Origin of the sequence: Nanchangia anserum, assembly GCF_015240065.1 — a bacterium.
In the GTDB taxonomy this organism is placed as follows: Bacteria; Actinomycetota; Actinomycetes; order Actinomycetales; family Actinomycetaceae; genus Nanchangia; species Nanchangia anserum.
Genome location: NZ_CP060506.1, coordinates 1,721,762 through 1,777,533, shown reverse-complemented (window position 1 = coordinate 1,777,533; position 55,772 = coordinate 1,721,762). Strand labels below are relative to the sequence as shown.

Annotated in this window: 56 protein-coding genes, 3 tRNA genes, 2 pseudogenes and 1 riboswitch (2 of these 62 running past the window's edge); of the genes and pseudogenes, 30 read left to right on the top strand and 31 right to left on the bottom strand. The window is 67.3% G+C overall.

The genetic code is table 11. From position 1 onward, the window contains the following. From H8R18_RS08320 to H8R18_RS08300, 5 genes are all read left to right on the top strand, one after another. Positions 1-534: the 3' portion of a hypothetical protein gene (locus H8R18_RS08320; protein WP_191071563.1), read on the top strand. The gene continues 330 nt to the left of window position 1, outside the view; 534 of the gene's 864 nt are visible here — the last part of the coding sequence; the start codon falls outside the window, past its left edge; the stop codon is at positions 532-534. Positions 535-615: 81 nt separating this feature from the next. Continuing rightward, positions 616-1,524, top strand: coding sequence for a phosphoribosylaminoimidazolesuccinocarboxamide synthase (locus tag H8R18_RS08315; RefSeq protein ID WP_191071562.1), 909 nt, complete (start codon positions 616-618; stop codon positions 1,522-1,524). A 137-nt stretch (positions 1,525-1,661) separates the two neighbouring features. Next, positions 1,662-1,919: a phosphoribosylformylglycinamidine synthase subunit PurS gene (locus tag H8R18_RS08310; RefSeq protein ID WP_191071561.1), complete on the top strand. Its 258-nt coding sequence runs from the start codon at positions 1,662-1,664 to the stop codon at positions 1,917-1,919. Then, a complete protein-coding gene (gene purQ, locus H8R18_RS08305) occupies positions 1,916-2,614 on the top strand; it encodes a phosphoribosylformylglycinamidine synthase subunit PurQ (protein WP_191071560.1) in 699 nt (232 codons plus the stop codon). The genes H8R18_RS08310 and purQ overlap by 4 nt, the downstream gene beginning before the upstream one ends. 6 nt (positions 2,615-2,620) lie before the next feature. Further along, positions 2,621-3,628: a polysaccharide biosynthesis protein gene (locus tag H8R18_RS08300; RefSeq protein ID WP_191071559.1), complete on the top strand. Its 1,008-nt coding sequence runs from the start codon at positions 2,621-2,623 to the stop codon at positions 3,626-3,628. 76 nt (positions 3,629-3,704) lie between these two features. On the opposite strand, the pseudogene purL reads toward H8R18_RS08300, so the two are convergent. Beyond that, positions 3,705-6,071 (bottom strand): annotated as a pseudogene (gene purL / locus H8R18_RS08295) (phosphoribosylformylglycinamidine synthase subunit PurL). Between the two features lie 122 nt (positions 6,072-6,193). Here purL and H8R18_RS08290 point away from each other — a divergent pair. The 3 genes from H8R18_RS08290 (at position 6,194) to H8R18_RS08280 (ending at position 8,440) form a co-directional block, all read left to right on the top strand. Then, positions 6,194-6,559: a hypothetical protein gene (locus H8R18_RS08290; RefSeq protein ID WP_191071557.1), complete on the top strand. Its 366-nt coding sequence runs from the start codon at positions 6,194-6,196 to the stop codon at positions 6,557-6,559. Positions 6,560-6,629: 70 nt separating this feature from the next. Continuing rightward, positions 6,630-7,892: a hypothetical protein gene (locus H8R18_RS08285; RefSeq protein WP_194189252.1), complete on the top strand. Its 1,263-nt coding sequence runs from the start codon at positions 6,630-6,632 to the stop codon at positions 7,890-7,892. After that, positions 7,862-8,440, top strand: coding sequence for a hypothetical protein (locus tag H8R18_RS08280; protein WP_194189251.1), 579 nt, complete (start codon positions 7,862-7,864; stop codon positions 8,438-8,440). Before H8R18_RS08285 ends, H8R18_RS08280 begins: the two co-directional genes overlap by 31 nt. A 76-nt stretch (positions 8,441-8,516) precedes the next feature. Here H8R18_RS08280 and H8R18_RS08275 read toward each other — a convergent pair whose 3' ends face one another. Both H8R18_RS08275 and H8R18_RS08270 read right to left on the bottom strand, forming a co-directional pair. Further along, positions 8,517-9,020 (bottom strand): MFS transporter, encoded by a 504-nt coding sequence (locus H8R18_RS08275; RefSeq protein WP_194189250.1) that lies wholly within the window; start codon positions 9,018-9,020, stop codon positions 8,517-8,519. Continuing rightward, positions 8,956-9,978 carry an MFS transporter gene (locus H8R18_RS08270; RefSeq protein WP_194189249.1) on the bottom strand — a complete coding sequence of 341 codons (1,023 nt, stop codon included), beginning with the start codon at positions 9,976-9,978 and terminating at the stop codon, positions 8,956-8,958. The genes H8R18_RS08275 and H8R18_RS08270 overlap by 65 nt, the downstream gene beginning before the upstream one ends. A 206-nt stretch (positions 9,979-10,184) precedes the next feature. Here H8R18_RS08270 and gdhA point away from each other — a divergent pair, with 206 nt between their 5' ends. From gdhA to H8R18_RS08240, 6 genes are all read left to right on the top strand, one after another. Then, positions 10,185-11,522: an NADP-specific glutamate dehydrogenase gene (gdhA, locus tag H8R18_RS08265; RefSeq protein WP_191071554.1), complete on the top strand. Its 1,338-nt coding sequence runs from the start codon at positions 10,185-10,187 to the stop codon at positions 11,520-11,522. Between the two features lie 100 nt (positions 11,523-11,622). Then, on the top strand, positions 11,623-11,814 hold the full coding sequence (locus H8R18_RS08260; protein WP_194189248.1) for a PspC domain-containing protein: 192 nt from the start codon (positions 11,623-11,625) through the stop codon (positions 11,812-11,814). Position 11,815: 1 nt separating this feature from the next. Beyond that, the gene (locus tag H8R18_RS08255) at positions 11,816-12,187 is read left to right on the top strand and encodes a sterol carrier family protein (RefSeq protein ID WP_191071552.1); all 372 of its coding nucleotides are present in this window, start codon (positions 11,816-11,818) and stop codon (positions 12,185-12,187) included. Positions 12,188-12,321: 134 nt separating this feature from the next. After that, positions 12,322-13,710, top strand: coding sequence for an MFS transporter (locus tag H8R18_RS08250; RefSeq protein ID WP_223875118.1), 1,389 nt, complete (start codon positions 12,322-12,324; stop codon positions 13,708-13,710). 177 nt (positions 13,711-13,887) lie between these two features. After that, positions 13,888-15,381, top strand: a complete 1,494-nt coding sequence (locus tag H8R18_RS08245) for an NAD-dependent malic enzyme (RefSeq protein ID WP_191071550.1) — start codon at positions 13,888-13,890, stop codon at positions 15,379-15,381. A 32-nt stretch (positions 15,382-15,413) separates the two neighbouring features. Then, positions 15,414-15,839 carry an OsmC family protein gene (locus tag H8R18_RS08240; protein ID WP_191071549.1) on the top strand — a complete coding sequence of 142 codons (426 nt, stop codon included), beginning with the start codon at positions 15,414-15,416 and terminating at the stop codon, positions 15,837-15,839. Positions 15,840-15,894: 55 nt separating this feature from the next. Here H8R18_RS08240 and H8R18_RS08235 read toward each other — a convergent pair whose 3' ends face one another. Both H8R18_RS08235 and H8R18_RS08230 read right to left on the bottom strand, forming a co-directional pair. Further along, a complete protein-coding gene (locus tag H8R18_RS08235; RefSeq protein ID WP_191071548.1) occupies positions 15,895-17,940 on the bottom strand; it encodes an acyltransferase family protein in 2,046 nt (681 codons plus the stop codon). A 96-nt stretch (positions 17,941-18,036) separates the two neighbouring features. After that, complete coding sequence (locus tag H8R18_RS08230) at positions 18,037-18,894, bottom strand: hypothetical protein (protein ID WP_191071547.1); 858 nt, start codon at positions 18,892-18,894, stop codon at positions 18,037-18,039. Between the two features lie 164 nt (positions 18,895-19,058). Between H8R18_RS08230 and H8R18_RS08225 the strand changes: the two genes are divergently transcribed. Together H8R18_RS08225 and H8R18_RS08220 are read left to right on the top strand one after the other, a co-directional pair. Beyond that, positions 19,059-19,580 (top strand): peptidylprolyl isomerase, encoded by a 522-nt coding sequence (locus H8R18_RS08225; protein ID WP_191071546.1) that lies wholly within the window; start codon positions 19,059-19,061, stop codon positions 19,578-19,580. Positions 19,581-19,643: 63 nt separating this feature from the next. Continuing rightward, a complete protein-coding gene (locus H8R18_RS08220) occupies positions 19,644-20,390 on the top strand; it encodes a rhomboid family intramembrane serine protease (RefSeq protein ID WP_191071545.1) in 747 nt (248 codons plus the stop codon). A 4-nt stretch (positions 20,391-20,394) separates the two neighbouring features. On the opposite strand, the gene H8R18_RS08215 is transcribed toward H8R18_RS08220, so the two are convergent. Then, entirely contained in the window at positions 20,395-20,580 is a 186-nt protein-coding gene (locus H8R18_RS08215; protein ID WP_194189247.1) for a cell division protein CrgA, read from the bottom strand. Between the two features lie 232 nt (positions 20,581-20,812). On the opposite strand from H8R18_RS08215, the gene H8R18_RS08210 reads away from it, so the two are divergent. From H8R18_RS08210 to H8R18_RS08195, 4 genes are read left to right on the top strand one after another with little or no spacing between them, the layout of a single operon-like run. Next, a complete protein-coding gene (locus H8R18_RS08210) occupies positions 20,813-21,019 on the top strand; it encodes a hypothetical protein (protein WP_194189246.1) in 207 nt (68 codons plus the stop codon). Next, positions 20,919-21,620 carry a class E sortase gene (locus H8R18_RS08205; protein ID WP_194189245.1) on the top strand — a complete coding sequence of 234 codons (702 nt, stop codon included), beginning with the start codon at positions 20,919-20,921 and terminating at the stop codon, positions 21,618-21,620. The genes H8R18_RS08210 and H8R18_RS08205 overlap by 101 nt, the downstream gene beginning before the upstream one ends. A gap of 3 nt (positions 21,621-21,623) precedes the next feature. Next, a complete protein-coding gene (locus H8R18_RS08200) occupies positions 21,624-21,782 on the top strand; it encodes a hypothetical protein (protein WP_191071542.1) in 159 nt (52 codons plus the stop codon). Position 21,783: 1 nt separating this feature from the next. Beyond that, the gene (locus H8R18_RS08195) at positions 21,784-22,443 is read left to right on the top strand and encodes an anthranilate synthase component II (protein ID WP_223875117.1); all 660 of its coding nucleotides are present in this window, start codon (positions 21,784-21,786) and stop codon (positions 22,441-22,443) included. A 54-nt stretch (positions 22,444-22,497) separates the two neighbouring features. On the opposite strand, the gene H8R18_RS08190 is transcribed toward H8R18_RS08195, so the two are convergent. From H8R18_RS08190 to metK, 6 genes are all read right to left on the bottom strand, one after another. Beyond that, positions 22,498-22,752, bottom strand: coding sequence for a GlsB/YeaQ/YmgE family stress response membrane protein (locus tag H8R18_RS08190; RefSeq protein WP_191071541.1), 255 nt, complete (start codon positions 22,750-22,752; stop codon positions 22,498-22,500). A 161-nt stretch (positions 22,753-22,913) separates the two neighbouring features. Continuing rightward, a complete protein-coding gene (locus tag H8R18_RS08185) occupies positions 22,914-23,795 on the bottom strand; it encodes an EamA family transporter (protein ID WP_191071540.1) in 882 nt (293 codons plus the stop codon). Then, complete coding sequence (locus H8R18_RS08180) at positions 23,792-24,628, bottom strand: endonuclease/exonuclease/phosphatase family protein (RefSeq protein WP_191071539.1); 837 nt, start codon at positions 24,626-24,628, stop codon at positions 23,792-23,794. Before H8R18_RS08180 ends, H8R18_RS08185 begins: the two co-directional genes overlap by 4 nt. 1 nt (position 24,629) lies before the next feature. Continuing rightward, a complete protein-coding gene (msrB, locus tag H8R18_RS08175) occupies positions 24,630-25,022 on the bottom strand; it encodes a peptide-methionine (R)-S-oxide reductase MsrB (protein ID WP_191071538.1) in 393 nt (130 codons plus the stop codon). After that, complete coding sequence (locus tag H8R18_RS08170) at positions 25,009-26,607, bottom strand: mechanosensitive ion channel family protein (RefSeq protein ID WP_191071537.1); 1,599 nt, start codon at positions 26,605-26,607, stop codon at positions 25,009-25,011. Before H8R18_RS08170 ends, msrB begins: the two co-directional genes overlap by 14 nt. A gap of 57 nt (positions 26,608-26,664) precedes the next feature. Beyond that, positions 26,665-27,873 carry a methionine adenosyltransferase gene (gene metK / locus H8R18_RS08165; protein ID WP_191071536.1) on the bottom strand — a complete coding sequence of 403 codons (1,209 nt, stop codon included), beginning with the start codon at positions 27,871-27,873 and terminating at the stop codon, positions 26,665-26,667. 159 nt (positions 27,874-28,032) lie between these two features. On the opposite strand from metK, the gene H8R18_RS08160 reads away from it, so the two are divergent. The 6 genes from H8R18_RS08160 to H8R18_RS09365 all read left to right on the top strand — a co-directional run bounded on the left by H8R18_RS08160 (position 28,033) and on the right by H8R18_RS09365 (position 34,469). After that, positions 28,033-28,121 (top strand) — tRNA-Leu (locus H8R18_RS08160). 82 nt (positions 28,122-28,203) lie between these two features. Continuing rightward, entirely contained in the window at positions 28,204-29,220 is a 1,017-nt protein-coding gene (locus H8R18_RS08155) for a LacI family DNA-binding transcriptional regulator (protein WP_191071535.1), read from the top strand. Between the two features lie 130 nt (positions 29,221-29,350). After that, entirely contained in the window at positions 29,351-30,865 is a 1,515-nt protein-coding gene (purF, locus tag H8R18_RS08150; protein ID WP_227712912.1) for an amidophosphoribosyltransferase, read from the top strand. A gap of 726 nt (positions 30,866-31,591) precedes the next feature. Further along, the gene (gene purM, locus H8R18_RS09375) at positions 31,592-32,743 is read left to right on the top strand and encodes a phosphoribosylformylglycinamidine cyclo-ligase (protein WP_223875282.1); all 1,152 of its coding nucleotides are present in this window, start codon (positions 31,592-31,594) and stop codon (positions 32,741-32,743) included. 113 nt (positions 32,744-32,856) lie between these two features. Next, positions 32,857-33,840: an FGGY family carbohydrate kinase gene (locus tag H8R18_RS09370; RefSeq protein ID WP_227712802.1), complete on the top strand. Its 984-nt coding sequence runs from the start codon at positions 32,857-32,859 to the stop codon at positions 33,838-33,840. Continuing rightward, entirely contained in the window at positions 33,837-34,469 is a 633-nt protein-coding gene (locus H8R18_RS09365) for an FGGY-family carbohydrate kinase (protein ID WP_227712801.1), read from the top strand. The genes H8R18_RS09370 and H8R18_RS09365 overlap by 4 nt, the downstream gene beginning before the upstream one ends. A 15-nt stretch (positions 34,470-34,484) precedes the next feature. Here H8R18_RS09365 and cysS read toward each other — a convergent pair whose 3' ends face one another. The 9 genes and pseudogenes from cysS to H8R18_RS08095 form a co-directional block, all read right to left on the bottom strand. Continuing rightward, on the bottom strand, positions 34,485-35,969 hold the full coding sequence (gene cysS / locus H8R18_RS08135) for a cysteine--tRNA ligase (RefSeq protein ID WP_191071532.1): 1,485 nt from the start codon (positions 35,967-35,969) through the stop codon (positions 34,485-34,487). A gap of 51 nt (positions 35,970-36,020) precedes the next feature. Continuing rightward, positions 36,021-37,274: a tRNA guanosine(34) transglycosylase Tgt gene (tgt, locus tag H8R18_RS08130; RefSeq protein WP_227712800.1), complete on the bottom strand. Its 1,254-nt coding sequence runs from the start codon at positions 37,272-37,274 to the stop codon at positions 36,021-36,023. Next, entirely contained in the window at positions 37,271-37,969 is a 699-nt protein-coding gene (locus tag H8R18_RS08125; protein WP_191071530.1) for a queuosine precursor transporter, read from the bottom strand. Before H8R18_RS08125 ends, tgt begins: the two co-directional genes overlap by 4 nt. Next, a complete protein-coding gene (locus H8R18_RS08120) occupies positions 37,962-38,555 on the bottom strand; it encodes an LOG family protein (RefSeq protein ID WP_191071529.1) in 594 nt (197 codons plus the stop codon). Before H8R18_RS08120 ends, H8R18_RS08125 begins: the two co-directional genes overlap by 8 nt. A 42-nt stretch (positions 38,556-38,597) precedes the next feature. Continuing rightward, positions 38,598-39,119: a 2-C-methyl-D-erythritol 2,4-cyclodiphosphate synthase gene (ispF, locus tag H8R18_RS08115; RefSeq protein WP_191071528.1), complete on the bottom strand. Its 522-nt coding sequence runs from the start codon at positions 39,117-39,119 to the stop codon at positions 38,598-38,600. Positions 39,120-39,128: 9 nt separating this feature from the next. Beyond that, a complete protein-coding gene (locus tag H8R18_RS08110; RefSeq protein WP_191071527.1) occupies positions 39,129-40,514 on the bottom strand; it encodes an MFS transporter in 1,386 nt (461 codons plus the stop codon). 23 nt (positions 40,515-40,537) lie between these two features. Then, positions 40,538-41,290, bottom strand: a complete 753-nt coding sequence (gene ispD / locus H8R18_RS08105; protein WP_227712799.1) for a 2-C-methyl-D-erythritol 4-phosphate cytidylyltransferase — start codon at positions 41,288-41,290, stop codon at positions 40,538-40,540. 6 nt (positions 41,291-41,296) lie between these two features. Further along, on the bottom strand, positions 41,297-41,809 hold the full coding sequence (locus H8R18_RS08100) for a CarD family transcriptional regulator (protein WP_191071526.1): 513 nt from the start codon (positions 41,807-41,809) through the stop codon (positions 41,297-41,299). Positions 41,810-41,934: 125 nt separating this feature from the next. Continuing rightward, positions 41,935-42,671: pseudogene (locus H8R18_RS08095) on the bottom strand (phosphoglyceromutase). 300 nt (positions 42,672-42,971) lie between these two features. On the opposite strand from H8R18_RS08095, the gene H8R18_RS08090 reads away from it, so the two are divergent. From H8R18_RS08090 to H8R18_RS08080, 3 genes are all read left to right on the top strand, one after another. Then, positions 42,972-43,289, top strand: coding sequence for a histone-like nucleoid-structuring protein Lsr2 (locus H8R18_RS08090; RefSeq protein WP_191071524.1), 318 nt, complete (start codon positions 42,972-42,974; stop codon positions 43,287-43,289). Positions 43,290-43,414: 125 nt separating this feature from the next. Beyond that, positions 43,415-43,490: transfer RNA gene (locus tag H8R18_RS08085), tRNA-Thr, on the top strand. A gap of 537 nt (positions 43,491-44,027) precedes the next feature. Continuing rightward, complete coding sequence (locus H8R18_RS08080; RefSeq protein WP_194189244.1) at positions 44,028-45,410, top strand: ATP-binding cassette domain-containing protein; 1,383 nt, start codon at positions 44,028-44,030, stop codon at positions 45,408-45,410. Between the two features lie 12 nt (positions 45,411-45,422). Here the strand turns inward: H8R18_RS08080 and H8R18_RS08075 are convergent, their stop codons facing one another. The 6 genes from H8R18_RS08075 to upp all read right to left on the bottom strand — a co-directional run bounded on the left by H8R18_RS08075 (position 45,423) and on the right by upp (position 52,366). Further along, positions 45,423-46,781: a restriction endonuclease subunit S gene (locus tag H8R18_RS08075; RefSeq protein ID WP_191071522.1), complete on the bottom strand. Its 1,359-nt coding sequence runs from the start codon at positions 46,779-46,781 to the stop codon at positions 45,423-45,425. Then, positions 46,778-48,187: a class I SAM-dependent DNA methyltransferase gene (locus H8R18_RS08070; RefSeq protein WP_191071521.1), complete on the bottom strand. Its 1,410-nt coding sequence runs from the start codon at positions 48,185-48,187 to the stop codon at positions 46,778-46,780. Before H8R18_RS08070 ends, H8R18_RS08075 begins: the two co-directional genes overlap by 4 nt. Then, a complete protein-coding gene (locus H8R18_RS09360) occupies positions 48,184-48,627 on the bottom strand; it encodes a type I restriction-modification enzyme R subunit C-terminal domain-containing protein (RefSeq protein WP_263406236.1) in 444 nt (147 codons plus the stop codon). The genes H8R18_RS08070 and H8R18_RS09360 overlap by 4 nt, the downstream gene beginning before the upstream one ends. 143 nt (positions 48,628-48,770) lie before the next feature. Next, on the bottom strand, positions 48,771-51,452 hold the full coding sequence (gene hsdR, locus H8R18_RS08065) for a type I restriction-modification system endonuclease (RefSeq protein WP_227712798.1): 2,682 nt from the start codon (positions 51,450-51,452) through the stop codon (positions 48,771-48,773). A gap of 99 nt (positions 51,453-51,551) precedes the next feature. Next, positions 51,552-51,639: transfer RNA gene (locus tag H8R18_RS08060), tRNA-Ser, on the bottom strand. An 85-nt stretch (positions 51,640-51,724) separates the two neighbouring features. Continuing rightward, a complete protein-coding gene (upp, locus tag H8R18_RS08055; protein ID WP_191071520.1) occupies positions 51,725-52,366 on the bottom strand; it encodes a uracil phosphoribosyltransferase in 642 nt (213 codons plus the stop codon). A 52-nt stretch (positions 52,367-52,418) separates the two neighbouring features. Here upp and H8R18_RS08050 point away from each other — a divergent pair, with 52 nt between their 5' ends. Then, positions 52,419-52,913, top strand: coding sequence for a nucleoside deaminase (locus tag H8R18_RS08050; RefSeq protein WP_223875115.1), 495 nt, complete (start codon positions 52,419-52,421; stop codon positions 52,911-52,913). A gap of 63 nt (positions 52,914-52,976) precedes the next feature. On the opposite strand, the gene H8R18_RS08045 is transcribed toward H8R18_RS08050, so the two are convergent. The 4 genes from H8R18_RS08045 to H8R18_RS08030 form a co-directional block, all read right to left on the bottom strand. Then, entirely contained in the window at positions 52,977-53,825 is an 849-nt protein-coding gene (locus H8R18_RS08045) for a MetQ/NlpA family ABC transporter substrate-binding protein (RefSeq protein ID WP_191071519.1), read from the bottom strand. A gap of 36 nt (positions 53,826-53,861) precedes the next feature. Then, complete coding sequence (locus tag H8R18_RS08040) at positions 53,862-54,545, bottom strand: methionine ABC transporter permease (RefSeq protein ID WP_191071518.1); 684 nt, start codon at positions 54,543-54,545, stop codon at positions 53,862-53,864. Further along, positions 54,542-55,567 (bottom strand): methionine ABC transporter ATP-binding protein, encoded by a 1,026-nt coding sequence (locus H8R18_RS08035; protein ID WP_420826896.1) that lies wholly within the window; start codon positions 55,565-55,567, stop codon positions 54,542-54,544. The genes H8R18_RS08040 and H8R18_RS08035 overlap by 4 nt, the downstream gene beginning before the upstream one ends. Before the next feature lie 6 nt (positions 55,568-55,573). Beyond that, positions 55,574-55,658, bottom strand: a riboswitch (SAM riboswitch). An 86-nt stretch (positions 55,659-55,744) separates the two neighbouring features. Continuing rightward, positions 55,745-55,772 carry the 3' end of an MFS transporter gene (locus tag H8R18_RS08030; RefSeq protein WP_191071517.1) on the bottom strand. 1,502 nt of this gene lie beyond the right edge of the window, so only the last 28 of its 1,530 coding nucleotides appear in the window; its start codon lies off the right edge, out of view; the stop codon is at positions 55,745-55,747.

Sequence of the window (55,772 nt, the reverse complement as noted above, 5' to 3'; positions counted from 1 at the left end):
GTCGCTCACCCGGGCACGTTTAGCGTCGTCCTCGGCCGCATCGACACCGTCACCGAGGCCATCCAGACGGCGACCCGCCTGGCGCGGCGCACGCCCGGTCCGGCCCATGTCGTCCTCGGCGGGGCAAAGACGCTGACCCCGGGGCAGGGGTTGCGGGCGCGCTCGGCCGAGCAGCTCGACGAGATCGCCGCGACCTACCCCGACGCCAGCCTCGTTCTCGTTGTCATCGATTCCCCGTCGACGACGCACGCGCGCTCGTCCGAGAATCTTGCGCAGGCGGCGCGCGCCCAGCGGGTGTGGGCCGTCGTCTCCGCGCTCGAGGATCCGGCCCACGTCGACGAGTGGCTGTGGCACCTGCCCGCCGGGCTGCGCGCCACCGACTTGGCGGTGACCGAGATCTGGGAGGCGGATCGACCGGCCGCCCCCCTCGGGTTGGCCACGCCCGTCGGCCTGCTCGACTTGGCCCCGGCCTCGCGCGAGCTGTGGCGACTCATCCTCTCCGAACGCCTGCGCCGCGACGGCTGGCGCGGCTGACCGCCCCTGGGTCGTTCGGGGTCCGCGTCATTCCCGTGAACTCCCCGCGCTCGGCGTGGTGACGTGTGTAACAATGTGGCCATGGCAACTTCGCAAGCACCGGCACTGCGCGGCTGGCGCCACCTCAGTGGCGGCAAGGTCCGTGAACTGTATATCCCCGCGGGTGTGAGCCCGCACGAGGCCGAGACCGTCCTCATCGTCGCCACCGACCGCATCAGCGCGTTCGACCAGATCCTGCCGACGACCATCCCCGGCAAGGGTGTCGTGCTGACGCAGATGAGCCTGTGGTGGTTCGATCAGCTCAAAGACATCGTTCCCAACCACGTCGTCTCGACCGAGGTCCCCGACCAGGTCGCGGGCCGGGCGATGATCTGCCGTCGCCTCGACATGTATCCCCTCGAGTGCGTCGTGCGCGGCTACCTCACCGGTTCCGGCAAGGCCGACTACGACGAGACCGGCGAGGTCTGCGGCATCTCCCTGCCCGAGGGGCTGGTCGAGGCCAGCGAGCTGGAGCAGCCGATCTTCACGCCGGCGGCGAAGATGAACATGGGCAAGCACGACATCAATGTCACCTTGGCCGACGTAGACAAGATGGTTGGCCCCGAGCGCACCGCCGAGCTGCGCGAGACGTCGCTGCGCATCTACGAGCGCGCCGCCCAGATCGCCCGCGACGCCGGCATCATCCTGGCCGATACCAAGCTGGAATTTGGTTCGCTCGTGTCGGTGGGCGGCCCCGCCGTCGTGCTCGGCGACGAGGCCCTCACGCCCGATTCCTCGCGGTTCTGGCCCGTCGACCAGTGGCACCCGGGCTCGCCAACGCCGTCCTTCGACAAGCAGCTCGTGCGCGACTGGCTGAAGTCGGACGAATCGGGGTGGGATCCGGCATCGGGAACGACCCCGCCCCCGCTGCCCGACGAGATCGTCGAGCGCACGTCGAATCGCTACGTCGAGGCCTACGAGATGCTCACGGGCCAAACGATCAATCTCTGAGCGTCACGCGGCCGGCTCCGTCGGGGTCGGCCGCTTCGCGTGAGGCGGCAGTGGGCCGAAGTGGCGGCAATGTAGGATGGTTGACGGTACCGACCGGGTAGCCGATCTTCCTCAGATCCACCGTGAAGGGGACTCCAATGGGACGCATCGTCGTCGACATCATGCCCAAGCCAGAAATCCTCGACCCCCAAGGAAAAGCCATCCTTCCCGCACTGCCCCGCCTGGGCATCGACGCGTTCACCGCGGTGCGTCAGGGAAAGCGTTTTGAACTCAGCGTCGACGGGCCCGTCACCGAGCAGCATCTCGAGGCCGCCCGCGAGGCCGCGTCGACCCTGCTGTCGAATCCCATCATCGAAGACGTCGTGGCCGTTCGCGCCGACGAGGACGCCCAATGAGCGCGCGCATCGGCGTGGTGACCTTCCCGGGCACCCTCGACGACCAGGATGCGCGACGGGCCGTGACCGCCGCCGGCGGTGAGGCCGTCGCCCTGTGGCACAAGGACCCCGACCTCCACGGCGTCGACGCCATCGTGTTGCCGGGTGGCTTCTCTTACGGCGACTATCTGCGCTGCGGCGCGATCGCCCGCTTTTCGCCCGTAATGGACTCGATCATCGACGCGGCCGGCGCCGGCATGCCCGTGCTGGGCATCTGCAACGGCTTCCAGGTGCTGTGCGAGGCCCACCTGCTGCCCGGTGCCCTCGTGCGCAACACCGGACAGACGTTCCGATGCGAAGATAAGCCGCTCATTGTCGAGAACGCCGAGACTCCGTGGACGGCGGGCTTCGAGGCCGGCCAACAGATCATCATCCCGCTCAAGCACGGCGAGGGGTCCTATCAGGCCCGCTCCGAAGACCTCGCCCGTCTCGAGGGCGAGGGCCGCGTCGTCTTCCGCTATGCCGGCGAGAACCCCAACGGCTCGGCCAACAACATCGCCGGGGTGACGAACGAGCGCGGCAACGTCGTCGGCCTCATGCCCCACCCCGAGCACGCGATCGAGCCGGGATTCGGCCCCGATACGCCGGGCGGCATCCGCACGGGCCTCGACGGACTCGACATGTTCACCGCCGTCCTGCGCACCATCGCCGGCTGATAGTCCGTGGACATTGCCCGCCTGAGCGCGCGTGATATCGACGCGCTGCTCGGGCGCGTCCACTGTGTCGAGGTGCCGGTGGCCGCCGATGAGGTTCTTCGCGGCGCCCGCGTCCTCGTCACCGGGGGCGGGGGCAGCATCGGACGCGAGCTCACCCGCCAGATCGCGGCTCGCGTCCCCGCGCGCCTGACGATCCTCGACCGCGACGAATCCGCCCTCCACGCGACCGAACTGACCGTCACCGGCGACGGCCGGCTGGTCTCCGACATGTGCGCGCTCGCGGACATCCGCGACCACGCGGCCCTGGGGGCCATCGTCGACGACGTCGCTCCCGACGTCATCGTCCATGCCGCCGCCCTCAAGCACGTGCCCCTGCTCCAGCGCTACCCGGACGAGGGCTGGAAGACGAACGTGGTGGGCACGCGCAACGTCCTCGAGCACGCGCTGCGCATCGGCGTCGACGCGTTCGTCAACGTCTCCACCGACAAGGCGGCGGATCCCGCGACGGTGTTGGGAGTGACGAAACGCGTCGCCGAGCGGCTCACCGCCCACGCGGCCACGCTCGGGCAGGGGCGCTACGTGTCCGTGCGATTTGGCAACGTGTGGCCCTCGCGCGGCTGCGTCCTCCACACGTTCGCCCACCAAATTGAGCACGGTCTGCCCGTGCGGGTCACGCATCCCGACGCCACCCGCTACGTCATGACGTGCGAGCAGGCGTGCCGACTCGTCCTCGAGGCCCTGGCAATCGGCGAGGGCGGCCAGGCCCTCGTCCTCGACATGGGAGCACCCGTTCGGATCGCCGACGTGGCCCGCCGGCTGATCGAGCGCGCGGGAGCCGACGTCGCGGTGACGTACACCGGGGTGCGCCCGGGCGAGAAGCTCACCGAGACGCTCTTTAGCGAGCGCGAGGATCCCCACCCGACCGCGCACCCGGCCATGCGGGCCGTGACACCGGCCCCGCTGGCGTTCGAGCACATCGGCACGGGCTACCGCGACGTCGCCGGCCTCATCTAGCCGGAAGCGGACTCAATAGCGGCGTGCCGCGCCACCTGCGCACAGGCAACGCGGCACGCGCGTGAGAGTAAAAGGGCTAGTGGGTGAACAGGTCGCGCAGAACCCGATCCGAGGCGGCGGCCGTCTCGGCGACGTCGATGCTCACGAGCGTTCCCTCACGCTCCGAGCTCAGCGTGACGAGCTCTCCACCGGTCGTTCCGATCCGGGCGACGGCGACGCCCTCGGCCTCGGCGGCGGCCGCAACCGCGCGCAGCGCCCCCTCGGGCACGGCGACGAGAGCGCGAGCCTGGGACTCGGAGAACAGGCGGGCAACGGTGTCGAGGTCGCCCTCGCTCGGCAACGCATCCAGGTCGATGCTGGCACCGATTCCGCGCCGCGTCGCCATGTCGACCACGGCCTGAACGAGGCCGCCGTTCGACAGGTCGTGAGCGGCGCGCACGACGTGGAGGACCTGGCCGCTCTCGCCGCTCAGCGTCGCATTGGCGAGGGCGATGAGGACGCGCCCCAGCGCGGCTTCGGCACCGAGGTCGACCTGCGGCGGACGCCCGCCCAGGTGGTCGTGAACGATGCGCGCCCACGCCGACCCGTCGAGCTCGTCGCGCGTGGTCCCCAGCGCGACGATCGCCAACCCTTCCTCGTCCCACCCCGAGGGACGGGCCTTGCGGACGTCCTCCATGACACCGAGGACACCGGCGAGGGGGGTCGGGTTGATCGACGTCACGGGGGTGCCATCGGTGCCGCCCGAGGAGTTGTAGAGCGACACGTTGCCCCCGGTCACGGGAATCCCCAGCTCGCGGCAGCCGTCGGCCATGCCCTCCATCGCGGTGACGAGCTGCCACATGCCGTCCGTCGTCTCGGGGTTGCCGAAGTTCAGGCAGTCGGTGACCGCCATCGGCGTCGCCCCGACCACGCAGACGTTGCGGTAGGCCTCGGCCAGCGCCTGCTGGGCGCCAACGTAGGGATCGAGCTTCGTGAACCAGCCGTTCGCATCGGTCGCGATGGCGATTCCGCGATTCGTCTACTCATCGACGCGTACGACCCCGGCGTCGTCGGGCTGGGCCAGCGCCGTGTTGCCCTGAACGTAGCGATCGTACTGGTCGGTCACCCAGCCCTTCGACGCCTGGTTGGGGTCGAGGAGGACGCGGCGAACCTGGTCGGCGATCGTCGCGGAATCGCTCGGGCGCGCCAGCGACGCAGACGTGTCCGCCTGTAGGTCGTCCTGCCAGGCCGGGCGAGCGTAGGGGCGATCGTAGACGGGACCGTCCGAGGCGACCGTCTTGGGGTCGACGTCGACGATTCGCTTGCCGTGGTGGTCGATCGTCAACCGGCCGTTGCCCGTGACCTCGCCGATGACGGCGGCCTCGACGTCCCACTTGTCGATGATCGCCATGAAGTCGTCGAGTTTTGCGGGATCGACGATTGCCATCATGCGTTCTTGCGACTCGGACATGAGGATCTCGCCCGCGGTCAGGGTGGGATCGCGCAGCAGGACGTTCTCGAGGTGGACGTGCATCCCGACAGAGCCGTTCGCGGCCAGCTCCGAGGTCGCGCACGAGATGCCGGCGGCCCCGAGGTCCTGGATGGCCTCAACGAGGCCCGCGGAGAACAGCTCGAGGCAGCATTCGATGAGGATCTTTTCCATGAACGGGTCGCCGACCTGGACGCTGGGGCGCTTCGTCGGCATGCCCTCGTCGAAGGTCTCGGAGGCGAGGATCGACGCGCCGCCGATCCCGTCCCCGCCCGTGCGCGCGCCGAAGAGGACGACCTTGTTGCCCACACCCTCGGCGTTGGCCAGGTGAACGTCGTCGTGGCGCATGACGCCCACGCACAGGGCGTTGACGAGGGGATTGCCCTGGTAGGTGGGGTCGAACTCCGTTTCGCCACCGATGTTGGGCAGCCCGAGGCAGTTGCCGTAGCCGCCGACGCCGGCAACGACCCCGGTGACGACGCGGGCCGTGTCCGGGTGGTCGGGCGCCCCGAAGCGCAGCTGATCCATGCAGGCGACGGGCCGCGCGCCCATCGAGATGATGTCGCGAACGATTCCACCGACCCCGGTCGCGGCCCCCTGGTAGGGCTCGACGAAGGACGGGTGATTATGCGACTCGACCTTGAACGTCACCGCCCAGCCGTCACCGATGTCGACGACTCCGGCGTTCTGACCCATGCCGACGAGCATGTGCTCGCGCATCTGCTCGGTCGTCTTGGCCCCAAACTGGGCGGCCAGGTGCTTCTTCGAGGACTTGTAGGAACAGTGCTCGGACCACATGACCGAATACATGGCGAGTTCGGCGTTGGTCGGGCGGCGCGAGAGAATCTCGCAGATCCGGGCGTATTCGTCGTCTTTGAGGCCGAGTTCGCGGAAGGGCATCTCCTGATCGGGCGTGGAGTGAGCGTCCTCGACGGTGTCGTAGGTTTCGGGGGCCGGCTGGGCAAGATCAGTCATAGTCGCCTCTGCATGTGCGAAGGGAGCGGACGCCTTCAGCCTAACGTTTCGGGCCGAAATAACACAGAAAGCCCCGTATCGGCGCGACCCGGTGGTAGTCGCTGCGCGGCTACCATGAGGGCATGACCGTACCCATCGCCCTGGTCGTCGTCGGTGTCCTCATGCTTATCCTCGCGGCCCGCTACGTCGCCGCGATGGCGCTGACGGGCAAGGAATGTTTCCGACTCGGTCACCCGCTCGGGCTGCGCGGGGTGCAGCTGCGCACCGACGAGGCGGCATGGGATGCCGGGCACCGCGCGGCCCGCCCACTACTCGGGGTTGCCGCCGCCGTCGCCGCGCTCAACGCGCTCGGCACGATTGGCCTGGTCGGGGGAATGGGAACGCTGCCCCAGGTCATCATCGTCGTCATCCAGTTCGCCCTCATCCTCGCGATCGCCGAGATTGCGCGCCGCGTGGCGATTCGCGAGGCGCGTGTCGTAAGGCGATAGGGCCGCATTTCTTTTCCGCACCCCTCCCTATGATGGGAACCGTACGACATCTCATCTTGGAGGAATCCCCGTGTCTCAGCCCTATCCACCCGCGTCGCCGCAGCCCGGCAACGACGGCGGCCAGCCGGTAGTCCCCGAGGCCGGTGCCATCGGCAACGGCCGCCACGCCGCGCCCCAGCCGGCCCCGGGCCACCAGATGCCCCAGGCGCCCCAGGTCAATCCCTACGCCCCCGCCCAGCCCTACCCCGGGCAGCCGGTCGCGCCGCAGCAGATGCCCGCTCAGGCGTACCCGCCTCAGCAACCGCCCGCGGCACCGGGGAGTGCGCAGCCGAATCCCTACGCCCAGCACATGCACAACGCCGCGGCCGCACTGAAGACGGCCCCCGAGACCCAGCGGGCTAAGGCCTGGATCGTCCAGAACAAGGCCGCCATCGTCCTCGGGGCGATTCTCGGGGTCGTCCCGGTCGTGCTGGCCCTCATCGTCGGTGGAGTCCTCGCGGGCATCATCGCCTCGAACTCCGATGTGAGCAGCCTGCGGATGGGCACGGGCATGATGACGCTGGTCTCCGCGCTGAGCATCCTCGGCGGCTCCATCGTCAGCGAGTTCGGCCTCTTCGGCTTCGGTGCGGGAGGCGGCCTCAACATTCCTCCCGTCGTCCTGACCCCGATCCTGTTGGCGGTCCTGACGATCGTGGCCGGCGTCGCCGCACGGCGCGCCAAGCTCACGGGCTTCGGTCCCGCGACGCTCGCCGCCTGCGTGGCATGGGTGTGCGCGTCGATCGTGTGGGCGCTCGCGGTCGGCATCCTCGGGTCGACGGGCGGAGGCTTCATCGACCAGAGCGTCTCGGTCGGCATCGGCCACACCATGATGACCCTCATCGTCATGGTCGCCCTGCCCGTTCTCATGGGAACGTGGACGTGGACGAGCACCCAGACGGTTCCCTGGCGTGACTCCCTGCTCGCGGCGATCCGCGTCGCGAGCGTGATCGTCGCCATCTCGACGGTGCTCGCCATCATCGGAATGCTCATTACGCTGCCGTCGCTGCTGCACGCCTCGACCGGCGAAACCGCCATTTTCGTCATCGTGGCGATGGGGGTGCCGATGGTTTTCGGTGTCCTGGGACGGTCTTCGGTGGTGCCAGCGCAACGACCCTGGGCGATGTTGACCCCGGGATCATCGGCCACGGTCTCGGCGGTATCCAGCTGCTGCCGTGGTACATCTGCCTCATCCTGCTCGTCATCTCCGTCGTCGGCGGTGGCGCGCTGTTGGCGGCGCGTCGCCCGGTCGCCCCGACCAGCCACATGGCCATCACGGCCGCGGTGTTCGCGGTGATGGGAGTGCTGGGCAAGATGTTCTTCGCGGTGTCGTCGCACATGACGGCCAGCGCGGACATGTTCAACGGGTACACCGAGGACTCGTCGATGACCCAGAACCTCTTCCACGTGTCGCCGTCGGCCGTGTCCGTCTTCTTGCTGGCGATCTTGGGCCTGGCGATCGAGGGCTGCGCCCGCCTGCTCGGTCCGCAGCTGCGCTCGCTGCTGCCGTCGCTCTCGGCGATGGGATTTGGTCCGAGCCCGCTACAGGCCACCCTGCCTCGTCCGCTCCCGGCCCAGCAGGTCCCGGTTCAGCCGTATAGCCCGCAGGTTTTGCCCTACCCGAGCCAGCCCCAGGCCTACCCCGGCGTTCCTCAGCAGCCGATGCCCGGTGTGCCGAATCCGGCCTATCCCCAGCAGCAGGTTCCGCCGGCCCAGTTCGCACCGCCGGCACCCCCTGCTCCGCCGGCCGCCGCGGGACAGCCTCCGGCAACCGGTGCTGCTCAGCCGCCGGCAAACCCCGAGCCTGCGACCCCGCAGCCGGGTGAGGAAACGCCGCAGCAGTAGTCGGCTGATCGCTGCCTAAACGTGAGGCGGTCGTTGCACGGTGAATCGTGCGGCGACCGCCTCGCGCGTTGGCCGGTTAGTGTCGGCGCTCACGCACGGCGTCAATCAGGGCGACGAGGCAGGCGAGCGCGGTAAATGCCGCGATCGCTGCCATTCCCCAGCCAAATGCCCCGGCAAAGGCCGGGTAATCGCGGCCGGCCGGTCCCGAAATGTCGGCGGGAGTGAGGACGGAATAGAACGCGAGGGTGACGATAGCCATCCCGATTGCCGAGCCGACCCGCTGGAGCGTCTGGAACAGCCCGCCCGCGGTCGATCCCGTCTCGACGGGGATGTGCTCGACGGCGAGCGCCTGATTCGGCGTCATCATGAGCCCCGCGCCGATCCCGAAGGCCGCCGCCGTAATCCCCGTCGCAAGGATCAACCACCCGCGCGGTGCCTCGTGGGCGCTGAGGATCAGGGCGAAGGAGGAGGCCGTGACGAGCGCGGTGCCGCCGACGACGAGCAGTCGCCCCGCCCTACTCACCAAGCGTCCGGCCACGGGCGCGATGATGGCCGAGCCACCGGCGATGGGAATCTGCATGAGGCCGGCCTGCCACGCCTGCAACCCGCGCCCTGTTGCAGGTAGAGGGTGTAGATGACGAAGAACGCCGTGTACCCGGCGGCAAACAGCGCCTGGGTGAGCGTTCCCAGCGTGAACGAGGGCGTGCGCAGCAGGCGCCTGGGCGCGATGACCGAGTGAGCGTGATCCTCTCCCCATCGCTCCCACGCGAAGAACCCGGCCCCGCGGCCAGCGCGGCGACGAGGACGTACCAGGGCGCCCCGGCCAACCCGATCGTGTGATCCGAGGCGACGAGGAACGGCGTCATGATCGCCATGACGGCAACGGCGATGAGGACGAGGCCCGGCACATCCAATCCCAGCGAGCCGCGTGCTCGCCCCGGGTGGGCCGGCAAGAGCCGGTGCGCGAGTGGGGCGACGACGACGATGATGGGGACGTTGACGAGGAAGGCGGCGCGCCACCCGCCCTCGGGGCCGAAGAGCGCGATGAGGATTCCCCCGAGCGTCGGCCCGATGGCCGTTGCCACGCCGATGGTCAAGCCGAGATAGCCAAACGCCCGCCCCCGGGCGGCACCCGAAAACAGCTGCTGGGTGATGCCGAGCATCTGGGGATTGACGAGGGCGGCCCCGACTCCCTGGAGGAGGCGCAGCGCAATGAGCATGACGGCGTTCGTCGCGAGCCCGCATCCGATGGAGGCGATGGCGAAGACGACGAGGCCAATGACAAACAGGCGCCGCCTGCCGTAGACGTCGCCGAAGCGCCCCGAGGGTACGAGGACGAGGCCGAAGACGAGGGAGTACCCGGCCATGATCGCCTGCACGCCGGCCCCGCCCATCTCGAGGGTGCGCGAGATCGACGGAATCGACACGTTGAGGATCGACACGTCAAGCAGCGTGATAAAGCCGCCGGCCAGCAGGATAGAGAACGCGCGCCAAGGTGAGGGCGTGGCGTCGCGGGCAGACATCGGGTGAGAGGCCATAGCGGCAAGCCTAATCGCGCCGATCGCGACCAAGTTCCGACGTCAGGCGGGTGTTTTACGATGTGGACCGCCAGGCAAAAGTCGGCGATCGCTGTGGAAAGCTGACGACGAGTCAGGGAAGCCTCGGGGGCTGTCCCCGTGGCCGATGTGACTGCACCGACGGTCGCACGCTGTGCGCGGCCCGTACCGCGAAGGAGGGACACCCGATGGATAAAGCAGTTGAAGCTGTCTATGACGAGGTGTTGAAGCGTAATCCGAATGAGCCGGAATTCCACCAGGCTGTTCGCGAGGTTCTGGAGTCGATCGGCCCGGCCGTCGCCAAGCACCCCGAGTACATCGAAACGAAGCTGCTGGATCGCCTCGTCGAACCCGAACGCCAGATCCTGTTCCGCGTTCCGTGGGTTGACGACAACGGCAAGGTCCAGGTCAACCGCGGCTACCGCATCGAATTCAACTCGGCGCTTGGCCCCTACAAGGGGGGGCTGCGGTTCCACCACTCGGTCAACCGATCGATCCTCAAGTTCCTGGGGTTCGAGCAGATCTTTAAGAACGCCCTCACCATGCAGGGCATCGGCGGCGGTAAGGGCGGGTCGGACTTCGATCCGCACGGCCGCTCCGACACCGAGGTCATGCGCTTCTGCCAGCAGTTCATGACCGAGCTCTACCGCCACATCGGCGATCAGACGGACGTTCCCGCCGGCGACATCGGCGTGGGCGGGCGCGAGGTCGGCTACATGTTCGGCATGTACAAGCGCCTGACGAACCGCTTCGAGTCGGGTGTCCTTACGGGTAAGTCGCTGAAGTGGGGCGGCTCGCTGGTGCGCACCGAGGCCACGGGCTACGGCACGGTGCTGTTCGCTCGCTCGATGCTCCAGGCGCAGGGCGACGACCTCGAGGGCAAGCGCATCGCGATTTCCGGCTCGGGTAACGTCGCGATCTACGCGGCCGAGAAGGCGATGCAGCTCGGCGGCGTCCCCGTGACGCTGTCGGATTCTTCCGGGTGGATCCTCGACGAGGACGGCCTCGATCTCGACCTGGTCAAGCAGATCAAGGAAGTAGAGCGCGGCCGCATCTCCGAGTACGCGAATCGCAAGTCGGGCGTGAAGTACTTCTCGGGCTCGCGCCCGTGGTCGGTGCCCGTCGACGTGGCGCTGCCGTGCGCGACCCAGAACGAGCTCAACCTCGCCGACGCGAAGGAGCTCGTCAAGAACGGCGTGCGCGCCGTCGCCGAGGGCGCGAACATGCCGACGACCCCCGACGCGACCGACCTGTTCCAGGCCTCCTCGGTCCTCTTCGCCCCCGGTAAGGCGGCGAACGCCGGTGGCGTGGCGACGTCGGCTCTGGAGATGGAGCAGAACGCCTCACGCACCCGCTGGAGCTTCGAGAAGGCCGAGAAGAAGCTCACCGAGATCATGCGCGACATCCACGATTCCGCGGCCCAGACCGCCGAGGAATACGGTCGCCCCGGCGACTACGTGTTTGGCGCGAACATCGCGGGCTTCACCCGCGTCGCCGACGCGATGATGGAACAGGGCATCGTCTAAGACGCCCGCCTCGTCTCCGTCACGGGCCCGCTCTCGCGATGAGGGCGGGCCCGTCGACGTTTCCCGCGTGGGGAACGGGCCTGCCGGCTAGGCTGGAGATATGGCACACACACGCACATTGAGGCGGCGTCGACACGGACGGATCCTGGGAGGTGTGTGCATCGGTCTCGCGGACTACTTCGGCGTGTCCGCCAGCTTCGTGCGCCTCCTCTTCATCCTGTCGTGCGCCCTGCCGGGACCACAGACGGTTCTCTACATTCTGTTGTGGCAGCTGGTGCCCCTAGAGGACTAGCATGCCTGCACCCATCAGCGCCGAAGCTGGCATCGAGGCGCTCACAGCCTGGCTGGCCACTCCCGACACTCTCGCGCGCCCGCTGCGCGCCCGCGCCGTGCGCTATCTCCTCCAGCGCCTGGCCGCCGATCATCCGGGGCGTGCCGTCGAGGTCCGCGTCCCGCCGTTCGGGGCCGTCCAGATTCTTGAGGGGACGACGCACCGGCGCGGCACCCCGCCGGCGGTCATCGAGATGGACGCCGACACGTGGCTCAGCCTCGCCACGGGGTCCCTCACGTGGGGCGACGCCCTCGCCGCGCACCGGGTGAGCGCATCGGGGCAGCGCACCGACCTCGCTCCGTTGTTGCCCGTCATCTCCGCCGGCGATCTCTAGCCCGCGCCTCGCGCGTGGCCGGCCGTGTTGGTGGTGTAGCCAAGGTGGCATAGGGTATCCATCCTGACGGTTTTCGACGAGGAATGGTCCTCGCCGGCGGCCGTCATCCTATCCCCTGATAGATGGAGACACAGATGTCCTCTCTGGGCTTTTTGGCGCCGCCGCCACGCGTGGCGCAATTGCCGCGCGAGACGCAGCAAGAGCTATATCCCCGCCTGCGGTTTCAGGTGTTTGCGGGAATTTTCATCGGCTACGCCGGTTTCTACCTGATTCGCAACAACCTGCCGTTCGTCGCTAAGACGTTTAAAGATATCGGCGCGATGGACGAGACGGCCATCGGCGCGGTCGGGACATGTTTGCTCATCGCGTATGGGTTCTCGAAGTTCCTCATGGCGACGCTGTCGGATCGGGCGAACGCCCGCTACTTCATGCCGCTCGGCCTGGCGCTGTCGGCGATCGTCAACATCCTCGTCGCGTTCATTCCCGGCATCCTCAACTACGTCGGGCTCATGTGCGTGCTCATGTTCATCAACGGCTGGTTCCAGGGAATGGGGTGGCCTCCCTCGGGACGCGTCCTCGTTCACTGGTTCTCGACGAACGAACGCGGTTGGAAGACGTCGATCTGGAACTGCGCCCACAACGTCGGCGGGGCCGGCGTCGGCTTCCTCACCGCGTGGGGCGTGCAGTGGTTCGCGACCGAGGCCAACGACTGGCGTCCCGCCTTCTGGTTCCCCGCCGTCGTCGCTCTCGTCGTCGCCGCCATCGCGTTCTGGCTCATCCGCGACCGCCCGGAGGCGCTCGGCCTCATGCCGATCGAGGAGTGGCGCGACGATCCCGCGAAGGTCGCGAAGGTCGACGACGCGATCGAGGGGCTGTCGATGTGGCAGATCCTCGTCCGCTACGTCCTCAAGTCGCGCGTCATCGTGTTGCTGGCGATCGCGAATATCTTCATCTACACGCTGCGCTACGGCGTGTTGTACTGGGTGCCGCTGTACCTGCAAGAGACCCAGCACGTCGACACGAAGGCCGGCGCGATGGGCTTCGTCCTGTACGAGTTCGCCGGCATCGTCGGCACGCTGGCGTGCGGGTGGGTCTCCGACAAGGTCTTCAAGGGATATCGCACGGGCGCCGGGCTGGCGTTCCTCATCGCGGTTGCCGTGTGCGTCATCGCATTCTGGCAGGTCGGGCAGATGGACCACGCCCCGCTGTGGCTGTGCTACATCCTCATCGCGCTGATCGGCGGCCTCATCTACGGTCCCGTCATGCTCGTCGGCCTACAGGCCATCGACCTATCCCCGCGCGAGGTCGCCGGGCAGTCGGCGGGCCTGACGGGGTTGGCCGGGTACCTCATCGGTGCCACCGGCGCCTCTCTGCTCGTCGGCTGGATCATCGAGCACTTCGGGTGGGACACCGCGTGGGGCTTCCTCGCCGCCGTCGCGATTCTCACGTGCGCGGTCATGGCGCTCGTCGGCAAGGACGAGAAGGCCATCATCGCCTCGCACCAGTCTCGCGCGACAGCGTAGAGACACACCGGTGACGTGGGGTCGGGCCGCAGAGCCCGGCCCCACGTGCGTATCTTCGCAGCGGTGGTCGGTGCTCGTGCACGCCGCGTCGTGACACGTCTGGCGAGCGAAACGAGAAAGGCGGGATAATGGCGGCGTCGCGAAACGGCTGATTTCAGCCATCACGAAAGGATGCCCATGCCCACCACCAACTACACGTCCCCGTCGTACACCGCGTCCTACCGGATCCTCCTGGACGAGTCGGCAACAACTCTGTCGCAGGTCGTCAACGCGATCGCCGACACGGGGGCATCCATCAAGGGCATGGACGTCGTCGGCCAGGAAGAAGAACGCATCAAGGTCGACGTCACCGCCGACACGTCCGACTCGGAGCACCGTCGCAAGATCTCCGAGGTCCTCGCGGCCCTGCCCGGCGTCGAGCTGCGCACGGTCGCCGATCAGACGTTCCTGCTGCACATCGACGGCAAGATCGAGATGCGCCCGAAGTTCCCCATCCGCAACCGCGATGACCTCTCGCGCGTGTACACCCCGGGCGTCGCCCGCGTGTGCCAGGCCCTCTACGACGAGCCGCGCAAGGCCTACGGCCTGACGATGAAGTCGAACTCAGTAGCCGTCCTCACCGACGGCACCGCGGTGCTCGGCATGGGCGATATCGGCCCGACCGCCGCGCTGCCGGTGATGGAGGGCAAGGCCGTCCTGTTTAAGCAGTTCGGCAACGTGGACGCCTGGCCCGTCGTCGTCGACACCAAGGACACCGAGGAGATCATCCGCATCGCCAAGGCGATCGCCCCGGCTTATGGTGGCATTAACCTCGAGGACATCTCGGCGCCGCGCTGCTTCGAGATCGAGCGTCGGCTCAAGGCCGAACTCGATATCCCCGTGTTCCACGACGACCAGCACGGCACGGCTGTCGTGTGCCTGGCGGCGCTGACGAACGCCCTGAAGCTCGTCGACAAGAAGATCGAGGACGTCCGCATCGTCGTCTCGGGCGTCGGCGCCGCCGGCTCGGCGATCATCAAGCTGTTGCAGGCCCAGGGCGCACGCGACATCGTCGGGTACGGGCGCACGGGCGCCCTCACGGCCGACGAGATCACCCCCGACATGAACGCTGACCGGCGCTGGCTGGCCGAGAACACGAACCCGCGCCGGGTCAGCGGCTCGCTCAAGGACGGGTTGCGCGACGCCGACGTCTTCATTGGTGTGTCCCAGGGCAATATCCTCGAGCCCGAGGACCTGGCCGTGATGGCCGATCGCGCCATCGTCTTCGCCATGGCGAACCCGACGCCCGAGGTCGACCCGGTTGCCGCGACGCGCTACGCCGAGATCGTCGCCACCGGTCGCTCGGACTTCCCCAACCAGATCAACAACGTGCTCGCGTTCCCTGGCCTCTTCCGCGGCATCCTCGATGCCAAGGTCTCGGAGATCACGACCGAGCTGCTGCGCGTGGCCGCCGTCGCGATCGCCAACGCGATCCCCGAAGACAAGCTGCGACCGACCTACATCATCCCCGGCGTGTTCGACCAGCGTGTTCCGCGCGAGGTCGCCAATGCCGTGCGCGAGGCGGCGCGCACGTTGCCGCACATCGAGACGGTCGATCAGGAATCGGCCCGCCCTCTGGACGAGGACGAGGCCAAGCAGTGGCCCGACCTGTCCGAGGTCGACCAGCACTGAACACACGACAGAATCGGAGGAATGGCGGGCATATGAGCGAGTCCAGCCCCCTGTTTTTGACGCGCGAGTCGTTGCGTCTGTACACGGCCACCAACGGCGAGGCGAGCGTGAAGGTCGGCGACAAGTCCCGCTACCCGGGCGTCTTCAATCCCGGCGAGCTATTGCAGTTGGCCCTCGCCGGCTGTGCCGCCATGTCCGCCGACCAGACGCTAACGAAGGTGCTGGGCGAGGACACGGCCGTATGGGCCGGAGTCGATGCCGAGCACGACCAGGACGCCAATAAGTTCACGCGGATCGTCGTGGAGGTCGTCGCCGCGATGGGTGCCCTCGACGAGGATGCCCGCCGCGACCTCATCGCCAAGGCCGAGGACGCCATCGCGCGCTACTGCACGGTTGAGCACACGGTGAGCGGGGGAGACCTCGACTATCGCGTGCGCGTCGTCGACGAGACGGCCTAGCCGACGCTCATAAGAGTCCGGGGCGGGATCATCATGATCCCGCCCCGAGTGGTCTCTACCCCGCCAGCACAGCAGTCTTATCGGCGAAGAAGCCGTCGAGCGTACTCGCGTAGTCCTTCGTCAGGTGGTTGAGATCGAGGTAGACGTAGACGTTGCCGATAATCGACCAGCACACGCCGTCCGGACACAACATTTCGGCGGTGTCGACGGGAAGGTAATGGGCGAAGCGGTCCAACGCGTCGTCGGGCATCTGCTCGGCGTAGACGCTCTCGACCTTTGCCGAGCACCCGGCGAGGTGACCGCTCGTCACGTTTCCCCGTTGATCGCAGTCGTACATCGAATAGCCAAACCGCGGGTTATCGCGCAGCCCGACGACGGTGATTCCCAGCTCATCGAGGCGCGCGACGATATCCTCGACCCCGGGCATGAGGTAGTCGGTGCCCGTCTCGCTCGTGCGGGTGACGACCATGATGACGATGTCGGGGCGGATTTTCTCGACCCACTCCAACCGCTGTTCATTCAACGTCTCGCATTCGCTGTAGAAGGAATGCTCCGGCGTCGTGAACATGCATCCGCCCATGAAGTCATTGCCGAGGTTCCACCGGCGTTCCGTGGCGACGTCGATCCATCCGGCCGCGTACTGCTGGGCATGGGAATCCCCGATGATGACGACGTTCGCCGCGGCGTCGTCGATAAGCGGCAGCTGGCGGCACGAGCTCGTGTGGTTCGTGCTGTCGACGCGGGGCGGATTGGCGAACGGACCGGTGCAGCGTTTGGGCAGCTCCATCCACTGATCGTCCAGGCCGAGCGGGGCGGGGATAGCCTCTGCCGCGTCGGGAACCGGGCCGGTGCTGCTGAGCGTGAGCGCACCCGGGTACGTCGCATCGCCGGCCTGAGCCGACAGCGCGGTGGCGCGCTCGCGCCACGAGGCCATTTTTACTGTCATCGTTCCCATGCCGGCGGCGCCGACGGCGAACGCGAGGGCGACGACGGCGCACTTGTGCCACATCGACGCGTTCACCCAGCGCGAATAGTGGACGGGATCGTCGACGAGCTCGGTTAGCAGCCCGGCAAGTGCAACGGCGATGACAAGGAGCGCCAGGGCCTCCAAGACACCGAGGTGGTACACCCCGACCGCCGCCATGTAGGTGGCGAGGATCGGCCAGTGGACGAGATAGATCGCGTACGAGCGATTCCCCAGCCACTGGAACGGTGGCAGCGCCAGCAGCGTCCTCGGTCCCCACGCAGCGCATCGATCTCCCCACAGCATGAGGGCGCCCGAACCGGCGACGGTGACGAGCGCGAGCGGCCCCGGGTAGCTGTCGTGGCGATCGACGCCGAGGTAGATGAGGACACCCAGCCCCGTCCAGCACGCGGCCGCAGCGACGTGCGGATTGATGCGGCTGACCCACGGTCGCGCAGCTGCGATGACGCAGCCGAGCGCGAATTCCCACGCCCGGGAGCGGGTATCGAAATACACCGCCGAGATGCCGTCACGATCGATCGCGTGGATCGTCCACAGGAACAACGCGACGGCGACGAGTGCGAAGACGGCCGCGACGAGTGGACGGATCCACCGCCTGCTGCTGCGAGTCGCGAGATAGAGGAGGGTGAGGACGAGGGGAACGACGACGTAGACCTGTGCCTGAATGGCGACATACCACAGGTGCATGAGGGGTGAGGACGCCTCATCGTGGGCAGCAAAATAGTCGACCGCCTCGGCCGCGAGCAGCCAGTTTTGGTAACCGAAAATCGCCGCCCATCCCTGCGCGATGAGATCAGGCAGAAACGTCAGCGGCAAGAACGTAAACGTCAACAGGATGGTGCCGCCTACCGTCGCGACGACGGGCGGGGTCAGCCGCTTGAAGAAGTGCATCCACCTTTCAAAGAGGTTCGGCAGCACCCCGGCCTCAAACCGTTTGAGGAACGACGAGGTCAGCAGGAACGAGGAGAGGATGACGAAAATATCGACGGCCAACGGGGTGCCGATACCCCAGGCATGGAATGCCATGACTTGACAGATACACAGGGCACGCAGGCCGTGCAATTCATAGCGAAAGCGTGAGGGCTGCGTGTGAGACAGGGGGGAAACATGTGCCACACAAGCAGGCTAAGAGTCACGGCGATCGCGAGGCAAATAGAACAGGGTCGGGGCGGGATCGTCATGATCCCGCCCCGACCCTGTTAGCTCGACGCGTTACTTATCGAGTTTCTCGGCGCCCTTCTTCGCGACGTCGTTGGCCTTGTCGGCAGCGTCGCCAATCTTCTCGGCAGCCTTGTCGGCAAGACCCTGAGCCTTGTCGGCGACCTCATCCGCCTTGTCCTTAGCGGCATCGGCGGCGTCCGCGGCCACCTCACCGGCCTTGTCGGCGGCCTCGTCAGCCTTCTTGCCGGCGCAGCATCCGCCACCGCGGAAGTCGACGTCCTCCCAGTATTCCTCGGCCCACGGGTCTTCGATCGGCTGCGAGCGACGGTAGAGCAGCGCGGCCACCCCGGCCACGGCCAGCAGCGGGCCGACGAGGAGGAAGAACTTCAGCCCGCGGTGCGACTTGCGGGTGTTGGCCTGACGCTCGACCTTCGACGCCGCCTTGCCCGCACGCTTGGCGAGCTTGTCGGCGCGCTTCGAGGCGCGCTTGGACGCCTTCTTTGAGGCCTTCGACGCCTTCTTCGACGCGTCCGCGACGCGGCTGGCGGCCTGGTCGGCCTGCTTGGAGGCCTGCTTCGACAGCGACTGTGCCGTGTCCGCGGCCTGAGCGGTCACCTGTGCCGCCCGGTTCGTCAGCTGGTCCTTCACGGCCAGCGCATCCTGCTTCGCACCCTGCAGCATCGCCGAGTTCTCGACGATCGTTGCAGCCTTTTCCTTCGCAACTTCGGCCTTCACCGGAGCCTCCTCAACGATTCGTTGCTTGACCTGCTGGGCCGCATCCACGACGCGCGGCGTCCACAGGTTGACCTGATCATGCAGCTGGTCGACGCGTGGGGCGACGTAGCGTTTACTGGCCTTCACTAGGCATTGCGTCCCGCACGCCGCACGCAAGAGGGCTGGAATTCCCACGTTTGAGCTCCTTCGATACCTACGCCACCGTCTTTTAGGCAGCTGCTTCCTCGTGCCTATTGTTTCGCACATCATAGCCCGGCGCACCCTTTCCGGACACGAGCCGAATGCGCGAGAGAATCGCGAACATGCACGCGGGGCGCGATCCGTGCGACGATAGCCCCATGAAGGCAACGATTCACACGACCGAGGGCGACATCGCCCTGGAGCTCTACCCCGATTCCGCCCCCGTGACCGTGCGCAACTTCGCGCAGCTGGCCAAGGGCGAGCGCGAGTGGACGAACCCCGCCACCGGAATGAAGTCGAACGATCCCCTCTACGACGGTGTCATTTTCCACCGCGTCATCGACGGCTTCATGATCCAGACCGGCGACCCGCTGGGCACCGGCACGGGCGGCCCCGGCTACAACTTCGACGACGAGATCGACGACGCCCTGACGTTCGACGAGCCCTACGTGCTGGCGATGGCCAACGCCGGGGTCCGCATGGGTCGCGGCACCAACGGCTCGCAGTTCTTCATCACGGTCGCCCCGACGACGTGGCTGCACGGCAAGCACACGATCTTCGGGCGCGTCATCGACGACGAGTCGAAGAAGGTCGTCGACCGCATCGCGACGACGCCGACGGGCCCGCAGGACCGCCCGCTCGACGAGATCGCGATTCTTCACATCGACATCGAGGACTAATCACTCGGAGCGTGGGTCCCCGTTGCCGCGTGCAGCGGGGACCCACGCGTACAGGGAGAACCTATGAACATGTGGCGCACCCGCAGCGGCTACACGCCTTACGTCACGTGGGCGATCATGCTCATCTGCCTTCTCGTCCCCACGCTCACGCTGGTGCGGTGGATTCCGGCCACGGGAGCACTCACGTGGCAGCTCGTGTACGCGCCCCTCGAGGCGCTCATCCAGCCGTGGCGCCTGGTCACGGCGGGGTTCGTGCACGGCGGATACCTGCATCTGCTGTTCAATATGGTGGCCTTTTGGGTTGCCGCGAAACAGCTGGAAGAGCTGTTTGGGCACGCCCGCTTCGCGTGCGTGTGGCTCGTGTCGACGGCCGGCGGCTATGTGTTCGCCCTGGCGCTGAGCGTGTTTATACCGGCGCTGGGCGGCGCCGGGGTGACAATCGGCGCCTCGGGTGGGATTCTTGCCCTCTTCGCCATCTTCCTCATGCTTCAGCGGGGGGCCGGCGGCGACATTAGCGCCCTCGCCGTGATGCTCGGCCTCACGCTGGCCTACGGCATTTTCGTCTCGGGAATTTCCTGGCAGGTGCACCTGGGCGGGATCATCGTCGGGCTGATCCTCGGCGGCGGCTTCGTCATGATCGGCAAGCGGGTCTATCCCGAGGTGACCAACGCCTACGACGCTGTCGAGATCCGCCGAACCCGTGAGGCGGCGACACGCAAACGCCACCGCCTCCAGGCGCTCCTCATCGGAGGGGTCGCACTGGCGGAGGTGGCGATCTGGGGAATGTGCTACGCGAGCACGCTCGCGTAGGCGATTACTTCCAGCGCATCGTCATGATGAAGCCGACGAGCGCGATGCCGAGTCCGACGGCGAGGTTCCAGTTACCGATCCCGGGGATCGGGTACTGGGCGCCGGCGATGTAGGTGACGACGATGTAGATGAGGCCGATAACCATGAGGGTCACCATGACGGGAGCCCACCAGGACGGCGACAGCTTCATGCCCGCGCTCCATCCGGGTTCAGCGGCGCGTCCTCGGCCTCGGGGCGGTGGTCCTTCGCGGTCTTCCGCTTGCGGGATTCAGGCACGGTTGCCTCCCTCGTGAAGTGAAGAAGTAGATCGGTCTAACGTCGCTGTCATTGTATAGCCGAAACTCGCGCCCTCTCGCGCCACCTCCGCGGCGACAGGCACGGGCCTCCGCTAGGCTGAGACGCGGATGAGAGAAAGGCGGAACATGGTCGAGGAGCACCCGGGGTACCGACCCCGTCGCGAGCGACGCACCGGCCGCGCCCACAGGGACGAGGCGGAGCAGCCCGCTCGCCGCGATTCTGCTCGCGCGAGTGCGCCGGCGAAGCCGCGCTTCGACGTCATCTCGGCGTTCGGGGAACTCCTCATCAGCGCCGGCCTGGTCGTCGCCCTGTTCGCCTTCTGGCAGGTCTAACGTCCACCGACGGCAGGTCGCCAACGCTGCCGACAAGCAGGTCGCGCAGGTCGAGGACCTGTTCGGCGCCGTGCCCAATCGGATTTCAACCGACGAGCGCACGAGCCCGCCCCCCGCGGTGAGCCCTGTCAGCTACGGGCAGCTCATGGGGGCGCTCCACGTGCCCAGGTGGAACCAGATGGTCATTCCCGTGCGCGAGGGGACCGGTCACGATGTCCTCGACACCGGCGCCGCCGGCCACTACCCGACGACGGCGCTGCCCGGCGAGATCGGCAATTTCTCGGTAGCCGCGCACCGGCGCTCCTACGGGTCGAACTTCCGCCGCATCGACGTGTTGCGCGAGGGCGACCCGGTCGTGATGGAGACGAAAGACGCCTGGCTCGTCTACCACGTCACGAGATATCGGATCGTCGCCCCCACGGACGGGCAGGTTGTGCTGCCGGTCCCCGATCAGCCCGGCGTTGCGCCCACGCAACGGCTCATGACGATGACGACGTGTCACCCCGAATACGGCAACTGGCAGCGCTACATCGTCCACCTGGAGCTGCATCACTGGGTCCCGCGCAACACGGGCATTCCGAAGGAACTGGCGGAGGGGTAGGCCATGATTCGCTGGCTGCTGAGTCGCATTCCCGCACCGACGTGGATCAAGGTCCTGCTGTGCCTCGTCGTCATTGCCGCGGTCGTTCTCGTGTGCTTCCAGTGGGTCTTTCCCTGGGCCCAAGACGAGTTCCATCTCATCGACACCACAGTGGGGGAGTGACATGACGATCTCGATGCCCCGGGCGCGCGTGCTGTGCGTCGACAACTACGATTCGTTCGTCTACACCATCGTCGGTTACCTGCGCCGTTTGGGTGCCGACGTCGAGGTGCGCCGCAACGACGACGTGCCCCTTGCCAAGATCACCTCGTGCGAGGTCGATGGCGTCCTCATCAGTCCCGGCCCCTCGGCGCCCGCCCAGGCCGGCGACTCGCTGCGAGCGATCGAGGCATGCGCGAGCGCGGGCGTGCCGATGCTCGGGGTGTGCCTGGGCCATCAGGCGCTCGGTGAATGGGCGGGGGCGAGCGTCGTGCGCGCGCCCGAACTCATGCACGGCAAGACCTCGATGATTACCCATACGGGCACCGGGGTGTTCACGGACCTGCCGAGCCCGCTGCGGGTGACGCGCTATCACTCGCTCGCCCTGGATCCCGACACGATTCCCGACACCCTCGAGGTCACGGCGACGACCGAGAGCGGGATCATCATGGGCGTGCGCCACCGCGAGGTCTCGGCCGAGGGCGTCCAGTTCCATCCTGAGGCCCTGCTGACCGAGCACGGCTATCCCATGTTTGCCCGCTGGCTGGACCGGCTGGGGATGACCGGCGTGTGCGAGCGGGCACGCGACTTCAGCCCGGGCGGCGTGCCCGCTGCGACGCGATAGATGCGCGAGAGGCCGGGCTTTCGCCCGGCCTCATCCCCACCACACCAGGTGGGATTAGCGGTTAGCTCCGCGGTTGCGCACGGCAACGAACACCGCGATGAGAACCATCGCGACGATGACGCCGACGATCCACTGGATGACGGTCGAGCCCGAGTTGAGGACGTTGCCGGTAACCCAGCCGCCGATGCCCCAGCCGAGCGCGCCGAGGATGATGGTCCAAATCATGCCGATGTTCTGCTCTCCGCGCAGGAACAGACGAGCGAGGGCGCCGAGGATGGCACCCGCAATAATCATGCCGATGATGTGCATCTGGCTTCTCCTTCTTGTCGTGTCAGCGCCGCGTGTGCGGCGCGGTCTTGCTTCTATCGTGCCAGCGTCCGCGTGGGCTTTCCAGCAGGGCCGGCGGGGGAAAAATCACCCGTGAGGAAACTGAACGTGGACTCGTCACAGGCCCAGGACGTGTGATGGAGTCAGCGCCCGCGCCCGCGTGCGAGGCCCGAACGCCACTGCGCGAGCGCGATGCCGCAGCTGATGAGTACGATCCCGCACGCCTCGCCGAGTGAGGGCACCTGACGCAGGGTGAGGGCACCTACGATAACCGATGTCGCCGGCAACACCGCCGACATGAGAGAAATCGTCTCGGCCCCCAGGCGCCGCATGGCCAGCTGCTCGAGCGGGAACGGCAACGCGCTCGCCAGCACGCCGACGGCGAGTGCCGCCACCGCCAGCTCCGGCGTGTTGACGTCGCCGATGTGGCGACCGACGAACGGCGCGGTCACGAGGGCACCCGCGGCTAAGCCGACGGCTAACGCGTCGACGCCCGAGCGCCGGTGGGCAATCGCCGTTCCGCCGACGATGTAGGCACCCCACGCGATGCCCGCGGCCACCGCCCACGCCATGCCCGCGGCCTGCGTGGGATCACCCAGGTCGAGGCCGAAGCCGCCGATCGAGACGACCCCGGCCGCCACCGCGACGACGCCGGCGCGCGCACGCCACCCGCCGCCGAAGATGAGCGCGGTCGCGACCGGGCCGACGAATTCGATCGACACGGCCGTTCCCATCGGGATACGCGCGATCGCCTCGTAAAACGTCATGTTCATCAACGTGATTGACAGCCCGAACAGCGCCGACGTGACGACCTGCGAGCGCGTGAAGCCCCGCCGCCACGGCCGCCGCCACGCGCAGATGACGGCGGCGCCGATGGCCACTCGCCACCATGCCGCCGCATAGCCCGGCATCGCCGCGAGCAACACGGCGACACCGATCGCCGACCCCGTGTATTGGCTGATGCCCGACGCGACGTAGACGCCCGGCGCCGGGACCGCATCGGCCAGGCGGGACAGTCGCGTCATGACCCGATCGTGAAATCGGCAATGAGCCCCAGGTGGTCGCCGACACTGAAGCGATGCGTCGCCACGGCATCGCACGCGACGGGACCGGCACCCAGGACGTGATCGATCTGGGCCCTCGGCGTCGTCGCCGGGAACGTCGGCGCCGACGCGTCCAGCTCCTCGGGCACGCCCGTCACCTGGCGCACCGTCTGCGCGGGAAGATTCATGTCGCCGGCCAAGAACGCCGGGTGTGGCCAGTCGGTGTTGAGGAGACGCCACGCGCCAAACAGCTGGGCGCTCGCGGTGGCCTGACCGAGTTCGAGGTGGGCGACACCGACGCGGCACGGGCGGGAGTCGACGTCGATCTCGGCGGCGAGGAACGTGCGGTTCTGCCCAACCGCGACCGTCCAGCCGGTCCCGAGTACACCGCCGCTGGCCGAGCGCTTGAGCCGGGCCGGGGCGGCACCCAGGCGACGCCTTATCACGCGGCGAACGCGATGGGGAGTGAGCAGCGCCAACCCGTAGCCCCCGATCGCCGGCCCCGCCGCATCCAGCAGCCGGCCCAGTGCGGGAACGCCGGTGGCACGCGTGCCGGTCAGGGCGGGCAGCCGCAGCCCGCGTGCAGAACCGGAGAAAAACGCGCAGTAGTGCCCGCCCTCGCGCGGCCACGCCAGCCCCTCAAGCAGCTGCTCGACCTGGCTCGCCCGCCCCGAGCGGCGCTGGCGATGGTCGACCTCTTGGACGGCGACGACGTCGGGGTTAAGAGCAGCGACCTCGCGGCCCACGGCGACGAGATCGCCGATCGAGGCGTCCTCGCGCAGGCCGTGCTGGATATTCATCGTGACGATTCGCATCTCAGGCATCCTTCGGCTCGAACGTCAGGGCAACGGAATTCATGCAGTAGCGTTGCCCCGTCGGCGTGGAGGGGGCATCGTCGAAGACGTGACCGAGGTGGGAGTCGCAGCCGGCGCAGCGAACCTCGACGCGCACCATTCCGTGCGAATAATCGGGGCGCGTCGCCACCGCGGCATCGGCGGGATCGTAGAAACTCGGCCACCCGCATCCCGACTCGAACTTCGTCTCGGAGCGGAACAGCTCGGCTCCACACGCCCGGCATCGATAGATGCCGACGCGGCCCTCGCCCAGCAGCTCCCCGCTCCACGGGCGTTCCGTTCCCGCCTCGCGCAACACCCGATACTCCTCGGGGCTCAAGATGGCGCGCCAGTCGGCATCGCTACGAGTGCTCATGCGGGGTCTCCTTCGGGCTAGGGGTGGCCTCGCCCGAGAATATCCGCCCCCGCTCGTCGGCGCGCGGCGATCCCGAATACAGGCGATCCCCGGTCGTGTGCGTCGTCGGGGCCTGCGGATGTGGCAGCTCCGAGGCCGGCAACACCGCCGTCTCGTCCGCGCTTACCTCGTCACGGGTGGTCGGCGGAGTGAGGATCGAGCGGCGCCGAATGGCCCGACGTGCCCGCGACTTCGCCGCGCGCAACCGCGCCCGGTGCTCGCGCTGATCGCTCGTCCTCTCGTCCTCGCCGCGTTCCTCAGTCCCGGCTGGCAGCACCGAGGTCGGCAGCGCCGCCGCCTCCTCGCTTGGGGCTGAGTCGATCCGGGAATGGCCGTGCCCCAGCCCCGGACCCGTGATGTTCGCCAGCTCCTCGGCCAAATCCGCAACCTTCTCCTCGGACAGGTCCCGCTCAATGTGCTCGACGTCGAGGTGCTGATAGCGCGACCGCGGCAGCGCATAGGGTGCCTCGCGGGCGATCCACGTCAGCAGGCCCTCGCGTAGCCAGCACCCGAGATCCCAGGCGTTGCCCGAATTCGACGCGGAGACGACGATGCGCACGGTGATCGTCTCCGCGCTCGCCCCTGTGACCTGCACGTTTGCGTCGTTGCCGTCCCACAGATCCGTCTCGGCCAGCAGCTTGTCGACGTGGGCACGAATCTGCGTCAGCGGGGCACGGAAATCGAGGAGCAGCTCGACGCTGGCCATCATTTCGGTCTGGCGGCGCGTGAGGTTCTCGAACTCGTTCGTCGTGAACTTCGAGGACGGAATGACGATGCGCCGCCCATCCCACACGTGAACGACGACGTAGGTCAGGGTGATCTCCTCGACCGTGCCCTGCACCTTCGGGCCGTCCAACCCGGACACGACGATGATGTCGCCGACGCGCAGGGCATCGGTCATCGCGATCTGGAAGCCGGCAAAGATATTCGCCAGCATCGACTGGGCCGCCAACGTCGCGACAATCGAGGCGACACCCGCCGAGGCCATAACCGAGGCAATCGCCGTGCGCGCGGCCGGGAACGTCATGGCGATTGCCGCTGCCCCCAGGATGAGGACCGCCCCCTGGACGATGCGGCGAATCATCTGCGCCTGCGTCGTCATCCGCGAGGCGCGCTGATGGTCGCGCTCGCGGGCGCTGCGGCGAGCCACGTCCTCGATGGTCTGTGCCCCGGCGATGAGCATCCACGTCGTCGCGATGATGGTCGCGATGACGAGGACATGATCGATTGTGCCCAACCGTGCCGCATCGGAGAGGCGGCCCTCGGCCTGCATCGTCGTCAGCCCCAGGTGCCCAAACCACAGGGCCATGGCAACGAACAGGGGGGTGCGCGCGTGGCGCAGGAAGCGCCGGGTCACGTGATGGCCGCGGGAAAAGACGCCGGCCAGGTAGATGAGCAGCGCGGCGACGACAATACCGATCACCATGCCGACGCCGATCGAGGCGGCCGTGATCGCGTAGTTAATCGTGTCGGTGACGACCTCCTTGACGGTGTCGTCACCGGGGGTGTCTGTCCCACTCAGGTGCGCGATGAAGTCCAAGCCCATGGCGTCCACCCTATGTGGCGAGTCTGGGCGCGCCCTGATGACCCCGGTGGGTGCGCTCTACTTGCCGGCGGCCGCGCGCAGCGCCTCGGCGCGCGAGGTGTCCTCCCACGGAAAATCGGGGCGGCCGAAGTGGCCGTACGAGGACGTTGCCGTGTAGATCGGCCGCTTGAGGTCGAGGTGCTCGATGATCGCGGCCGGACGCAGATCGAACGTCGCGGTGACGGCGCGAGCGATGGTCTCGTCGTCAACGATTCCCGTGCCGAACGTCTCGACGAACAGGCCGACCGGGTGGGAGGCGCCGATCGCGTAGGCGACCTGAACCTCGCACCGCCGGGCCAGCCCAGCCGCGACGATGGTTTTGGCGACCCAGCGCATCGCGTAGGTCGCCGAGCGGTCGACCTTCGAGGGATCCTTACCCGAGAACGCGCCGCCGCCGTGGCGCGCCATGCCGCCGTAGGTGTCGACGATGATCTTGCGCCCGGTCAGCCCGGCGTCGCCCATCGGGCCGCCCGTCTCGAAGGGGCCGGCGGGATTGACGAGGATGCGTGGGGAGGCGCAGTCGATGTCGATAGCCGCGTCGGCGAGGACGGGGTCGAGCACGTGGGTGCGCAGGTCGCGCGCCAGTTGACTCTGGTCGAGGCCGCGCACGTGGTGCGACGACATGACGACGGTGTCGAGCGCGACCGGCCGGTCGCCCTCGTAGGCGATGGTCACCTGCGTCTTGCCGTCGGGGTAGAGGCCGGGCAGCGCGTCGGTGCGGCGAACGTCCTCGAGGCGGCGCGCCAGGCGGTGGGCCAGCCAGATCGGCAGCGGCATGAGGTCGGGCGTGTCCGTGCACGCGTAGCCGAACATGAGTCCCTGGTCGCCGGCGCCCTGCATCTCGAAGGCGTCGCAGTCGCCCGAGCCGCTGCGGTTGCGCGCCTCCCACGACGTGTCCACACCCGCGGCGATATCGGCCGACTGCCCATTGATCGACAGGGTGATTCCGCACGACGTCCCGTCGAAGCCCATGTCCGAGGACGTGTAGCCGATCGAGCGAACGGTGTCGCGAATGATGTCGGCCATGTCGACGTACGTCGACGTCGTCACCTCACCCGCGACGTGAACCAGCCCCGTCGTCACCATCGTCTCGAGGGCAACGTGCGCGTCGGGATCATCCGTGAGGATCGCATCCAAGAGCGAATCCGAGATGCGGTCGCACACCTTGTCGGGATGGCCCGAGGTGACCGATTCGGAAGTGAACAGGCGCTGCGCGTGAGTACTCATCGCCGCTCAGTCTACTGCCCGCGACGCCGCCTAGCGGTCGCCGAAACGGGTGTGGACACCGTTGGTGTGGGCGACGCCACGGAGAACGCGATTTGCCCGCGCGTGCGTGGGTGCGCTACCGTTTAGGAGTTCGCACGACAGGTCGTCCTGTCAGCGCTTGCGCGAGTGGCGGAATTGGTAGACGCGCACGGTTCAGGTCCGTGTGCCCTTTACCGGGCGTGGGGGTTCAAGTCCCCCCTCGCGCACCAGCTCACCGGCCCCGGTCATCGACCGGGGCCGACGTGTATCCACCGCCGCGACGATCCGCGCCAGGTCGATACACTGGGCGCCATGACGCCCCCTCCCGACCGCCGCCCCTCGATGACCGACGTGGCGCGCATCGCGGGAGTCTCCGCCCAAACGGTTTCGCGCGTCCTCAACGAACCCGACCGCGTCGCCGATGGCACGCGCGAACGGATTCGGGCGGCCATGCGCGAGCTCGGGTATCGCCGCAACCTGTCAGCCCGCGCCCTCAAACGCGCGCGTTCGGAGACGATCGGACTCGTGCACACCGGAGTCTCGTCGTATGGCCCCCTCTCGATGCTCGACGCCATCGAGCGCGCCGCCCGCGGCGAGGGGCTTGCGACCCAGGTGGCCGTCGCCGGGCTGGACCCGGACGAAGCCCGCGCGGCGCTGGGCCACCTGCTCGACTACGGCATCGACGCGATGGTTGTCATCTCGACGCACGAGTGGATGGGTGAGGTCGTGCGCCGCGAGGCCCTGCCTATCCCCGTCGTTGCCGTCGAGGCAGGAAACACCGGCAGCGGCAGGATCAGCGTCGTCGCCGTCGATCAGTACGGTGGGGCGCGAGACATCCTCGAGCACCTCTATGCGCGCGGCTACCGCCGCATCGACCACATCGCCGGACCCGTCGACTGGTTCGACGGGCGCGAACGCGCCCGGGCCTGGCGGGACTTCCTCGCCGATCACGACGACGTCACCGGCCGCCTCCACCCGGGAACGTGGGCGCCCCCGGCCGGCGCGGACTACGTCGAACGCTACGCCGACGACCTGCCCGATGCCGTCTTCGTGGCGAACGACGCGATGGCGCTCGGCGTGCTGCACGGACTGTGGCGTCGCGGTATCGACGTGCCCGGGCGCGTCGCCGTCGCCGGGGTCGACGACCTGGCCGTCTCGGCCTACGCGTGCCCACCGTTGACGTCGATGCGCCAGCCCTTCGTCGAGGTGGGGACGCGGGTCGTCGACACGCTGACCGACCTCATGGCGGGCGAGCCGGCCTCGACCGTCGTCGTCCCGGCGACGCTGGTGACGCGCGCGTCGACGCTCGGCGAGGACGCGCAGCGCTAGCCGGAGTCGAAGCGGAGGACCAACGGCGCCCGCCGCCTGCGCCGAGGTATGCGACAATGGGCGCGTGGATTCGCCTCAGCAGACCACCGCTCACCCCCGTTCCACTACCCCCGCGCCAACCGGCCGCCAGATCAGCGACGAATGCGGCGTCTTTGGGGTGTGGTCTCCCGGCGAAGACGTCGCTCGCATGACGTACTTCGCCCTCTACGCCCTCCAGCACCGCGGCACCCAGTCCGCCGGGATCGCCGCCGCCGACGGCTCAAAGATCCTCGTGTATAAGGACATGGGCCTCGTCTCGCAGGTGTTTTCCGACCAAAACCTCTCGGCCCTGCGCGGCCACATCGCCCTCGGACACGTCCGGTACGCGACGACGGGGGCCGACACGTGGGAAAACGCCCAGCCCACCCTGGCCCCGACCGCGGACGGGGCCAACCTCGCCCTCGCCCACAACGGCAACATCACCAATCACGCCGAGCTGACCCAGATCGTCGAGGACCACGCGGATGATCGCGCGCGACGCGACGCGACGACCGACACGTCGATCCTCACGGCGCTGCTGGGCGCCGGTCCCGGCGTCGTTAAGGCGCTCGCGGCGTCGGCGTTGGAGCATGACCGCTCGGTTCCGGCTCGTCCCGACAGCGGCGACGAGGCCCCGACGGATCCGCTGCTCGTCCAGTGTCTCGACGTCCTGCCCCACGTCGTCGGGGCGTTTTCCCTCGTGTTCGCCACCGAGGACGCCCTCTACGCCGCGCGTGACCCGCACGGCATTCGCCCGCTCGTCCTCGGCCGCCTGTCTTCGGGATGGTGTGTCGCCTCCGAGACGGCGGCCCTCGACATCGTCGGCGCCAGCATGGTTCGCGAGATCGAGCCGGGCGAGGTCGTCGCTATTTCGGCGCGCGGGGTCGATTCCTACCGCTTCGCCGCCGCCACCCCGCACGGGTGCGCGTTTGAATACGTCTACCTCGCTCGCCCCGACACGAAGATCGCCGGTCGCTCGGTGCTCATGGCGCGCACGGCGATGGGCGCGGCACTGGCCCGGCGCAATCCCGTCGAGGCCGACCTCGTCATCGCCACGCCCGATTCGGGCACGCCCGCCGCGATTGGCTACGCCCAGGAATCGGGAATCCCGTTCGGGCAGGGCCTCATGAAGAACGCCTACGTCGGGCGCACGTTCATCCAGCCCTCGCAGACGCTGCGCAAGCGCGGCATTAGCCTCAAGCTCAACCCCGTGCGCGAGGCCATCGAGGGCAAGCGCCTCGTCGTCGTCGATGACTCGATCGTGCGCGGCAACACCCAGCGCGCCGTCGTCAAGATGCTGCGCGAGGCCGGGGCGAAAGAGGTCCACGTGCGCATCTCGGCGCCCGAGGTCACGTGGCCGTGCTTCTTCGGCATCGATTTCGCCACGCGCGCCGAGTTGGCTTCGGCGACCCTCGACGTCGACGCCCTGTGCGCCCAGATCGGCGCGGATTCGCTGGCGTTCCTCGACGTCGACGACCTCGTCGCCGCGACCGGGCAGGACCCCGATCACCTGTGCACGGCGTGCTTTACGGGCCACTATCCCGTCGCCATTCCCGCCGGCACGCCGATCCCCGGCACCCCCGGCGTCGTCACCCCGTCACCGCGCGACGCCTACCCGTCCGAATAAGGAGTTCCGATGATCCCCACTGGCCGCTTCTCATCCTCTGACCTCGCGGTGGAGGCGGGCCGGTACCGGCTCGTCGTGTCGCCCCTGTGCCCGTGGTGCCGCCGCGTCGTCTTGGCGCGCCGCCTGCTGGGGCTGACCGACGCGATCGCCCTGACCGAGGCGAGCGGGCGTGGCGACGACGGGTTCACGTTCGCCACGGCCGAGGAATCCTTCGATCCCGATATTCGCGCCGCGACTGTTCGCGAGCTGTATCGCCGCGATCCGCGCTGGTCGCCAGGCGAGCCGACGACGCTGCCCGTGCTGCTGGACGAGGCCGAGAAGCCGGGGACGATCGTCGTGCGCGAGTCCGGCGACCTCCTCGTTGACGTCGCCGACGCCTGGCGCGATCACCATGCTCCCGACGCCCCGGACCTGTTGCCGCTGGCCCGGCGCGAGGAGATCCTCGCCCGCCTCGACGAGGTCACCCGCAGGATCGCCGCGCCGGTCGGGGGCATCATCCACGACCGCGACGTCGAGGCCAATGCGGCCACGCTTGCCGAGGGCCTGGCGTGGGCGGCCACGTGGCTGGACGAGCAGCTGACGATCGCCCACCTGGCCGTGTTCACCCCGCTGACGTCGCTCGTGTCCGTCACCGGGTCGCGCTACCTGCCGGAGGGGCCGGCGCACGAGTGGTACAACGCGCGCGCTGGTGACGAGCTGTGGCTGAGCGCGATCGAACGCGAGGCGCTGTTCGGCGAGGGTGAGGCCGTCGTCGGGGGCGGCGGGGTCACGTACGCCCAGGCCGGGGTCGACATCGAGGCCGGGGACCGCGCCGTTGACCTCATGAAGGCCGCCGTCGCGGCGACGTATTCCGATCGTGTCGTGACGGATTCGGGCGCGTTCGCCGGCATGGTTGACGCGTCGGCGCTCGCCGGGATGCGCCGCCCGCTGCTCGCGACGTCCACCGATGGCGTGGGCACGAAGGTCGCCATTGCCCAGGCCCTCGACATCCACGACACGATCGGCCAGGACCTGGTCGGCATGGTCGTCGACGACATCGTCGTCACCGGGGCGCGCCCGCTGCTCATGACCGACTACATCGCGTGCGGTCACGTGGTCCCCGAGCGCATCGCCGACATCGTGCGCGGCGTCGCCGAGGCGTGCGCAGCCATCGACACCCCACTACTGGGCGGGGAAACGGCCGAGCACCCCGGCCTCATGGGGCCGGACGACTACGACATCGCAGGCGCGGCGACGGGTGTCGTCGACGCCGATCGCGTGCTCGGCGCCGATCGGGTGCGCGAGGGCGACGCTGTCGTCGCCATGGCGTCTTCGGGTCTGCACTCCAACGGGTTCTCGCTCGTACGCGCGATCATCGCTGAGGCCGGATGGGACCTCGAGCGCCACGTCGACGAGTTTGCGCGCACTCTCGGCGAGGAGCTGCTGGAACCGACACGGCTGTACACGAAGGTATGCCTGGAGCAGCTGGACGCCGTCGGTCCCGAGGGCCTGCACGCGCTCTCGCACATCACCGGCGGCGGCCTGGGGGCCAACGTCTCGCGCGTCCTGCCGAAGGGGCTCACCGCCCTCATCGACCGTTCGACGTGGCAGGTGCCGCCGGTCTTCGCCCTCATGCAGCGCCTGGGTGACGTGCCCGCGTGGGACCTCGAGCAGACCCTCAACATGGGGGTCGGCATGGTTGCTCTGGTGGCTCCCGACGCCGTCGATCGCGTGTGCATGATCGCCCGCGAGGCGGGAATCGACGCGTGGGAACTGGGCCGCGTCGTCCGCAGCGACGCCGATCCGGCGCTGCCCGAGGCACGCGTCGTCGAGGGGGCGAAGGGCGCCGACGGCGGTCGCGCGCTGCTGCACTCGACCTATCGCTTCGCCGCGTCGTAACCCCGAGAATCAGCGCAACTCTGTCGTCGCGCATCCCGGCGTGTTAACGTTAACACGCCGGGGTGACTCCCGCGCGAGTGTAGGTAACGAGGCCGATAATCACGGGAGGACCGATGGTCCACGACAGTAAGGCGCAGATCATCACCGAGGGCCGGGCAAGCCTGGGGATCGAGCTGGGGTCGACGACGATCAAAGCCTGCCTCATCGGTCCCGGGGGAACCGTGCTGGCCGAGGGCGCGCACGAGTGGGAAAACCAGCTGGTCGACGGGCACTGGTCCTATGCGCTTCCCGACGTGTGGGCGGGGATCGCCGACGCGTATGCCGCGCTTGCCCGCTCCGTCGCCGATAGCTACGCCGTCACCCTCACCCGCCTCGCCCACATCGGCATCTCGGCGATGATGCACGGCTACCTCGCCTTCGACGCCGCCGGGGAGCTGCTCGTTGCTTTCCGGACGTGGCGCGACACGACGACCGCGCGCGCTGCCGACGAGCTCACCGACGCCCTGGGCGTCAACATTCCCCTGCGCTGGTCGGTCGCGCACTACTACCAGGCGCTGCTCGACGGCGAACCCCACGTCGGCCGTGTCGCCTACCTGAACGACGCTGGCCGGCTATGTCCACTGGCGCCTCACCGGGCGCAAAGTACTGGGGATCGGCGACGGACCGTCGGCATGTTCCCCATCGACGTGACCACCCGCGACTACGACGAGGCCGCCTGGCCGCCTTCGACGCTCTGGCGGCGACCCCGGTGCCCGCACGCCGCTGCGGGACCTGCTGCCCGAGGTGCTCGTTGCCGGGACCGACGCCGGCGAGTTGAGCGAGGCCGGCGCCCGCCTCCTCGACCCCACTGGGACGCTCCACCCAGGGGGCGCGGGCGTGCCCTCCCGAGGGCGACGCCGGACGGGAATGGTGGCGACGAACGCCGTGCGCCGCGCACGGGAAACGTCTCCGTGGGAACATCCATCTTCGCGATGATCGTCCTCGAGGGCGACCTCGCCGGCCTGCACCGCGAAATCGACCCGGTGACAACGCCTGCCGGCGACCCGGTGGATGGTCCACTGCAACAACGTGGGCGGCCGAAATCGCGACGTGGATGAACGTGCTGGCCGAGGCCGTCACCGCCAGCCTCGGCTACGACGTCGAGAAGTCGCGCGTCTACGACGCCTGCCTCGGCGCGGCCCTCACCGGACCTGCCGACGCCGGCGGCGTGCTCGCCTATAACTACCTGTCGGGGGAACCGCTGAGCGGCCTCGCCGAGGGGCGCCCGCTCGTCGCCCGCACGCCCGCATCGACCCTGTCGCTGGCGACGTTCATGCGCGCCCAGCTATTCGGTGCCTACGCGACCGTGCGCATGGGCATGGAGATCCTCCACGACGAGGGCGTCGCGGTCGACGTCGTCTACGGACACGGCGGGCTATTCCGCACCCCGGTGGTTGCCCAGCGCCTGCTCGCCGCCGCGCTCGAGGCACCCGTCGGCATCGCGGAATCCGCGTCGACGGGCGGGGCGTGGGGCATCGCGCTGCTGGCCCGCTACCTCGACCACGCCGAGGAGCTCTCGCTGGCCGACTACCTCGACCGCCACGTCTTCGCCGGCGTTACCCCGGACGTCATCGCCCCTGATGCCGACGACGTCGCCGGATTCACCGCGTACCTGGCCGAGTACCGCCGCGGCCTGGCGATCCAGCCGCCGGCCGCGCAGTCGCTGCGCTACGGCCTTGACGACTGACGCCGGGTCGGACGGCTAGGCGAGGTGCCAGGTCGCCCCGTCCTTGCCGTCTTCGACGACGATCCCCGCACCGCTCAACCGGTCGCGGATCGCGTCGGCGCGCGCCCAATCCTTGCTGGTACGCGCCTCGGCCCGCTCCTCCAGCTGCGCCCGCACGAGCGCGTCCAGCGCGGCCTCCATCGCCTCGTCCGCACCCGAACCGGCGACGAACCCGCGCCACTGGTCCGACAGCGGATCCAGCCCCAACACGTCGAGCATCGCGCGCACACTCAACCCCGCGGCGCGCACACCCTCGGCATCGTCGCGACCCAACGCCGCGTGACCGGCCTTGACCGCCTCGTGAATGGCGGCAATCGCCCCGGCGATGTTGAGGTCGTCGTTGAGCGCCGCCGTGAACGCCTCGGGCAGGTCGAGCGTCCCCAGGTCCGTGCCGCCCTCGCGCTCGCGGTCCCCGCCGATGACGGAGTAGGCGGCCTCGACCTCGGGGCACACCCGCGCGGCCCGCGTGACGAAGCTGGACAGCCTCTCCCACGTCGCGTCCGCGAGCTCCAGCGAGTCGGGGGAGTACTCGACGGTCGACCGGTAGTGCGCCGTCCCCAGGGCATAGCGCAGAACCGGCGCGGGCGTCGTGCGCAAGATCTCGGAAACCACGAGGGAGTTGCCGAGCGACTTCGACATCTTTTCGCCCTTGATCGTCACCCACGCGTTGTGCATCCAGTGGGCGGCGAATCCCCACCCGGCGCCGTGCGACTGGGCCTGCTCATTTTCGTGGTGGGGGAAACGCAGGTCGATCCCGCCGCCGTGAATGTCGAAGGAGTCACCCAGGTAGCGCTGCGCCATCGCCGAGCACTCGAGGTGCCAGCCCGGGCGCCCGCGCCCCCACGGCGAATCCCACGCGGCGGTATCGGGTTCGGACGGCTTCGCGGCCTTCCACAGGGCAAAATCGCGCGGGTCGCGCTTGCCCGCCTCGGTCGCGTCGTCGATCTGCGCGGCGTCCTCGGTCGTGCGCATGTCGTCTAGGCGCTGCCGCGTCAGCGACCCGTAATCGGGCAGGGAGCGCACGTCGAAGTAGACGTTTCCCGCGCCGTCGGCGTAGGCGTGGCCGGCCTCGATGAGGCGCTGGGCCAAGGCGATCTGGTCGGGGATGTGCGCGGTCGCGTGCGGCTCGTAGGTGGCCGGCAGCACCCCGAGGGCGCGGTAGGCCTCGGCGAATTCACGCTCGAAACGCTGTGCCCACGCCCACCACGGCCACCCGGCCTCGGCCGACTTCGTCAAAATCTTGTCGTCAATGTCGGTGACGTTGCGAACGTAGGTGACGCGCAGGCCCGCGCGCCGCAGCCACCGAATGAGGACGTCGAAGGCGATCGCCGAACGCACGTGACCGATGTGGGGCGATCCCTGAACGGTGGCGCCACACAGGTAGATCCGTGCCTCGCCGTCATGTTGGGGGACGAAGGGGACGACCGCTTTGCGGGCCGAATCGTAAATGTGGAGCTGCATGGTCTCCATCGTAACGGCCCTGCCCACTCGCGCCCCGCGTCGGCCCGGGGTCTAGGAGCCGTAGAAGCGGCCGAGGGTCTCGGCCTTGTAGTCCTCGTACGTGCCCTCGGTGATGGAGCGGCGGATCCCGTCGACCATGGCGATGATGAAATGCTCGTTGTGAATGGTCGTCAGCGTCGCCGCCAGCATCTCGTGGGCCTTAAACAGGTGATGGACGTAGGCGGCCGTGTAGTGGGTGCACGTGTAGCACGCGCAGCCCTCGACCATCGGCGAGAACTGCCGCTTGAACACGGGCTTGGTGATCCGGTTGCGCCCCGTCGGGGTGTAAAAGGCCCCGTTGCGGGCCACGCGCGAGGGGCTGACACAGTCGAACGTGTCGGCCCCCGCCTCGATCGCGGCAAAGAAGTCGTCGGGCTCCGAGATTCCCAGCAGGTGGCGCGGCGCGTCCTCGGGCAGCTCCTCGCAGCACCACGCCACGATGCGCCCGAGGTTTTCCTTTTCCAGCGCCCCGCCGATGCCGTACCCGTCGAAGCCGCCGGTCCCGCGCGGGTCGGGCGAGTCGACGTGCATGGCGCGCAGGTCGCGGCAGGCCTTGCGGCGCAGGTCCTCGTAGCCGGCCCCCTGGATGACGCCGAAGAGCAGCTGTTCGCTGCGGTGGCGCCGCTCGGCGTTGAGGTGCTTGTGGGCGACGAGGGATCGCCACGCCCACCGCCGCGTCCGTTCTAGCGCCTCCTCCTGGTACTCGCGCGGGTCGAGCAGCGTCGTCAGCTCGTCAAAGGCGAAGATGATGTCGGCACCGATTCCGTGCTGGACCTCCATCGAGACCTCGGGCGTGAAACGGTGGACGTCGCCGGTGATGTGGGAGCGGAAATCGACGCCGTCGTCGTCGACGTTCGCGTGGGCGTCGCTGGGGCGCGAGCGCTGCGCGGCCTCGGCCGGGTCGGGGCGGCCCGTGCCGGCGAACTCCTCGGACAGGACTTTTTTGAATCCCGATCCCAGGCTCATGACCTGGAAACCGCCGGAATCGGTGAAGGTGGGTCCCGGCCAGTTCATGAACGCCCCGAGTCCGCCGGCCTCGTCGACGATGTCGTGGCCGGGTTGCAAGAACAGGTGGTAGGCGTTGGCCAGCACCGCCTGTGCCCCGGCCTGGGCGAGCGATTCGGGCAGCAGCGACTTCAGGGTCGCCTTGGTGCCCACGGGGATGAATGCCGGAGTCGCGATCACCCCGTGGGGCGTCGTGATTTCGCCCGTGCGGCCCAGGCCGAACCCGGCCTTGAGGTGGTGCTGGCGGCGGAAGATGCTCACCGGGCGGCCCTCACGGCTTCGCGCTGCGCCCACGCCTGGGGCGAGTAGGCGGGTTCGGCCCGCTTGATCGCGCCGATGACGGCATAGGTGAGGGGCAACAGGACGACCTCGACGGCGACCTTGTAGGCCCACCCGACGATGAGGTAGTTGAGGAACGTTCCCCCGGTGATGATCCCGTAATAGGCGATCGTGCAGAAGACGAGGGAGTCGGCGCCCTCGCCCACCAGGGTCGACCCGATGAGGCGGGTCCACATGTTCTTTTCTCCCCAGCGCTGCTTCATGCGGGCCAGCACCACCGAGTTGAGCAGCTGCCCGACGACGAAGCCACCTAGCGAGGCGGCGACGATGCGCGGAACGAAGCCGAGGACGGCCTCGAAGGCCTCCTGGTTGTGCCAGTCCGCTGCCGGTGGGGCCAGCTGGACGAGCCAGAACGTCAGCGAGGCGAGGATCGACAGGGCGAAGCCCGTGATGATCGTCTTGCGGGCGCGCGCCAGCCCGTAGACCTCGGTGAGGACGTCGCCGAGGATGTAGGTCAGCGGAAACAGGATCGCGCCGCCGTCAAAGACGAGGTTCGTCCACGGGGTCGGCACCTCGATGAGTTTCGTCGCCGCGATATTCGACAGCAGCAGGAACGCGACGAAGGCGACGTAGCAGTATTCGAAGTACTTCGGGTGAATTCCGGCCTTGTCAGTCACGACGCTCCTTAGCAATATCGGCCCATTCTTCGCAGTGATCCTTGACGGGACGCCAGGCCTCGATGGCGCGTAGCAGCGCCTCGGGGTCGGATTCGACGATGAGCGAATCGATGTCGCGCTGGCGGATGAACCCGGCCGCGGCCATCGAGTGCAGCGCCTCGATGAGCGGATCCCAGTAGCCGTGGGGATTGTAGAAGGCGACGGGGCAGCGGTGGTAGGCCAGTTGCTGCCACGTCCACGCCTCGAAGATCTCGTCGAGCGTTCCCGAGCCGCCGGGCATGGCGATGAACGCGTCGGCCAGGGCGGTCATGGCGGCTTTGCGTTCGTGCATGGTCTCGACGACGTCGAGGCGAGTCAGCCCCGTGTGTCCCATCTCGACGTCAAGGAGGGCGCGCGGGATGACGCCGATGACCTCACCGCCGCGGGCCAGCGCGGCATCGGCCGCCCGCCCCATGAGGCCGGCGTAGCCGCCGCCGTAGACGATCCCGATGTTGCGCGAGGCCAGCTCGCTCGCGAGGGTGTCGACGGCCTCCCCCAGGCGCGGGTCTGCGCCGTCAAGGGCGCCGGTGAAGAGGGCAATACGCATGGGGCCAGTGTAGCGGCGCCGCGCCGGCCCACCGCGTGCGGTCTACGCCGGGTAGATGAGGGCCGACGCGATGGCGGCGACGCCCTCGCCGCGCCCGGTGAATCCCATGTGGTCGGTCGTCGTTGCGCTCACGCTGACGGGCGCGCCGAGGATCCCGGTCAGCTTGGCCTCGGCCTCGCCGAATCGCGCGCCCATGCGCGGGCGGTTGCCGATGACCTGGACGGTCGCGTTCCCGATGGCGAATCCCGCCTCGGTGAGCATGCGGCGCACCTCGGTGAGGAAAGCCTCGCCGCTGGCGCCGGACCACTCGGGCCGGTCGACGCCGAAGTTTGACCCCAGGTCGCCCAGGCCGGCGGCCCCGAGCAGGGCGTCGCACAGGGCGTGGGCGGCGACGTCGCCGTCGGAGTGCCCCTCGAGTCCGCGCTCGCCCGGCCACGTCAGGCAGGCCACCTGGCACGGCGTCGAGGAACCCTCGGGCGCGAACCTATGGGCATCGATGGCGCATCCCGTGCGCGGCCACGCGGTCGCGGGCGTGTGTGGGGTGTTGTGGCGCGGCAGGCTCATGGGTCCCTCCTAGGAAATGTCCATGACGACGTGGCGGTCGCCGCGGCGCCCCACCGACAGGGGCGCGGTCAGGGCGGCGCCGGCCAGAAGGATGATAACGATACCGAGGATGCCGAAGTATTGCGAGGATTCGCCCTTGTTGATGACGAGGCCGCCGAACCACATGGCCGAGGCGAAGAAGGCCGGGGACAGGAACGACACGGCGCGCCCGGTCGTCGCGTACAGGCCGAAGACCTCGCCCTCGTGGCCCTCGGGAACCAGGCGGCCCAGCAGCGAGCGCGAGGCGGCCTGCACGGGGCCGACGAAGGACGACAGCACCAGGCCGAACACCCAGAACACCCACGTGCCGGCGTCGTGGAGGACGAAGATGGCGATGCCGCAGCCCACCATGAGGATGAGCGAGGAGACGATGACGCGCTTGGGGCCGAGCCAGTCGTCCAGCGGCCCGCAACCGATGGTGAACAGCCCGGCGACGACGTTGGCGACGATTCCGAAAATGAGGATGTCGCCCTGGCTCATGTGGAACGTGCCGGCGGCGATGATGGCGCCGTAGGTGAACACGCCGGCCAGGCCGTCGCGGAAGATCGCGGATGCGACCATGAATTTCAGGGTCGGCGGCGAGACGCGGGCGAGCGAGCGCACGGTGCTCCACAGGCGACGATAGGCGGCCGGCAGAGTCTCGCGCGGTGCCGCCAGGGCCGCCGGGTCGGCGGGGCGATGCGGGAAGAAGGCGAGGACGGGGATCGCGAAGACGGCGAACCACACCGCCGAGATCACCATGACGACGCGAATGTTCAGGTAGTCGACGGCGGTGATGCCGAACCAGCCGACTTCGGGGGCGATGAAACCGACGTACATGAGGGCGAGCAGGATGATGCCGCCGATGTAGCCGAGTCCCCAGCCCAGCCCCGACACGCGCCCCATCGTTTGACGCGTCGAGATGCGCGGCAGCATGGCGTTGTAGTTGACCGAGGCGAATTCAAAGAAGATGTTGCCGAATCCCAGCAGTGCGACGCCGAGCCACAGCGCCCCGACCGAGCCGAGCGGCGAGGTGGGGTAGACGAAGAACATCGCGAGCATCGAGATGACGACGAGCGCGGTGAAGAAGGCGAGCAGCAGGTGGGAGCGGCCGCGGCGGTCGCCCTGCTGGCCGGTGATGGGGGCCGCGATGGCGACGACGATGCCGGCGATGAGCAGCCCCATCGACAGGGCACCGGTGCCGCCGTCGCCGTCGGCGAACAGTCCGGGGGTGGTCAGGTACACGCTGAAGACGAACGTCGTCGCGACGGAGTTGAAGGCGGCCGATCCCCAGTCCCACAAGCCCCACGAGAGCACGGGTACGGACAGGATGCGTGGGGTGGGAGGGGTGGGTGTCGCCGGGGAGGGGGCGGTCATAGGGGTTCTCCTCGCAGATGGGGTTACGCGCGGGCGGTGAGGATGGTGTGCGCCCGGTCGAGGTCAAGGGGGACGGTGATTTTGAAGGCGAGCGGGTCGCCGGCGACGAGGGCCGCGGTGCCACCGGCGGCGACGACCATCTGGATGTCGTCGGTGGCGGCGGCGTCGGTCTCCGGTGCCGTGTGGGCGGCCCAGATGAGGTGTCCGGGGAAGCCCTGCGGGGTCTGGACGGCGCGCAGGCGCGAGCGGTCGAGCGTGGCGCCGGCCTCTTCGACCTCGACGGGTCCGCCTTCGCCGTGCAGCGTGCGCGCGGGGCCGGCCTGGGTGATCGTGTCGACGACGGGCAGCGCCGGGGTGACGGCATCGCATCCGGCGGCGACGGCGTCGATGACGCGGAGAGCCTGGTCGATCGGCGTCAGGCAGCGGGCCGCGTCGTGGATGAGGACGATGGCGTCGGCATCGCGCGAGCGCGTGCCCGAGAGATCGGCTAGGGCCTCCAATCCCGCGCGGACGGATTGCTGGCGGGTATCGCCGCCGGGGGTGACACGCGACGGGCACGACAGCTCGGCGGCCTCGACGATGTCGCGGAAACGGTCGAGGTGGTCGGCGGGTGCCGTCACCGCCACGCCCGCCACGTCGGGCAGCCCCGCGACCAGGTCGAGGGAGTGCGCGAGGATGGTCCGTCCAGCGACGGGGACGAGGGCCTTGGGGTCGCGCGATCCCAGCCGTGTCCCCATGCCCGCGGCCGTGAGGACGACGAACACGGGACGAGTCACAGCGGTCTACTCCTGGTCGTCGTCGCCCACCTGGTGGGCTTCGGCGAGGATCGCGTCGAGGCGGTCGGAGGCGGCGTCCTCGTCCTCGTCCTTGGCCAGCGCCAGTTCGGAAACGAGGATCTGGCGGGCCTTCGACAGCATCCGCTTTTCGCCGGCGGACAGGCCGCGATCGGTGTCGCGGTGCGACAGGTCGCGCACGACCTCGGAGACCTTGAGGATGTCGCCGGTGGCGATCTTTTCCTGGTTGGCCTTGTAGCGGCGCGACCAGTTGGTCGGCTCTTCGACGTAGGCGGTTTGCAGGACGTCAAGGACCTTTTGCAGGCCCTCTTCGTCGACGACGTCGCGCACGCCCACCATCTCGACGTTGTCGGCGGGAACCTGGATCGTGAGGTCGCCGTTGGTAATTCGCAGGGTGAGGTATTTCTTTTCTTCGCCCTTGAGCATGCGGGTCGAAATTTTCTCGATCACCGCGGCCCCGTGATGCGGATAAACAACGGTCTGACCCACGTCGAACGTCATGTGAATTGCCCTTCACCTATCTGTCTTTTCGGCCTATTTTAGCCTAAATCTCGGTGTTTTTCCAGTCTGGGTAGACGTCGGCGCGACGCCCGCCGAGCGGTGGGCGTCGCGCCGAATGCTTGGGGTTACTTGCCCTGGTTGGCGACCGCGGCGATCTTGGCCTCGGCGTCGGGGTCCAGGTACGTCCCGCCCTTCTTGATGGGCTTGAGGGTCTCCTCGTCGAGCTCGTAGACCAGCGGCACACCCGTGGGGATGTTGACGCCGGCGATGTCGTCGTCCGAGATCTCGTCGAGGTGCTTGACGAGAGCGCGCAGCGAGTTGCCGTGCGCGGCGATGAGGACCTTCTTGCCCGACTTCAGCTCGGGAACCAGCGTGTCCTCCCAGTAGGGCAGCAGGCGCTCGAGGACGTCCTTCAGGCACTCGGTGGCCGGAATCGGCTCTCCGGCGTAGCGCGGATCGGAGTCCTGGCTGAACTCGCTGCCCGCCTCGATGGCCGGCGGCGGCGTGTCGTAGGAGCGGCGCCACTCCATGAACTGGTCCTCGCCGTACTCGTCGCGGATTTCCTTCTTGTTCTTGCCTTGCAGGGCGCCGTAGTGGCGCTCGTTGAGGCGCCAGTCGCGGTGAACGGGAATCCAGTGCCGTCGGCGGCATCGAGCGCGAGGTTCGCCGTCATGATGGCGCGGCGCAGCATCGACGTGTAGAGGACGTCAGGCAGGATGCCTTCCTTCTTCATCAGCTCGCCACCGTGAACGGCCTCGGCGCGACCCTGTTCGGACAGGGGCACGTCGACCCAACCGGTGAAGAGGTTCTTGGCATTCCATTCGCTTTGCCCGTGACGGAGCAGAATCAGTGTGTATGTCATGGCTCCAGTCTCTCACCTTCGCCGCGGGCGTGGTAGGGCGTTAGCCCCTGGTGTGCGTGGAAGTCGTCACCTGGCGCGTGCGGCGATGCACGGGCGTACCGCGCTAATAGCGAGGGCGTGAGGTGGACGCGAATCGCTAATGCGTAACAGCGGCGCCCCTAAAGCGCGGAGGCCGCCGGACTTCCCTCGCGTATTTCTTTGTCAATTTCCTGGATAGGTGGACGGGTGGCGGTATATGCTCGGCATGTACGCTGTGGCGTAAGCATCCACTTCAATCTTTTGGCAAACATGGGGGTTTCCATGGCGAAGCAGACAACGACAATCTTGATTGACGACATTACCGGCGAGCCGGCCGACACGACCGTCAAGTTCGGACTCGATGGCGTCAGCTACGAAATCGATCTGACCACCAAGAACGCCGAGAAGCTGCGTTCGGAACTGCGCAAGTGGGCCGATGCGGCGACGCGCATCGGTGGCCGTCGCACCATCGGGACGCCGCGCGGAAAGTCCGAGTCGGCGAAGATTCGCGAGTGGGCTCGCGAGCGCAACATTGACGTTCCCGCCCGCGGTCGCATCCCCACCAAGGTTCGCGACGCCTACTACGAGGCCCACGCGTAAACCGCGCAAAAACATCGCGGCGTCGGTGCGGGGTCTTTGCGCACCGACGCCGCGATGTAAGTCACAGGGGCCACGCTTGCCAGTGTTGTGCGGTCTCGGGCATGATGGCAGTCGTGCCTCGGCACGCCGCCTTAGCTCAGTCGGCAGAGCGATTCACTCGTAATGAATAGGTCGTGGGTTCGATTCCCACAGGCGGCTCCACGTGACACCCATTTTGGTGCGACCTCCGGTCAGATCGGACAGCGACCAAAGTGGGTGTTTTTTGTTGGCCAGGGCAGCCGATTAGCGGTGGTGCGAAACCAAGAACGGGTCCGCGGGGCCGATCCGCGGCCGCTTAGACGGTTGAGAAGCTCCTGATACATCGACGTCTCAGGGCGATGGAGGCATGTCATGAAAACGTATGAGTCCTATCCTGGCTGGTTGTGGGCGCTGCGGTATGGTTTCGGGGCGTCGAAGCTGTGGGGGTGCATATCGACGCTGCTCCTGCTCATTGTCGCTTTTGTTCCCGCGGTGAATGTGTTGGTGGTGCGTTTCCTGTCGCGCGCGCTCGTGAGTTCGACGTCTATTCTCTGGCTGCTCATCGTGGCGGGGATCTTGTTTGGGGCTGGCGGCGCACTCCAACAGGTGGCGTATGCTGCGTCCCGAATTCACGCGTTGCGGATCAATACGCACGCGTTAGATCAATTCGACGTCGCGATGACGCGGATCCCGCCGAGTTCGTACGAGTCACAGTCGTGCATGAGCATCGTACGGAAGGCTCGCGAGTGTTTGTCCGAAGGGCACCCGTCGTCCCAGTTTCAGGCGTCGATTAATGTTCTGAGCGCGATTGTGACGGCGACGAGTTTGGGCTTTGCCTTATACGACTTGAGCGCGAAGGCCGCCCTCGTCAGCCTGATTGCTCCGGTGCCCACTGCGTTGGCCTACGCATGGTATGGGCGCCAGGAGGCCAAATACTGGCCCCTGGCGGCCGAGTCGAATCGGCGAGCCATGTACCTTCAAGATCAGTTTTCGTATCGGCAAACGGGTGCCGAGTTGTCGCTCATGAATGCGACGTCGACGCTGGCTAAGGGCGCCATCCGATCGCGGCGGGAGTTCCGCCGGATTCGCGAGAAGCTCGAGGGAAAGTCCGTCATGACCGACTCCGTTGCCGGTGCAGCGACCACGATCCTCTTCATCATTGCCCTGGTATTCCTCTACCGCGAAGCGGAGCACAGCGTCGGTGCGGTGTTTGCCGGAATCGTCGGCCTCATGACAGGGATCTCGGCGATGGCGGGTGTGGGGTACCAGGTCGGCGAGCTGGCGATCTCCATGCCGGCGAATAGCCATTTCCGATCACTGCTGAAACTGCAACAGACCGACGGTAGGCGGTTTCAGCAGGTCGCAATGGAACGGTTGGCGGTGCGCGATGTGGATGTCAGCTACGGTGACGTGAGGGCCGTTAAGGCGGCGTCTTTCGAGGCTCAGCGAGGTTCGCTGTGCGCCGTGGTGGGCGAGAACGGGTCGGGAAAGACCTCCCTTATTCGGGCGCTCGAAGGTGTCCAGCGTGAGGGGTCTGGTGAGGTCTGCGTCGACGGGAGGACTCTCGATATCGCCGAGGCAGGGGACTGGTTCGAGTTCGCTACCGTTCAGCAGGATTACGGCCGCTACGAGCTGACCGTACGCGAGTTCATCTCCCTTGGGGTTCCGGCTGCGCGGGTCACCGACGACGCTATTCGTGCCGCGTTGCGTTTTTCCGAAGCGGAGGAGTTCGTGGACGCGCTGCCGGACGGCGTCGACTCGGCGCTCGGAGGACAGTGGGGCGGCGCGGAACTGTCCGGGGGACAGTGGCAACGCCTCGCCATCGCCCGCGCCGTCCTCACCGACGCGCCCGTGTGGTTCCTGGACGAGCCGACGAGCGCCGTGGACGCTCCGACGGAAGAACGAATCTTCGACCGCCTTGCCGCGGAAGCCGAAAAGCGGGTCATTATTCTGACGTCGCACCGGGTGTCGACGCTTCGGGCCGCCGAGAACATCGTCGTGCTCAAGGACGGTGCGGTGTGCGAAACGGGTTCGTATGCCGAGTTGATGACGGAAGGAACCGAGTTCCACCGCATGTTTAGTAGCCAGCTAGAGAAGGCATAGGACCCTGCGGCGTCAGGTGAGCTGTCCGGCGAGCGCCGAGGAGATCAGTTGTTCCCGAGCGGTACGCAGCTGCTCGATCGCGGCGGATGCTTTCACCTCGCTGTCACGAGCGGTCTCTGTATAGGAAGTGATCTTCTCGACGATTTTCTTCTGCTCGTTGAGAGGGGGCAGTGGAACTGGCAGCGAAGATAAGCGCGATACGGAGATGCCTTTAACTGTTGTTCCAGATGATGCGGCGCGGATGGCATCCCTATGGCCATTGAAAAAGTGCAACAGAAACTCGGTCGTAAAATGGAGCGATCTGATGATCTTGAGATCCTGGTTGATTGCGATTGCCGTCCGAGCTACGCTGGCTCTTCCAGGGTCGATTCGCGTGGCTAACAGCAAGTCACCCGGGGTGCAGATGTTTGCGCTACTGTTCTGAAGTCCCTGGTTGGAAATATGGTCTTTCGTTTCAGAAATAGACGTATCTGTAAGGTCCTTGACGCTTGCCCAGGGGATAGTCCCGTTCCAATAATCGGGGACAGATTTTGATGGTGTTCCTCCGCCGGTAAAAGTTGTGGAGGCGCCTAGCCGTACCCAGGTCCAGGTCTCCGGGATTGGGTAGGGCTGCTCGTCTGCGGGGATGGCGGCTGGCTGGTCGTCGCTGCGCCGCGCGTCTGTCCGTTTGGTGCGGGTTGCGCGCCACTCCTTGGTGAGATGCCCCCGCATCGCGTAATCGATGATGTGGTGACGGCGGGTCTCGGAGTCTCTGAGAAACTTTTCTAGGCGGGCGACGGCTTCGTCGATCTGCTCGAGGCGCTCTGTCACCTGTGCGACGATCCGCTCTTGCTCATCGAGCGGCGGTAGCGGAATCGGGTATTTTGCGACGTTCTTCGGGCGGGCGCGCGTGAGTGAGCCGCCGACTCCCGAAGTTTCTGAGCATAGCAGCTGCCTGAAAATAGGACTCGAAAAGTAGAGCTCGTAGTATGTTGAGGCTCCGTAGCTTGGCCGGAAAACGATCCACTCAGATGACGCGATCGTGGCATTGTGTGGACTGGTCACCACCCAGACCCTGTTAATCCGAGGGTTGATCTTGCACAAAAGCACATCGCCGGGACGTACTCGCTGCTTTGATGAGCCGATTTCTTTCCCGCGCGTGATCTCTGGTTCTCTCACCGCGAAAGAGGGAACGCTGTAAAGAGTGAAACTCGTGTCTGGAAAGTTGAGAGGTGAAATTGATGCCGAAGTGAAGGTATTCAGATTGGCAAACCGTACCCAGCGCCAGTGCGCCGGGATCGGGTAGGGCTGTTCGGCCGCGGGGACCAGCGCCTCATCGGGGATGTTGTCGAAATCCTTAATGAGCGGCAGTGACTTCTTGCGCGGCATCATTTGGTCCCGTCTGTCGATAGCTCGGCCTCGAGGCCCCGCAGCAGACCGAGCGCATCTTCGAGGAGGCCCGCCGCCTCGCGAACCTGCTCGGCGGGGTCGTAGGTGGACCAGTCGACCTGTTCGGTCTGAGTCTGGACGAGCCCGAGGTCGAGGCTGTCGTCGGTGGCTGCGATGTCGTCTCGGCTGAGGTAGCTCCACCGCTCATCCTCGACAGCCCCACGATCCTCTGCCGTGTAGGCGGCCTCGAAGCCGGCGAAATGCTCGACCGTCAGCGGCGTGCGCTTGCCGAACGACGGCATGTCGGTGCGCAGGTCGTAGAACCATACGCCCTCGGTGTTGCCCCGATCGCTCGGCCCGCGCTCGAAGAACAGCACGTTCGTCTTCACGCCCTGGGCATAGAAGATGCCCGTCGGTAGGCGCAGGATCGTGTGCAGGTTGCACTTGTCCATGAGGTCGGTGCGAATCCGCCGCCCGTCCCCGTCGGCGAACAGGACGTTATCCGGCAGGACGACAGCCGCCCGCCCGCCAGGCTTGAGGCTGCGGTAGATGTGTTGCAGGAAATTCAGCTGCTTATTCGACGTCGGGAACGTGAAATCGTCGCGCGTCGCCCGCTCGCCGCCGCGCTTCGTGCCGAACGGCGGATTCGTCAGCACGACGTCGTACCCGGTGAGGCTCTTGCCCAGGGGTGACAGCGTGTCGCCCAGGAAAATCGGTGACTCGATGCCGTGCAACATGGCGTTCATAAGCGCGAGCCGGTGCGTGTCGTGCACCAGCTCGACCCCGGTGAAGGCCCGCCTCACCTGGAACGCCGCCTGGTCGCTGTTGAGGTCGAACAGGTCGTCGGTGGCGCGGCGAACGTGCTCGCTCGCGGCAATCATGAAGCCGAACGTTCCGCAGGCCGGGTCGTTGCACAGCTCCCCGGGTTGGGGATCGACCAGGCGCACCATGACGTCGATGAGGACCCGCGGCGTGAAGTACTGCCCCGCGCCGGATTTCTTTTCGTTCGCGTTCTTTTCGAGCAGGCCCTCGTAGAGGTTGCCCAGGCCCTCCTCGCGGGCCGAATACCAGTCGAGGGCGTCGATCGAGGCGATGATCTTCTGGAGGTTCTTCGGCTCGTCGATGTTCGTCGATGCGCCCGCGTAGATCTCCTGCACGCGCCCGGTTGTCTCCTCGCCGAGGAACTGCAACAGGTCGCGATAAAACCGCTTGAGCTCAATGCCGGATTTCGTGCGCAGGTCGTCCCAGCGATAGCCGGCGGGAATCGCGCTTTCCGCAGCCGTCTCCTTCGCCATCTTCAAAAACAGGATGTACGTCAGCTCGGTGACGTACTGGTGGTAGGTGATCCCGTCATCGCGCAGCACGTTGGACAGATTCCACAGCTTGGCGACGATCTCGCGATTGTTCACGCGGTCCTCTCCTCGTACATGTAGTCATTGAGCTCGGCGATGATTCCGGCGAGGTTGCCGTCGAAATTCTTGTTGGCGTAGTCGAGTTGAGATTTGTTAAAACGCACGTCTGAAGAAAGCATCTCGGTCGAGATGAGTAGCTCATTCTCCAAGTAGTCTTCGAAGCGATCGATCCACCCCCGCTGTACCTGCGAGAAATTGTGGCGCTGCTTGAGCTTCTCGATGGCACGGGCAACCCGCTCGTGGTGACTGAGCAGGGGCGAGCCGATCGCGTAGTGGCGAATCAGCGAAATGATGTCCGCCGTGATCTCGGTATTCGACTGCTGTGACAGCGCGGACGAGAGTTTCTGTTCGGTGAATCCCTCACGATCAAGCTCGCGCCGCAGGGCTTTCAGCCCCTCCCGCGTCAGATCCGAGGGGCGCGTGCACACGATAGTCAGGGCCGCGATCCGATTCGCATTGTTCTTAATGAACCTGCCGAATTCTTCGAGGTAGTCCTCGGGGCGCTGGGCATTCCCAAAATCGCGCGTATGAGAGACGAGCTCGTCCTCGGCATCCGAAATGACGAGGCGACGCGGTTCGCCTACCGGCGTGCTATCGAGATAGTCGAACAGCTCCGCGTGTGCGCGTACCCACGCCGCGGCCTCGCGGGGGGGGTAGCCTTAAGCGTCGTAATGACGTCGGCGATCGTGCACCCGTCAGCCAGGTCGCGAGCATGTTCGGCGGCGGCAGGCGTGAGGGTCACGCGGCGACGCTGCAACTTCGCGATGACCCTGTCGATGATCGGGGCAAGGCGGGCCTCGTCGTCACCGGCCACGTCGATGCCTTCGATGAGGTCGGCGAAACGCGTCTTCGGATCCACCGCCACGGGCTTCATCGTTGACACCTGCTGCATGGCGTCGTAGACGCCGACGGGGTCGTAGACCTCGAAATGGTCTTTCTCGATGTCGGGGCACAGGCGAGTGGCGCGACCGAGCATCTGCTCGAACAGGATGCGCGACTTCACGCGCCGCATGAACACCAGCGACGTGATGGCGGGGACGTCGATGCCCGTCGTCAACAGATCGACGGTGACGGCCACCGACGGGTAGCGCTCGTTCTTGAACCGCTTGATGGCCTCGTCGATAGTCTTCTTGTTGCCGCCCGCGATCGATCCCGTGATCTTTGCGATCGCCTCGGGTTCGATGCCCTGGCTGGCGTAGATGTCCTTCAGGATGGCGACGATGAGGTCCGCGTGGGCGTCGTCGACAGCATAAATCAGGGTCTTTCCCAGCTTCTCGGGCATGCTCGGGTCGAGGTCGCGCGAGATCTCTTCCAGCACCGTGCGGTTGAAGGACTCGGTGATGACCGAGCGATTGAAGTCCTCCACCTCGAACGTCACGTCGTCGGCGAGTTCCGAACTGTTGATGATCTCGTCCGTCGCCGTGTCGTAGATGGGCACGACGTCGCCCTCGGCAAAATGGATGCCCTCGGTCGACAGCTTGGTGGACAATCGGTGCGGTGCGTCGTGGTCGACGAGGTACCCGTCGATGACGGCCTCGCGATAGGTGTAGGTGAAGACGGGCTGCCCGAAGATCTCGGTCGTATGCAGGGCCGGCGTCGCCGTGAGGGCGATCGTTGTGGCATCGAAGTACTCGATGACGGCGCGGTAGGCCGATTGATAGTCGCGTTGATCCCGATAGAGCGATTCGGTGTCGCTCATCTCCCGATCCAGCAGGTAGCCGCGGTGAGCCTCGTCGACAATGACGAGGTCGTAATCGGTGACCGCCGGCTTGCTCACCTGGTCGCCGTCGCCGGCGTCGGGATAAAACAGGCGCTTGACCATCCCCTGCACCGTCGAGACGTGCACGCGGGTCTCGGGGTCAATATCGGCCACGTCCAGCCCCGAGATCGAGTAGATCTCGGGCAGCGTCAACAGGTCCTCCAGGCGCACGTCGCGGAACGCGTCGAGGGCCTGCGTGCCCAGCGCGGTGCGGTCGACGAGGAACAGGATCCGGCGGAAACGGTTGGTTTTGAGGAATCGGTACATCATCCCCAACACGGTGCGCGTCTTGCCGGTGCCCGTGGCCATCGCTACGAGGGCGCGCGTCTCGCCGGCGACAACGGCGTCCTCGACGGCGTGAACGGCCGCGACCTGGTAGTCGCGCAGGTTCAAGCCGTTGCTGGACGTCAGCAGGTCGTCGTCGAGGTCGGTGAGCGCGCGCTGCGCCGCGTCCTCGTCGGCGTCGAGCATCGCCGCCAGCCCGTCTGGGCTCGGCCAGCCGGAGAGCGCCCGCGGCGTGTTCATCGGGTCGCGCACGTCGCGGAACCACACGCCCGACTGCGTTTGGTACTGCTTGATGTAGGGCCGGCCGTTGGTGGCGAACAGGAAGGGAACCGCGAAGTCGCCCCAGTGGCCGATGACGTGGGCCTCGTGTTCGGCGGCGATGTTCTTGCCGTAGTCGGCCGCCTGGTAGTCGAGGACGGACGGGATCGCCCGATGCTCGGCTTTCGCCTCGATGATCCCCACCAGCTTCAGCCCGATAAACAGCGCGTAGTCGGCGCGGCCACGATTACCCGTCGCGGAATCCGTCGGCCATTCCGCGATCGCCTGATTGCGCCCCTGAGCCGGCCGCGCGCCCGCGCTGTAGCGGATGCGCGCCGTATCGGCCTCCCAGCCGACCTGACGTAGCTGGTCGTCGATGAGCAGGCGGGTTTCGGCCTCGGTCTTGGGCCGCTGGTTGACCGCCGCCGTGGCGCGGCGCGCGCGCTCGGCCCGCGATACTTCCGGCGCGGCCTCCGCCTTCTTTTCGTCTGCCGCGACGAGCGAGCGATTGTCGCGCCCTAGCGCGGCGGCGAGGCGAGCCGCGATCTCGTCCTCGGTGGGAACGACGTATGAGGGCACCCGCACGTCTTGGTCGGCGTAGGTGGCCTCGAACCACCACGTCAACGAATGCACCAGCGATACGTAGTGTTTCGCATCGTCGGTCGTTCCCGCCCCGTTATGTGCGGCGTTGTTGCGCGCCTGGCGAATGAGGTGGAGGATGTTGACGATTTCGCGCGGCAGCACGCCCTGTTGCGCCAGCGTGTTGATCCGGCCGACGGCGCGATGATCTTGTGGCCGCGAGATGCGGTCGAAGCGGTAGATGAGCTCGACGAGGTTTTCGCACAGCATGCCGAGCTTGATGATCGCGGAATTCGGGTCGCTATAGAGATAGGACTCGGCCAGGGTGGCGAGGTTTTCCAGCGACGGAAAATCCTTCGCGAGGAAGTCGAAATTGCCCACTCGGAACACCTCCCCGTCTGTCGGTACGCACGTCGGTCGTGACGACTGCGTCAATAGCCTACCGACGATACCAAAAACCCCGAACCGAAGTTCGGGGTGTGGCGGTAGCGCTGGGATTCGAACCCAGGGTGGGTTGCCCCACACAGCATTTCGAGTGCTGCACCTTCGGCCGCTCGGACACGCTACCCGACTGCCCTAGCAGTACGTCTAGTTACTGTAGTGGCGCCCCTGTCGCGGACGCAAACCGCGTCCATGTAAGACGCCCCACAGCCTCACGCGTCAACGATGCCGTACAGGCGGTCGCCGGCGTCGCCCAGCCCGGGGACGATGTAGGCGTGCTCGTTCAGGCCCTCGTCCAGGGCGGCCGTGACGATCTGGACGTCGGCGCGTTCGCCGACCTTTTCCTTGACGGTGGCCAGGCCCTCGGGGGCCGTCACCAGGCACACGCACGTGACGTCGCGGGCCCCGCGCTCGAGGACGTAGTCGATGGCGGCGACGAGCGTGGAGCCGGTGGCCAGCATCGGGTCGACGAGGAACACCTGGCGGTCGGTGAGGTCGTCGGGCAGGCGGTTCGCGTACGTCTCGATGGCCAGGGTCTCGTCGTCACGCTTCATGCCCAAGAAGCCGACCTCGGCGGTGGGCAGTAGCCGCGTCATGCCCTCGAGCATGCCCAGCCCGGCGCGCAGAATCGGGATGACGATGGGGCGCGGCGCCGTCAGCTTCTTGCCGATGGTCGGCGAGACCGGGGTGTTGATCGCCTGCTTCTCGACGCGAATGTGGCGGGTGGCCTCGTAGGCCAGCAGCGTCACCAGTTCGTCAACGAGCAGCCGGAACGTTTGCGAGGGCGTATTGCGGTCACGCAGGACCGTGAGTTTGTGCTCCACCAGCGGGTGGTCGATGACAGTAAAACGCATACCCCAAACTTAGCGCCTCACTGATGCGGGTCGGCCCGATACGGTAGACCCCATGACCCCCGACGCGTGGCTGCCCCTCATGGACCGGGCGCTGGAGTGTGCCCGGACGGCGGCGCAAACGGACGACGTGCCCGTCGGCGCCCTGGTCGTCGCCAATGCCGACCTGGCGGGTGACCCGGCGCGGATCACCCCGCTGGGGATCGGGGTCAATCGGCGCGAGGACGCCGCGTGCCCCGATCCGACGGCGCACGCCGAGGTCCTCGCCATCCGCCAGGCCGCCCGCGCGCTCGGGCGGTGGCGGCTCCACGACACGACCCTCATTGTCACCTTAGAGCCCTGCCTCATGTGCGCCGGGACGATCCTCGCCGCCCGGATCCCGCGCATCGTGTTCGGGGCCTGGGATCCCAAGGCTGGCGCGTGCGGGTCGACGCGCGACGTCGTGCGCGACCCCCGGCTCAATCACACCGTCGAGGTCTTCGGGGGAGTTCGCGAGGACGCGGCGGCCCGGCTGTTGACCGACTTTTTCGCCCGCCACCGCCGCGGGTAACCGGGATCTCCGGTCAGCCGCTGGCGATAGCGGGCGAAAGGGAATCAGCGCGTGCGCGCGAGCCTAGAAGGCGGGCAGCACCGACTTGTCGGGCCACGTCTTCTCGATGTAGGCGCGCACCTCATCGGAGTGCAACAGTGCATCGAGCTTCTTGATGGCCTCGAGCTTGTCCGACTTCGCGTTCCACACGAGGACGTTGACCGACGGGTTGTTTTCCGTCGATTCCAGGGCGATCGCGTCCTTCGGCGACTTGCCGCCCGACTGGGCGAAGTTGCCGTTGATGACGGCGATGTCGACGTCATCGAGCGAACGAATCAGCTGCGGGCCTTCCACCTGCAAGAACACGAGGTTCTTCGGGTTGTACTCGCGCGAGGCGGCCACCTCGGCGACGTTGAGGTCGGCGTTCTCGGGCAGCTTCAACAGGCCCACGTGCGAGAGCAGGTTGAGGGCGCGCGCCTGGTTCGTCGGGTCGTTGATGATGCCGACGGTGGCTGCGTCCTTGACGTCCTTGATGTCGGTGAGCTTCGACGAGTAGATGCCCAGCGGCTCCAGGTGAATGCCCTCGCCGTGGTCGAAGTCGAATCCCTGCTTCTTCGACTGTTCCTCGAGGTAGGGAACGGTCTGGAAGAAGTTCGCGTCGATGTCGCCGGACTTCAGCGACGCGTTGGGCTGGACGTAGTCCTGGAACTCGACGATCTCGAGATTCAGGCCTTCCTTCTTGGCCAGGTTGTCCTTGACGTAGGTAAGGATCTTGCCGTGCGGGGTCGGCGACGCGCCCACCTTCAGGGTGACGGTGTCGCCGGAGGCGCCCTGCGACGACGAATCGGCCGAATCGGAGGAGCAGCCGGCCAGGGCCAGTGCGGACACGGAGACGACCGCGGCGGCGGCGAATAGACGGTTACGGATGGACATGGTGAACCTCACTTCACAGGGAACGGGTTGGGAGGGTTAGCGATGATCGACCAGGCGGCTGACGGTGTCGCCAATGATCTGGACGATTTCGACGATGATGATGATCCCGATGATCGTGACGATCATGACGTCGGGCATGAATTGTTGATAACCGAAGTTCATGGCCAGGGCACCCAGGCCGCCGGCGCCAAGCACGCCGGCCATCGCCGAGTAGCCGATGACCGAGATCATGAGGACCGCGACGGACTGGATGAGGGCCGGCAAGGCCTCGCGGACGAGGACGCCGAACATGATCTGGTTGCGCGTGGCCCCCATCATCTTTGCGGCCTCCACCTTGCCGGCATCGACCGAGAGGATGTTCGTCTCGACGAGGCGGGCGAAAAACGGGGTCGCCGCCACGGTCAGGGGAATGACCGTCGCCTGCCAGCCGATGGACGTGCCCGCGATGAACCGGGTCAGCGGCACGAGGGCGATCATGAGGATGACGAAGGGAATCGAGCGGCCGATGTTGACCAGCGTGCCCAGCACCTGATTGACGACGCGCTGGGGGAACAGCCCGCGCGGGGCGGTCCCGACCAGGAGAAGGCCGACGATCGTGCCGAAGACGACGGCGAGGAACGTCGAGGATACGGACATGGCGAGCGTCTCGAACGTGGCCGGCCAAAAATTGTGCGTCAGCGACGTGTTGTCGAGCCACATCGCGTCGTGTGCCGCGATCATGCGCGCACCTCCGTATCAATTCCTTGCGCCTGCAACGTGGCCAGGGCGTCGTCGAGGCGATCGCCGGGTACGGCCAGGGCGAGGCGGGCCACCTGGGTGGTGCCCACCGTCTCGAAGACCCCGGCCACGACGTCGGCCCCGAGCGAGGCGGCCAGACCCATGACGCGCGACCCCGTCGGCTCGCCCGGCTGGGACGTGAACGCGATGTCGACGAGGGCGGTGTTCGAGAAGCTGAGGGCGCTCGCCTCGTCCACCGCCGGCGGCGGAATGAGGTCGCGGGCCAGGCGCGAAGACGGCTGGCGCAGGATCTCCTCCAGCGTCCCCGTCTGGGTGATCGCGCCGCCCTCGAGCAGTGTCACGGAGTCGCAGATCTCGCGAACGACCGCCATCTCGTGGGTGATGATGACGACGGTCACCCCCAGGCGGTCGCGCACGTCGCGGATCAGGTGGAGCACCTGCGCGGTCGAGGCCGCATCGAGTGCCGACGTGGGCTCGTCGCACAGGAGCACCTTCGGGTTATCCGCGAGCGCGCGGGCAATCCCGACGCGCTGGCGCTGTCCGCCCGACAGTTGCGAGGGGTACGACGAGCCGCGATCGGCCAGGCCGACGAGTTCGAGCATTTCCTCGACCCGCTCGTGACGCTCGCCGCGCGCCACGCCTGCCAGGTAGAGCGGGTAGGCGATGTTGCCGGCGGCCGTGCGCGAATCCAGCAAGTTCGCCGACTGGAACACCATCCCGATCTGGCGCCGCGCCTTGCGCAGCTGCGATTCGGGGAGCTGCGCGAGGTCCTGCCCGTCGACGAGGATCTGGCCCGACGTGGGCTTTTCCAGCGCGGTCAGGCAGCGGATCAGTGTCGACTTGCCGGCGCCGGATTGGCCGACGATCCCGTGGATGGCGCCCGCGGGCACGTCCAGCGAGATGCCGTTGAGCGCGTGAACGCTCTCGGCTGAGGAGCGCGGATAGATCTTGTAGACGTCGCGCAGGGAAATGAGTGGTTTGACACCGGGTATAGGTGATGCCACGGTTACCTCCCATCGGTCCTGGCGTTAGCACCCGCGTTCCGGGTTGCTGCAACGTCGACGAGCCAGGTCTCTCGGTTGCTCTTGATGGATGTGTGCCTCAGTGTAACCAGGGCATCGCGTGGGTGTGCGAGGGGAGGCCACCAGGTGGACGCGTGAGCTGCGCCACTGCGTGTGGGGCTAGCCGACTCCGGGGCCGTTGACGTGG

Excerpts from the sequence above, each read along its gene's own strand:
- H8R18_RS08315 (WP_191071562.1), top strand. The coding sequence starts at position 616 with ATGGCAACTTCGCAAGCACCGGCACTGCGCGGCTGGCGCCACCTCAGT.
- H8R18_RS08310 (WP_191071561.1), top strand. The coding sequence starts at position 1,662 with ATGGGACGCATCGTCGTCGACATCATGCCCAAGCCAGAAATCCTCGAC.
- purQ (WP_191071560.1), top strand. The coding sequence starts at position 1,916 with ATGAGCGCGCGCATCGGCGTGGTGACCTTCCCGGGCACCCTCGACGAC.
- H8R18_RS08290 (WP_191071557.1), top strand. The coding sequence starts at position 6,194 with ATGACCGTACCCATCGCCCTGGTCGTCGTCGGTGTCCTCATGCTTATC.
- H8R18_RS08280 (WP_194189251.1), top strand. The coding sequence starts at position 7,862 with ATGGCCATCACGGCCGCGGTGTTCGCGGTGATGGGAGTGCTGGGCAAG.
- H8R18_RS08275 (WP_194189250.1), bottom strand. The coding sequence starts at position 9,020 with ATGCAGATTCCCATCGCCGGTGGCTCGGCCATCATCGCGCCCGTGGCC.
- H8R18_RS08270 (WP_194189249.1), bottom strand. The coding sequence starts at position 9,978 with ATGGCCTCTCACCCGATGTCTGCCCGCGACGCCACGCCCTCACCTTGG.
- gdhA (WP_191071554.1), top strand. The coding sequence starts at position 10,185 with ATGGATAAAGCAGTTGAAGCTGTCTATGACGAGGTGTTGAAGCGTAAT.
- H8R18_RS08260 (WP_194189248.1), top strand. The coding sequence starts at position 11,623 with ATGGCACACACACGCACATTGAGGCGGCGTCGACACGGACGGATCCTG.
- H8R18_RS08255 (WP_191071552.1), top strand. The coding sequence starts at position 11,816 with ATGCCTGCACCCATCAGCGCCGAAGCTGGCATCGAGGCGCTCACAGCC.
- H8R18_RS08250 (WP_223875118.1), top strand. The coding sequence starts at position 12,322 with ATGTCCTCTCTGGGCTTTTTGGCGCCGCCGCCACGCGTGGCGCAATTG.
- H8R18_RS08245 (WP_191071550.1), top strand. The coding sequence starts at position 13,888 with ATGCCCACCACCAACTACACGTCCCCGTCGTACACCGCGTCCTACCGG.
- H8R18_RS08240 (WP_191071549.1), top strand. The coding sequence starts at position 15,414 with ATGAGCGAGTCCAGCCCCCTGTTTTTGACGCGCGAGTCGTTGCGTCTG.
- H8R18_RS08225 (WP_191071546.1), top strand. The coding sequence starts at position 19,059 with ATGAAGGCAACGATTCACACGACCGAGGGCGACATCGCCCTGGAGCTC.
- H8R18_RS08220 (WP_191071545.1), top strand. The coding sequence starts at position 19,644 with ATGAACATGTGGCGCACCCGCAGCGGCTACACGCCTTACGTCACGTGG.
- H8R18_RS08215 (WP_194189247.1), bottom strand. The coding sequence starts at position 20,580 with ATGAAGCTGTCGCCGTCCTGGTGGGCTCCCGTCATGGTGACCCTCATG.
- H8R18_RS08210 (WP_194189246.1), top strand. The coding sequence starts at position 20,813 with ATGGTCGAGGAGCACCCGGGGTACCGACCCCGTCGCGAGCGACGCACC.
- H8R18_RS08200 (WP_191071542.1), top strand. The coding sequence starts at position 21,624 with ATGATTCGCTGGCTGCTGAGTCGCATTCCCGCACCGACGTGGATCAAG.
- H8R18_RS08195 (WP_223875117.1), top strand. The coding sequence starts at position 21,784 with ATGACGATCTCGATGCCCCGGGCGCGCGTGCTGTGCGTCGACAACTAC.
- H8R18_RS08190 (WP_191071541.1), bottom strand. The coding sequence starts at position 22,752 with ATGCACATCATCGGCATGATTATTGCGGGTGCCATCCTCGGCGCCCTC.
- H8R18_RS08185 (WP_191071540.1), bottom strand. The coding sequence starts at position 23,795 with ATGACGCGACTGTCCCGCCTGGCCGATGCGGTCCCGGCGCCGGGCGTC.
- H8R18_RS08180 (WP_191071539.1), bottom strand. The coding sequence starts at position 24,628 with ATGCGAATCGTCACGATGAATATCCAGCACGGCCTGCGCGAGGACGCC.
- msrB (WP_191071538.1), bottom strand. The coding sequence starts at position 25,022 with ATGAGCACTCGTAGCGATGCCGACTGGCGCGCCATCTTGAGCCCCGAG.
- H8R18_RS08170 (WP_191071537.1), bottom strand. The coding sequence starts at position 26,607 with ATGGGCTTGGACTTCATCGCGCACCTGAGTGGGACAGACACCCCCGGT.
- metK (WP_191071536.1), bottom strand. The coding sequence starts at position 27,873 with ATGAGTACTCACGCGCAGCGCCTGTTCACTTCCGAATCGGTCACCTCG.
- H8R18_RS08155 (WP_191071535.1), top strand. The coding sequence starts at position 28,204 with ATGACGCCCCCTCCCGACCGCCGCCCCTCGATGACCGACGTGGCGCGC.
- H8R18_RS09370 (WP_227712802.1), top strand. The coding sequence starts at position 32,857 with ATGGTCCACGACAGTAAGGCGCAGATCATCACCGAGGGCCGGGCAAGC.
- H8R18_RS09365 (WP_227712801.1), top strand. The coding sequence starts at position 33,837 with ATGAACGTGCTGGCCGAGGCCGTCACCGCCAGCCTCGGCTACGACGTC.
- cysS (WP_191071532.1), bottom strand. The coding sequence starts at position 35,969 with ATGCAGCTCCACATTTACGATTCGGCCCGCAAAGCGGTCGTCCCCTTC.
- H8R18_RS08120 (WP_191071529.1), bottom strand. The coding sequence starts at position 38,555 with ATGCGTATTGCCCTCTTCACCGGCGCCCTTGACGGCGCAGACCCGCGC.
- ispF (WP_191071528.1), bottom strand. The coding sequence starts at position 39,119 with ATGAGCCTGCCGCGCCACAACACCCCACACACGCCCGCGACCGCGTGG.
- H8R18_RS08110 (WP_191071527.1), bottom strand. The coding sequence starts at position 40,514 with ATGACCGCCCCCTCCCCGGCGACACCCACCCCTCCCACCCCACGCATC.
- H8R18_RS08100 (WP_191071526.1), bottom strand. The coding sequence starts at position 41,809 with ATGACGTTCGACGTGGGTCAGACCGTTGTTTATCCGCATCACGGGGCC.
- H8R18_RS08090 (WP_191071524.1), top strand. The coding sequence starts at position 42,972 with ATGGCGAAGCAGACAACGACAATCTTGATTGACGACATTACCGGCGAG.
- H8R18_RS08080 (WP_194189244.1), top strand. The coding sequence starts at position 44,028 with ATGAGCATCGTACGGAAGGCTCGCGAGTGTTTGTCCGAAGGGCACCCG.
- H8R18_RS08075 (WP_191071522.1), bottom strand. The coding sequence starts at position 46,781 with ATGATGCCGCGCAAGAAGTCACTGCCGCTCATTAAGGATTTCGACAAC.
- upp (WP_191071520.1), bottom strand. The coding sequence starts at position 52,366 with ATGCGTTTTACTGTCATCGACCACCCGCTGGTGGAGCACAAACTCACG.
- H8R18_RS08050 (WP_223875115.1), top strand. The coding sequence starts at position 52,419 with ATGACCCCCGACGCGTGGCTGCCCCTCATGGACCGGGCGCTGGAGTGT.
- H8R18_RS08045 (WP_191071519.1), bottom strand. The coding sequence starts at position 53,825 with ATGTCCATCCGTAACCGTCTATTCGCCGCCGCCGCGGTCGTCTCCGTG.
- H8R18_RS08040 (WP_191071518.1), bottom strand. The coding sequence starts at position 54,545 with ATGATCGCGGCACACGACGCGATGTGGCTCGACAACACGTCGCTGACG.